Origin of the sequence: Nannocystis sp. RBIL2, assembly GCF_026626745.1 — a bacterium.
GTDB lineage: Bacteria > Myxococcota_A > Polyangia > Nannocystales > Nannocystaceae > Nannocystis.
This window is the reverse complement of the sequence record NZ_JAPNJW010000001.1, coordinates 2849386-2905895: the sequence shown is the minus strand read 5'-3', so window position 1 is coordinate 2905895 and position 56510 is coordinate 2849386. Positions and strand designations below refer to the sequence as shown.

At 68.7% G+C, this 56510-nt stretch carries 54 protein-coding genes and 4 pseudogenes (1 of these 58 running past the window's edge); 31 read left to right on the top strand and 27 right to left on the bottom strand.

Annotated elements, in window-relative coordinates; all coding sequences use genetic code 11:
- Window positions 1–245 precede the first annotated feature (245 nt).
- From OV090_RS11290 to OV090_RS11265, 6 genes and pseudogenes are all read left to right on the top strand, one after another.
- Window positions 246–899, top strand: coding sequence for a BON domain-containing protein (locus OV090_RS11290; protein WP_267703595.1), 654 nt, complete (start codon window positions 246–248; stop codon window positions 897–899).
- Window positions 900–1330: 431 nt separating this feature from the next.
- Window positions 1331–1828, top strand: a complete 498-nt coding sequence (locus OV090_RS11285; RefSeq protein ID WP_267703594.1) for a 2Fe-2S iron-sulfur cluster-binding protein — start codon at window positions 1331–1333, stop codon at window positions 1826–1828.
- On the top strand, window positions 1825–2832 hold the full coding sequence (locus tag OV090_RS11280) for a xanthine dehydrogenase family protein subunit M (protein WP_267703593.1): 1008 nt from the start codon (window positions 1825–1827) through the stop codon (window positions 2830–2832). The genes OV090_RS11285 and OV090_RS11280 overlap by 4 nt, the downstream gene beginning before the upstream one ends.
- Entirely contained in the window at window positions 2813–5032 is a 2220-nt protein-coding gene (locus OV090_RS11275) for a xanthine dehydrogenase family protein molybdopterin-binding subunit (RefSeq protein ID WP_267703592.1), read from the top strand. Before OV090_RS11280 ends, OV090_RS11275 begins: the two co-directional genes overlap by 20 nt.
- 826 nt (window positions 5033–5858) lie before the next feature.
- Window positions 5859–6530: pseudogene (locus OV090_RS11270) on the top strand (peptidase); the annotation flags it as partial.
- Between the two features lie 287 nt (window positions 6531–6817).
- A complete protein-coding gene (locus OV090_RS11265) occupies window positions 6818–7345 on the top strand; it encodes a hypothetical protein (protein ID WP_267703591.1) in 528 nt (175 codons plus the stop codon).
- A 70-nt stretch (window positions 7346–7415) separates the two neighbouring features.
- On the opposite strand, the gene OV090_RS11260 is transcribed toward OV090_RS11265, so the two are convergent.
- Together OV090_RS11260 and OV090_RS11255 are read right to left on the bottom strand one after the other, a co-directional pair.
- The gene (locus OV090_RS11260) at window positions 7416–8933 is read right to left on the bottom strand and encodes a hypothetical protein (protein ID WP_267703590.1); all 1518 of its coding nucleotides are present in this window, start codon (window positions 8931–8933) and stop codon (window positions 7416–7418) included.
- Between the two features lie 497 nt (window positions 8934–9430).
- Window positions 9431–10981 carry a hypothetical protein gene (locus OV090_RS11255; RefSeq protein ID WP_267703589.1) on the bottom strand — a complete coding sequence of 517 codons (1551 nt, stop codon included), beginning with the start codon at window positions 10979–10981 and terminating at the stop codon, window positions 9431–9433.
- A 611-nt stretch (window positions 10982–11592) separates the two neighbouring features.
- Here OV090_RS11255 and OV090_RS11250 point away from each other — a divergent pair.
- Window positions 11593–12840 carry a penicillin-insensitive murein endopeptidase gene (locus tag OV090_RS11250; protein ID WP_267703588.1) on the top strand — a complete coding sequence of 416 codons (1248 nt, stop codon included), beginning with the start codon at window positions 11593–11595 and terminating at the stop codon, window positions 12838–12840.
- Window positions 12841–13150: 310 nt separating this feature from the next.
- Here the strand turns inward: OV090_RS11250 and OV090_RS11245 are convergent, their stop codons facing one another.
- The 3 genes from OV090_RS11245 to OV090_RS11235 form a co-directional block, all read right to left on the bottom strand.
- Window positions 13151–13351 carry a hypothetical protein gene (locus OV090_RS11245; RefSeq protein WP_267703587.1) on the bottom strand — a complete coding sequence of 67 codons (201 nt, stop codon included), beginning with the start codon at window positions 13349–13351 and terminating at the stop codon, window positions 13151–13153.
- Window positions 13348–13740, bottom strand: a complete 393-nt coding sequence (locus OV090_RS11240; RefSeq protein ID WP_267703586.1) for a hypothetical protein — start codon at window positions 13738–13740, stop codon at window positions 13348–13350. Before OV090_RS11240 ends, OV090_RS11245 begins: the two co-directional genes overlap by 4 nt.
- Window positions 13741–13979: 239 nt before the next feature.
- Window positions 13980–14375 (bottom strand): VOC family protein, encoded by a 396-nt coding sequence (locus OV090_RS11235; RefSeq protein WP_267703585.1) that lies wholly within the window; start codon window positions 14373–14375, stop codon window positions 13980–13982.
- A 77-nt stretch (window positions 14376–14452) separates the two neighbouring features.
- Between OV090_RS11235 and OV090_RS11230 the strand changes: the two genes are divergently transcribed.
- Window positions 14453–15154: a YafY family protein gene (locus OV090_RS11230; protein WP_267703584.1), complete on the top strand. Its 702-nt coding sequence runs from the start codon at window positions 14453–14455 to the stop codon at window positions 15152–15154.
- 73 nt (window positions 15155–15227) lie between these two features.
- Here the strand turns inward: OV090_RS11230 and OV090_RS11225 are convergent, their stop codons facing one another.
- Complete coding sequence (locus tag OV090_RS11225; RefSeq protein WP_267703583.1) at window positions 15228–15971, bottom strand: glucose 1-dehydrogenase; 744 nt, start codon at window positions 15969–15971, stop codon at window positions 15228–15230.
- A 75-nt stretch (window positions 15972–16046) separates the two neighbouring features.
- Between OV090_RS11225 and OV090_RS11220 the strand changes: the two genes are divergently transcribed.
- From OV090_RS11220 to OV090_RS11210, 3 genes are all read left to right on the top strand, one after another.
- On the top strand, window positions 16047–16622 hold the full coding sequence (locus tag OV090_RS11220; protein WP_267703582.1) for a helix-turn-helix domain-containing protein: 576 nt from the start codon (window positions 16047–16049) through the stop codon (window positions 16620–16622).
- A 358-nt stretch (window positions 16623–16980) separates the two neighbouring features.
- Complete coding sequence (locus OV090_RS11215) at window positions 16981–17304, top strand: transposase (RefSeq protein ID WP_267701425.1); 324 nt, start codon at window positions 16981–16983, stop codon at window positions 17302–17304.
- Between the two features lie 83 nt (window positions 17305–17387).
- On the top strand, window positions 17388–18266 hold the full coding sequence (locus OV090_RS11210) for a DDE-type integrase/transposase/recombinase (protein WP_267701424.1): 879 nt from the start codon (window positions 17388–17390) through the stop codon (window positions 18264–18266).
- A 62-nt stretch (window positions 18267–18328) separates the two neighbouring features.
- On the opposite strand, the gene OV090_RS11205 is transcribed toward OV090_RS11210, so the two are convergent.
- Complete coding sequence (locus OV090_RS11205) at window positions 18329–18829, bottom strand: IS630 family transposase (protein WP_267703581.1); 501 nt, start codon at window positions 18827–18829, stop codon at window positions 18329–18331.
- 718 nt (window positions 18830–19547) lie between these two features.
- Between OV090_RS11205 and OV090_RS11200 the strand changes: the two genes are divergently transcribed.
- Both OV090_RS11200 and OV090_RS11195 read left to right on the top strand, forming a co-directional pair.
- Window positions 19548–19871 (top strand): transposase, encoded by a 324-nt coding sequence (locus tag OV090_RS11200; protein ID WP_267701425.1) that lies wholly within the window; start codon window positions 19548–19550, stop codon window positions 19869–19871.
- Between the two features lie 83 nt (window positions 19872–19954).
- The gene (locus OV090_RS11195; protein ID WP_267701424.1) at window positions 19955–20833 is read left to right on the top strand and encodes a DDE-type integrase/transposase/recombinase; all 879 of its coding nucleotides are present in this window, start codon (window positions 19955–19957) and stop codon (window positions 20831–20833) included.
- A gap of 79 nt (window positions 20834–20912) precedes the next feature.
- Here OV090_RS11195 and OV090_RS11190 read toward each other — a convergent pair.
- A pseudogene (locus tag OV090_RS11190) lies at window positions 20913–21353 on the bottom strand (SDR family NAD(P)-dependent oxidoreductase); the annotation flags it as partial.
- Window positions 21350–21679, bottom strand: a complete 330-nt coding sequence (locus tag OV090_RS11185) for a nuclear transport factor 2 family protein (protein WP_267703579.1) — start codon at window positions 21677–21679, stop codon at window positions 21350–21352. The pseudogene OV090_RS11190 and the gene OV090_RS11185, both read right to left, overlap by 4 nt.
- A 102-nt stretch (window positions 21680–21781) precedes the next feature.
- Here OV090_RS11185 and OV090_RS11180 point away from each other — a divergent pair, with 102 nt between their 5' ends.
- Window positions 21782–22690, top strand: coding sequence for a LysR family transcriptional regulator (locus OV090_RS11180; protein WP_267703578.1), 909 nt, complete (start codon window positions 21782–21784; stop codon window positions 22688–22690).
- Window positions 22691–22760: 70 nt separating this feature from the next.
- On the opposite strand, the pseudogene OV090_RS11175 reads toward OV090_RS11180, so the two are convergent.
- Window positions 22761–22925, bottom strand: a pseudogene (locus OV090_RS11175) (acyl-CoA dehydrogenase family protein); the annotation flags it as partial.
- 1 nt (window position 22926) lies between these two features.
- Window positions 22927–23322 carry a tyrosine-type recombinase/integrase gene (locus OV090_RS11170; protein ID WP_267703576.1) on the bottom strand — a complete coding sequence of 132 codons (396 nt, stop codon included), beginning with the start codon at window positions 23320–23322 and terminating at the stop codon, window positions 22927–22929.
- Between the two features lie 296 nt (window positions 23323–23618).
- Here OV090_RS11170 and OV090_RS11165 point away from each other — a divergent pair, with 296 nt between their 5' ends.
- Window positions 23619–23912, top strand: a complete 294-nt coding sequence (locus tag OV090_RS11165) for a hypothetical protein (protein ID WP_267703575.1) — start codon at window positions 23619–23621, stop codon at window positions 23910–23912.
- A gap of 375 nt (window positions 23913–24287) precedes the next feature.
- On the opposite strand, the gene OV090_RS11160 is transcribed toward OV090_RS11165, so the two are convergent.
- A complete protein-coding gene (locus OV090_RS11160; protein WP_267703574.1) occupies window positions 24288–24536 on the bottom strand; it encodes a hypothetical protein in 249 nt (82 codons plus the stop codon).
- Between the two features lie 9 nt (window positions 24537–24545).
- Here OV090_RS11160 and OV090_RS11155 point away from each other — a divergent pair, with 9 nt between their 5' ends.
- The 9 genes and pseudogenes from OV090_RS11155 to OV090_RS50625 all read left to right on the top strand — a co-directional run.
- Complete coding sequence (locus OV090_RS11155; RefSeq protein WP_267703573.1) at window positions 24546–25670, top strand: AraC family transcriptional regulator; 1125 nt, start codon at window positions 24546–24548, stop codon at window positions 25668–25670.
- A gap of 57 nt (window positions 25671–25727) precedes the next feature.
- Window positions 25728–26309, top strand: coding sequence for a hypothetical protein (locus OV090_RS11150; protein WP_267703572.1), 582 nt, complete (start codon window positions 25728–25730; stop codon window positions 26307–26309).
- 173 nt (window positions 26310–26482) lie between these two features.
- The gene (locus OV090_RS11145; RefSeq protein ID WP_267703571.1) at window positions 26483–28273 is read left to right on the top strand and encodes an amidohydrolase; all 1791 of its coding nucleotides are present in this window, start codon (window positions 26483–26485) and stop codon (window positions 28271–28273) included.
- A 10-nt stretch (window positions 28274–28283) separates the two neighbouring features.
- Window positions 28284–30050 carry an alginate export family protein gene (locus OV090_RS11140; RefSeq protein ID WP_267703570.1) on the top strand — a complete coding sequence of 589 codons (1767 nt, stop codon included), beginning with the start codon at window positions 28284–28286 and terminating at the stop codon, window positions 30048–30050.
- A 41-nt stretch (window positions 30051–30091) separates the two neighbouring features.
- Window positions 30092–30748 carry a hydrolase gene (locus tag OV090_RS11135; protein ID WP_267703569.1) on the top strand — a complete coding sequence of 219 codons (657 nt, stop codon included), beginning with the start codon at window positions 30092–30094 and terminating at the stop codon, window positions 30746–30748.
- 12 nt (window positions 30749–30760) lie between these two features.
- Complete coding sequence (locus OV090_RS11130) at window positions 30761–31024, top strand: DUF1427 family protein (RefSeq protein ID WP_267703568.1); 264 nt, start codon at window positions 30761–30763, stop codon at window positions 31022–31024.
- Between the two features lie 57 nt (window positions 31025–31081).
- A complete protein-coding gene (locus OV090_RS11125) occupies window positions 31082–31540 on the top strand; it encodes a DoxX family protein (protein ID WP_267703567.1) in 459 nt (152 codons plus the stop codon).
- Window positions 31541–31753: 213 nt separating this feature from the next.
- Window positions 31754–32950 carry a low temperature requirement protein A gene (locus OV090_RS11120; protein WP_267703566.1) on the top strand — a complete coding sequence of 399 codons (1197 nt, stop codon included), beginning with the start codon at window positions 31754–31756 and terminating at the stop codon, window positions 32948–32950.
- Window positions 32951–33983: 1033 nt separating this feature from the next.
- Window positions 33984–34327, top strand: a pseudogene (locus tag OV090_RS50625) (alpha/beta fold hydrolase); the annotation flags it as partial.
- 74 nt (window positions 34328–34401) lie between these two features.
- Here OV090_RS50625 and OV090_RS11110 read toward each other — a convergent pair.
- From OV090_RS11110 to OV090_RS11100, 3 genes are all read right to left on the bottom strand, one after another.
- Window positions 34402–35280: a DDE-type integrase/transposase/recombinase gene (locus tag OV090_RS11110; protein ID WP_267701424.1), complete on the bottom strand. Its 879-nt coding sequence runs from the start codon at window positions 35278–35280 to the stop codon at window positions 34402–34404.
- Window positions 35281–35363: 83 nt separating this feature from the next.
- Window positions 35364–35687: a transposase gene (locus tag OV090_RS11105; protein ID WP_267701425.1), complete on the bottom strand. Its 324-nt coding sequence runs from the start codon at window positions 35685–35687 to the stop codon at window positions 35364–35366.
- 1082 nt (window positions 35688–36769) lie between these two features.
- Window positions 36770–36934 (bottom strand): hypothetical protein, encoded by a 165-nt coding sequence (locus tag OV090_RS11100; RefSeq protein ID WP_267703564.1) that lies wholly within the window; start codon window positions 36932–36934, stop codon window positions 36770–36772.
- 191 nt (window positions 36935–37125) lie between these two features.
- On the opposite strand from OV090_RS11100, the gene OV090_RS11095 reads away from it, so the two are divergent.
- Window positions 37126–37416, top strand: a complete 291-nt coding sequence (locus OV090_RS11095) for a tyrosine-type recombinase/integrase (protein WP_267703563.1) — start codon at window positions 37126–37128, stop codon at window positions 37414–37416.
- 51 nt (window positions 37417–37467) lie between these two features.
- A complete protein-coding gene (locus OV090_RS11090; protein WP_267703562.1) occupies window positions 37468–38625 on the top strand; it encodes an oxygenase MpaB family protein in 1158 nt (385 codons plus the stop codon).
- A gap of 69 nt (window positions 38626–38694) precedes the next feature.
- Here the strand turns inward: OV090_RS11090 and OV090_RS11085 are convergent, their stop codons facing one another.
- Window positions 38695–39051: a hypothetical protein gene (locus OV090_RS11085; RefSeq protein WP_267703561.1), complete on the bottom strand. Its 357-nt coding sequence runs from the start codon at window positions 39049–39051 to the stop codon at window positions 38695–38697.
- Between the two features lie 835 nt (window positions 39052–39886).
- Here OV090_RS11085 and OV090_RS11080 point away from each other — a divergent pair.
- Entirely contained in the window at window positions 39887–42265 is a 2379-nt protein-coding gene (locus OV090_RS11080; RefSeq protein ID WP_267703560.1) for a tetratricopeptide repeat protein, read from the top strand.
- A 506-nt stretch (window positions 42266–42771) separates the two neighbouring features.
- On the opposite strand, the gene OV090_RS11075 is transcribed toward OV090_RS11080, so the two are convergent.
- The 6 genes from OV090_RS11075 to OV090_RS11050 all read right to left on the bottom strand — a co-directional run bounded on the left by OV090_RS11075 (window position 42772) and on the right by OV090_RS11050 (window position 48272).
- Entirely contained in the window at window positions 42772–43455 is a 684-nt protein-coding gene (locus tag OV090_RS11075; protein WP_267703559.1) for a hypothetical protein, read from the bottom strand.
- 380 nt (window positions 43456–43835) lie between these two features.
- A complete protein-coding gene (locus OV090_RS11070; protein WP_267703558.1) occupies window positions 43836–44750 on the bottom strand; it encodes a hypothetical protein in 915 nt (304 codons plus the stop codon).
- 382 nt (window positions 44751–45132) lie between these two features.
- Window positions 45133–45750: an NADPH-dependent F420 reductase gene (locus OV090_RS11065; protein ID WP_346660388.1), complete on the bottom strand. Its 618-nt coding sequence runs from the start codon at window positions 45748–45750 to the stop codon at window positions 45133–45135.
- 61 nt (window positions 45751–45811) lie between these two features.
- Window positions 45812–46471 carry a hydrolase gene (locus OV090_RS11060; RefSeq protein ID WP_267703556.1) on the bottom strand — a complete coding sequence of 220 codons (660 nt, stop codon included), beginning with the start codon at window positions 46469–46471 and terminating at the stop codon, window positions 45812–45814.
- 71 nt (window positions 46472–46542) lie between these two features.
- Window positions 46543–47469, bottom strand: a complete 927-nt coding sequence (locus OV090_RS11055) for an AraC family transcriptional regulator (RefSeq protein WP_267703555.1) — start codon at window positions 47467–47469, stop codon at window positions 46543–46545.
- A gap of 581 nt (window positions 47470–48050) precedes the next feature.
- Window positions 48051–48272: a hypothetical protein gene (locus OV090_RS11050; RefSeq protein ID WP_267707093.1), complete on the bottom strand. Its 222-nt coding sequence runs from the start codon at window positions 48270–48272 to the stop codon at window positions 48051–48053.
- A gap of 126 nt (window positions 48273–48398) precedes the next feature.
- Here OV090_RS11050 and OV090_RS11045 point away from each other — a divergent pair, with 126 nt between their 5' ends.
- The gene (locus OV090_RS11045) at window positions 48399–49727 is read left to right on the top strand and encodes an ATP-binding protein (RefSeq protein WP_267703554.1); all 1329 of its coding nucleotides are present in this window, start codon (window positions 48399–48401) and stop codon (window positions 49725–49727) included.
- A complete protein-coding gene (locus OV090_RS11040; RefSeq protein WP_267703553.1) occupies window positions 49724–50560 on the top strand; it encodes a hypothetical protein in 837 nt (278 codons plus the stop codon). The genes OV090_RS11045 and OV090_RS11040 overlap by 4 nt, the downstream gene beginning before the upstream one ends.
- Here the strand turns inward: OV090_RS11040 and OV090_RS11035 are convergent.
- Together OV090_RS11035 and OV090_RS11030 are read right to left on the bottom strand one after the other, a co-directional pair.
- Entirely contained in the window at window positions 50550–50873 is a 324-nt protein-coding gene (locus tag OV090_RS11035; RefSeq protein WP_267703552.1) for a hypothetical protein, read from the bottom strand. The two genes, OV090_RS11040 and OV090_RS11035, sit on opposite strands and share 11 nt — an antisense overlap.
- 517 nt (window positions 50874–51390) lie before the next feature.
- Window positions 51391–52575, bottom strand: coding sequence for an alpha/beta fold hydrolase (locus OV090_RS11030; protein WP_267703551.1), 1185 nt, complete (start codon window positions 52573–52575; stop codon window positions 51391–51393).
- Between the two features lie 111 nt (window positions 52576–52686).
- On the opposite strand from OV090_RS11030, the gene OV090_RS11025 reads away from it, so the two are divergent.
- Window positions 52687–53454, top strand: a complete 768-nt coding sequence (locus tag OV090_RS11025) for a helix-turn-helix transcriptional regulator (protein WP_267703550.1) — start codon at window positions 52687–52689, stop codon at window positions 53452–53454.
- A 38-nt stretch (window positions 53455–53492) separates the two neighbouring features.
- Window positions 53493–53867, top strand: a complete 375-nt coding sequence (locus OV090_RS11020; RefSeq protein ID WP_267703549.1) for a hypothetical protein — start codon at window positions 53493–53495, stop codon at window positions 53865–53867.
- A 106-nt stretch (window positions 53868–53973) separates the two neighbouring features.
- Here the strand turns inward: OV090_RS11020 and OV090_RS11015 are convergent, their stop codons facing one another.
- From OV090_RS11015 to OV090_RS11005, 3 genes are all read right to left on the bottom strand, one after another.
- Complete coding sequence (locus OV090_RS11015) at window positions 53974–54351, bottom strand: hypothetical protein (RefSeq protein WP_267703548.1); 378 nt, start codon at window positions 54349–54351, stop codon at window positions 53974–53976.
- A 270-nt stretch (window positions 54352–54621) separates the two neighbouring features.
- Entirely contained in the window at window positions 54622–55950 is a 1329-nt protein-coding gene (locus OV090_RS11010; RefSeq protein ID WP_267703547.1) for an amidohydrolase family protein, read from the bottom strand.
- Window positions 55951–56299: 349 nt separating this feature from the next.
- Window positions 56300–56510, bottom strand: the end of a protein-coding gene (locus OV090_RS11005) for a hypothetical protein (RefSeq protein ID WP_267703546.1). 323 nt of this gene lie beyond the right edge of the window; the window shows 211 of its 534 coding nt (coding positions 324–534); the start codon falls outside the window, past its right edge — the gene reads right to left on this strand; it ends in the stop codon at window positions 56300–56302.

Sequence of the window (56510 nt, the reverse complement as noted above, 5' to 3'; positions counted from 1 at the left end):
CCTACGCCTGCTCGCATGGGCTCGCATGGCTGCGGCGGTCCCTGCAACGAATTGGTTCGAATTCATCGCACCGAGCCTGACCGGTGCCCCACCCGGCGCCGGCGGCGATCGAGTGTGTGCGGGGCGGGGGCGGGCGCGGGCCGGCGCGCCGACCTCCGCCAAGGGGTGCCGGGGCTGCTTGCCGGGTCGGGGTCGGGTGCTATTCAGATGAGGCGCGGGATCGCGCGTGAATGGAGCGAGCCGCGATGAAGACAGATATCGAATTGCAGCGTGAGATCCTCAGCGAGCTGGCCTGGCATCCGTCGGTCAATCCAGCCCACATCGGCGTGACGGTCAAGAGCGGGGTGGTCACGCTGACCGGGCACGTGCCCTCGTACGCCGAGAAGTACGCGGCGGAGAAGGCGGCCAAGGGGGTCTACGGGGTGGCGGCGGTGGCCAACGAGCTCGAGGTCAAGTTGCCGGGGTCGAGCCAGCGCACCGACGAGGACGTCGCCATCGCGGCCGTCAACGCGCTCAAGTCGAACGTGCTGGTGCCGAGCGACCGGATCAAGGCGATTGTCAAGGACGGCTGGGTCACGCTCGAGGGCGAGGTCGAGTGGCAGTACCAGAAGGAGGCGGCCGAGCGCTCGGTCCGCTACCTGACCGGGGTGCTCGGGGTGACGAATGCGATCACGGTCAAGCCGATGCTGTCGCCGACCGACATCAAGAGCAAGATCGAGGAGGCGTTCAAGCGCACCGCCGAGTTCGACGCGCGCCGGGTGACGGTCGAGGTCCACGACAACAAGGTGACCCTGCGCGGCCACGTCCGCTCGTGGCTGGAGAAGGAGGAGGCCGAGCGGGCGGCCTGGCGGGCGCCGGGGGTCCGGAGCGTCGACAATCTGATCGTCGTCACCCCGTAAGGCGGCGAAAGGGGGCAGTCATGGCGACCACGAGGCGCCGAGATTCAGCCGTCTGTGTGCAGTTTTGTCAAATGGGCGGCGGAGGGAGCGCCTCGGGCCGGCTCGCAAGTCACGACGACCCCCACGACCGACCTCGACGGCGAGGCGGGCGAACGCGACAACGCCCGAGCGCGTCGAGGTGGACGTCGCACATGTCCCAGCGGACAGCCAACTGGATCCGCGCCGCCGCATCCACCGACCTCGACACCCGGCGACCACCGGGGTCCAAGTCCTCCGAGCGCCGCGCTGGCGAGCGCGGTGACCACGCTGACGAATCGCGGGCCGGTCAGCGAACACTGCTCCTCCAGTGTCACCGTCGCACCACCCGCCGTCCGGTGGCGACGGCGGCGAGCGGTGCTACGGGACAGGCCTCGCGCGGAGAGCGTTGCAGCATGAACGATGGCAACTACAACGACGCCTGTTCGCGGATCACCCTGCGGGTCAACGGCGCCGCGAAGCAGCTCGACGTCTCGCCGTGGACGACCCTGCTCGACGCGCTGCGCGAGCAGCTCCACCTGACCGGCACCAAGAAGGGTTGCGATCACGGGCAGTGCGGCGCGTGCACGGTGCTCGTCGACGGCCGGCGGAGCAACTCGTGCCTGTCACTGGCGATCATGCGCGACGGCGCCGAGGTGACGACGATCGAGGGCCTCGCCGAGGGTCAGGCGCTGCACCCGTTGCAGCAGGCGTTCATCGATCACGACGCGTTCCAGTGCGGCTACTGCACGCCGGGCCAGATCTGCTCGGCGGTCGGGTTGATCCGCGAGGGCCGGGCGCGCACGCCGGACGAGATCCGCGAGCTGATGAGCGGTAACATCTGCCGCTGCGGCGCCTACCCGCAGATCGTCGCCGCGATCGAGCAAGCCATGGGCCACGAGGAGGGGCGATGAACCGCTTCGCCTACCTCCGGGCCGACGACGTCGGCGCCGCCGTGCGCGCGGTCGCGGCTGACCCATCGGCCAGGTTCATCGCCGGCGGCACCAACCTCGTCGACCTGATCAAGGAGAACGTCGAGCGGCCGACGCGGATCGTCGACATCACGCGCCTGCCGCTCGGCGAGATCGGGCCCGGCGAGCGCGGCGGCCTGCGGATCGGCGCGCTGGTGAAGAACTCCGACCTCGCGTACCACCCCGAGGTCGAGCGGCGCTACCCGCTGCTGTCGCGGGCGATCCTGTCGGGCGCCTCGGCGCAGCTCCGCAACATGGCGTCGACCGGCGGCAACCTGATGCAGCGGACCCGCTGCAGCTACTTCTACGACACCACGACGCCGTGCAACAAGCGCGAGCCCGGGACCGGCTGCGCCGCGCTCGGCGGGTTCAACCGCATGCACGCGATCCTCGGCGCCAGCGAGCAGTGCATCGCCGTCAACCCGTCCGACATGAGCGTCGCGCTCGCGGCCCTCGAGGCGGTCGTCCACGTCACCGGCCCCGAGGGCGACCGCGCGATCGCGTTCGCCGAGTTCCACCGCCTGCCGGGCGACGCCCCGCAGCTCGACACCAACCTGCGGCAGGGCGAGCTGATCACCGCGGTCGAGCTGCCCGCGCTCGGCTTCGCCGAGCACCACGCCTATTTGAAAATTCGCGACCGGGCGTCGTACGCGTTCGCGCTGGTCTCGGTCGCCGCGGCGCTCGAGCTGCAGGGCGGCACCGTCACCGAGGCGCGTGTCGCCCTCGGCGGCGTCGCTCACAAGCCGTGGCGAGACCGCGAGGCCGAGGCGCTGCTGGTCGGCCGGCGCGTGGCGCTGGAGCACTTCCAACGCGTCGCCGACGCGCTGCTGCAGGGCGCGGTCGGCCGCGGCGCCAACGACTTCAAGATCGAACTGGCGCGGCGGGCCATCGTCCGCGCGCTGAGCCACGCCGCAGGGAGGACGAGCCGTGACGACGCACGTCGGTGAGCGAGTGAGCCGCGTCGACGGACGCGCCAAGGTGACGGGCAAGGCCAGGTACGCCGCCGAGCACGCCGCGCCGGACCTCGTCCACGGCTTCGTGATCGGCAGCGCGGTCGCGCGCGGCACGATCACGCGGATCGATGCCTCGCAGGCGCTGGCGCTGCCGGGCGTGCTGCAGGTGTTCACCCACGAGAACGCGCCCCGGCTCGCGCGCGGCGACAAGCGCTGGCGCGACGAGCTCGCCCCGCCCGGCTCGCCGTTCCGTCCGCTGCAGGACGCGGAGATCCGCTGGAGCGGCCAGCCGATCGCGCTCGTCGTCGCCGACAGCCTCGAGCTCGCGCGCCACGCCGCCTCGCTGGTGCGCGTCGAGGTCGCCCCCGCGCCGCACGAGACCGACCTCGAGGCGCACCGCGAGCGCGCCTATAAACCGCCGCCGCACGAGCGCCCGTCGGTGACGCCGCCCTCGCGCGGCAGCGCCGACAAGGCGTTCGCCCGCGCCCCGGTGCGCGTGCAGGCCGAGTACCGTGTGCCGGTCGAGCATCACAACCCGATGGAGCCGTTCGCTACGACGGTCGTCGTCGACGAGGACGGCACGCTGACCGTGTACGACAAGACCCAGGGCGTGCAGAACGTCCAGAGCTACCTGACCACCATCTTCGGCGCCGAGGCGGGCGAGATCCGCGTGCTCGCCCCCTTCGTCGGCGGCGCGTTCGGCTCGGGGCTGCGGCCGCAGTATCAAGTGGTGCTCGCGGTGCTCGCCGCGCGGCAACTGCAGCGCTCGGTCCGCGTCGCGCTGACGCGCCAGCAGATGTTCACCATCGGCCACCGACCGACCACCTGGCAGCGCCTCTCGCTGGCCGCGACCCGCGACGGCGCGCTCGCGGCGGCGATCCACGAGGCCGTCGCCGAGACCTCGCGCTTCGAGGACTACAGCGAGACCGTGGTCGACTGGACCGGCCTGATGTACCGCTGCGACAACGTCCGCTTCGCTCACGAGGTCGTCGCGCTCGACCTGTTCACCCCGATGGACATGCGCGCGCCCGGGGCCATGTGGGGTGTCTACGCGCTCGAGTGCGCGATGGACGAGCTCGCGGTCGCGCTCGCCGTGGATCCGCTCGAGCTGCGCCTGATCAACTACGCCGAGCACGACGGCAACGAGAAGCGGCCGTACTCGAGCAAGGAGCTGCGCGCCTGCTATCACCAGGCCGCCGAGCGGTTCGGCTGGTCGCAGCGCGACCCGGAGCCGCGCTCGATGCGGGACGGCGACCTGCTGGTCGGCTGGGGCATGGCGACCGGCGCGTGGGAGTCGACCCAGCGCAAGGCCTCGGCGCGCGCCGTGCTGACCGCCGACGGCCGGCTCGCCGTCGCCAGCGCGACCGAGGACATCGGCACCGGCACGTACACCGCGATGACGCAGATCGCCGCCGACGCGCTCGGGCTGCCGCTGGAGCGCGTCACGTTCAAGCTCGGCGACTCGGCCCTGGCGAGCGCGCCGGTCGAGGGCGGCTCGTTCACCGTGGCCTCGGTCGGCTCGGCCGTCGACGCCGTCTGCCGCGAGCTGCGCAGCAAGCTGCTCAAGCTGGCGCAGCAGCTCGAGGGCTCGCCGCTCGCGCGCCTGCGGCCCGAGGACGTCGAGTTCATCGGCGGCCTGCTGCGCGCGCGCGCCGACCCGTCGCGGGCGCTGACCTTCGCCGAGGTCCTCCACCGCGCGGGGATCGACCATCTCGCCGACGAGGTGACCACGCGCCCGAGCAAGGCCCACGAGAAGTACTCGCGCTACACCCACTCCGCCGCGTTCGCGGAGGTCAAGGTCGACCCCGAGCTCGGCACGATCCGCGTGACGCGGGTCGTCACCGCGATCGCCGGCGGCCGCGTGATCAACCCGAAGACGGCGGAGAGCCAGGTGATCGGCAGCGTCGTGTGGGGCATCGGCGCGGCGCTGCAGGAGCACAGCGTGATCGACCACGCCCTCGGCCGCTTCATCACGCACAACCTCGCCGACTACCACGTGCCCGTGCACGCCGACGTCCCCGACATCGAGGTGATCCTCGTCGAGGAGCGCGACGAGATCGTCAACGCGCTCGGCGCCAAGGGCCTGGGCGAGATCGGCGTCGTCGCCGTCGCGCCGGCGATCGCCAACGCCGTCTGGCACGCGACCGGCAAGCGGATCCGCGAGCTGCCGATCACGCTCGACAAGCTGCTGTGAGGCTCAGCCGACCATCACCTTCGCCTCGGGGAACGACACCCGCGCGCTGCGCGGGTTGCCGAGCGCCAGCGCGGGCGAGACCGGGCCGACGCGGCCGATGAACCTGACCGCTTGATGTGATCGCCTGCCGACTCCACGGGCGCAATTCGCCCGGCATGTCGCCGGGCGAATAGGCCGCCGCTCGTGAGGTACTCGGCGAGGTCGGGTTGGTGAGGGCCTGGGACGTGGCATTTAGGCCACGTTCGCGTTGTAGGCCGCATTCGTGAGGGCCTGGGACGTGGCATTGAGGGCACTCTGCTTCTCCATGTTCGCGTTGTGGATTGCATTGGTCAGGGCCTGGCTTTCCGGCAGCGCTGCCGCGACATCGCCCGGACGCCGCGGCCTTCGTCGGCGCGTGGAGGTCGGTCGACTTGTCTCGACGGCCCATCGACCGGCGGCCTGAAGGCTTGGCCAAGCAGCGGGCCTACGTTGGCTTGGACACCCTCATGCGCGACGGCGCGATCTCTCGGTTGTCTCGAAAATTCGTCTCGATTTCGTCGCGAATTTGGTTCTTTTCGAGACGGCCCACCGTAAACACGCTCGTAGGGGGGCCTAGCGCCGCCTGTACATGACTTCACCAAAAACCGCGCACAGAACAGCGCTATAGCCACTTGTAGGCGGTCATACGTGGCCGGCGTGTGGAACCGTTCCACATGCGGTTAGAGCGCAGACCGGCCTCAGCGACCCGCCAAGCGACCACGTCCTGGGACTCGACCGGCTGGTAAGCGCTCACGCGAAGCGGAATATCCTGCCCTTCGGCACGAACGGTAGGTGGCGCCCCTCCGGCGGCCGCGACCCGTACCTGTGGAACGTCGCATGCGACTACGTGATCAACGGCTGGCTGGTCGAGATGGGGATCGGCGAGTTGCCCGAATTCGGGCTGCTGCACGACCCGGAGCTCAAGGACTGGGCGGCGGAGGCGATCTACGACCACATCGTCGTCAACCTGCGCCGCTACCGAAAGCTGGCGACGCTGTGCGGGTTCGGGCTCGGCGACATGCTCGGCGATGACGCGCAGCCGGGTGGCGAGGGCGTGACGCTCGACGCGTTCTTCCGCCGCTGCTTGGCGCAGGGGCTCGAGTACCACCGCGCCGAGGGCCGCGGGCTGCTGCCGGGCGGGCTTGTCGAGGAGATCCGTGCGCTGGATCAGCCGCCGCTGCCATGGGACGTCGAGCTCGCGCGGTGGTTCGACGAACACTTCGCGCCGCTCGAGCGCCGCCGCAGCTTTGCACGGGCGAGCCGCCGCCAGTCGTCGACGCCCGACATCCCGCGGCCGATGTGGGTGCCTGCGGCGCGCGAGGACGACGGGCGCACGTTCGGCGTGGTGCTCGACACCTCGGGCTCGATGGACCGCAAGCTGCTGGCGAAGGCGCTCGGGGCGATCGCCAGCTACGCGATGTCGCGCGAGGTGCCGCAGGTGCGCGTCGTTTTCTGCGACGCTGTGGCGTATGACGCTGGCTGCGGCGACGGGGCGCTGCTCGAGACAGCGAGACGAGGCTCGACGATCGCCTGTTCCTCGGGACAGGACGTCTCCGCTCGACCTGCCGGACCTCGTCGGGAACGACATCGGCGGCCGAAAGCAAACACCGGCGGCGCCGCGGCGAGCGACAGCGCGTGTCGAGCGACACCGGCGCCCAGGGCGACAACTCGGGCGGCATCGTGAGTTGACCGATGCTGCACGCCCCTGCACCGGCCCCTACGCAAAGTCCCGCCTTGACGAGGCTGCCTCCACTTCCGCCGAACATGGTGCCGTCGCTCCTCGGCCTCTCGCTGACGTTCGCGTTCATCACGATGTTTCTCGGCGGTCTGTTCCTCGCCAAGCCTCCGAGGTACGACGATGGCCACACCGATTCGCCGCTTCTCTGGGGCGCGTTTCTGCTGATGGGGACGAGCGCGCTGGGGATCGGGCTGTGGCTCGCGTGGCTTGCCCACGCGAGACGTGGGGTCGCGCTGCGCGAGCAGGGCGCGCTGGTTGGCCGCCTGAGCACGACCTGGGCTCGGGTCCTTCGCTGCGACGTGGTCGGATCCGAGAGCTCGGACGGGACGCTGACCCATCACGTGCTCGCGCTCGAGCTCGTCGGTGCACTGGACACGCAGGCAAGCGATCAGCAGCAGGACGGAGACGGCCTCCGCGCGATCGCTGCCGCCGGCGACGACGCGTCGTTCGTGGCGTGGACGCGGCCCGACAGCGGGACCACGCGGTGGGCCGTGTCGCGCGTGGTGTTCGGCGAGGGCAAGAAGGAGACCTGGACCGGGCCGCTGACCGGCGGGTGAGCTGCCCAGCGTCAAGCACGAGTGACATGAACGAATGGGCATGTCTTCGGAGACATGTCCGTTGCTGCCGTCACTGGCAGCCGCCGTCCCACTCGTGCGCGCCGATGCTCAGCGGCGGCGTGCGCGTGAGGCCGTTGATGTCGTCCGGGACGTCGGCCGTGATGTCGCGGCCGCCCTGCGTCACCTGGCACGGGCTCTGCGCGTCGAGGACCATGTCGTCGGCGGCCTCGATCACGGTCTGGGCCAGCTTGAGGTTGTCCGCCGCGTTTGCCAGCCCGTCCTCGAACTGCGTCACCGTCGTCCACATGCGCAGCGGGCTGTTCCCGAACAGCGTGTAGTTGCAGCCCAGCACGTTGTTGCGCGCGTTGTTGGGCACCGATCCGCCCCCCTCCGAGAACACGCAGATGCCGGACAAGTTCTCCGACTCGAACAGGTTGTTGTCGACGATCGGCGTGGCGTTCGAGGCCAGCCACAGCGCGTGAGCGTCGCCAGCGTCCGGCAAGTAGACGCTGTTGCCCAGGACCCTCGCCGTGCCGCCTTGCAGGTAGATCCCGTACGCGTTGCCCAGCACGCTCGACATGTCGATCACATTGTCGGCGAACAGGCCGTTCGAGCTGACGGCCGTGATCGCTAGCGAGGGCTTCTGGACCTGCTCGACCGCGAAGCGGAAGCGGTTGGCGACGATGTTCGGGGCACCGAAGTAGGCGCGGATGCCGACGATCCGGACCGAGCCGACGTCCGCGAGCGGCTCGATGACGTTGTTGCGGATCGTGGCGTCGCCGGCGACCAGCAGCGCCGCCCGGTGCTGCCCGCGCGCGACGTCGACGTGGAACCCGTCGAGCACGGTGCTGCCGGACACGCCGGAGGGGATCTCGATCGAGCGGTGGGGGTTGGACTCGGACGACGGGAGCGCCACCGGTGACTCGTCGACGATGTGTGTGACGTACTGCGCCGGGTCGCGCTCGCCCCAATCGGCCCGGTAGCCGCCGTACAGCGAGACGCCGTCGATCATCACGATGTGATCGTCGTTGGCGTAGTCGACGGCGTAGTCGCCCTCGGCGACGCGGATGGTGTCGATCGTGCCCGACTGCCCGGCCTTGTCGATCGCCCACTGGATGGTACGCAGCGGCAGCTCGACGGTCCCGGGGTTGCCGTTTTGGCCGTCCTCGCGCACGTACAGCACGTTGGCCTCGCCGCCGATGCCGGTGGTGCCGCTGGTCGAGCTCTCGCCGGTTGTAGTGTCGCCGGTCGTCGTGGTGTCGCCGGTCGTCGTGGTGTCGCCGGTCGTCGTGGTGTCGCCGGTCGTCGTGGTGTCGCCGGTCGTCGTGGTGTCGCCGGTCGTCGTGTCGACGGGCGTGGTGTCGCTGGTCGTCGGGTCGCCGGTCGTGCTCGACGTAGTAGGGGTCGAGGTCACGTCGGTGCCCACGGTCGTGCCGGGCTCGCTGGTCGACAGGGTTGACTCGCCGGTCGACGTGTCGGTGCTCCCGGCGGTGTTGCCCGAGGTCGACGCGCTGCCTCCGCTGTCGCCACACGCCGGACCCAGTGTCGCTGCTGTGAAACCGAGGATCGATAACGCAGAGAATCTCATGCGTCGGAGCCTACGGGTGTCTGCTTAGACATGGCAACAGATAGCATCGGGACGCAAGAGTGCGCCAGTAATGTGTTGTACAAGATTCTCTTTTGTACAACACAGAACGAAAACACGGCGCCCCGGAGACGACGTCGGCCGCGGCCTAAGCTCCGCCACGACCAGGTGCCCGGCCGTCGATCACGACCCGGACGGTGGTCTCGACGTGCGCTCCAGAACCCGTGGGTGCGCGCCGCGGCTTGCGAGCACCAGCCCCGGAGCTGGCCCGCCGGTGCTCACCCGCGAGCGGCGGGACTGCAGCACCGCCCGCACATGTCTCGACGGCCGGGCGGCCGCCGGCTACAAACCTTGGCCCGGCGGGGGGATCTAGGCCAGTGCAGGGCCCGATGCGCGACGGCGCGATCCCCCGGCCGTCTCGAAAATTCGTCTCGATTTTGTCGCGATCTGGGCAGTTTTCGAGACAACTCCTCGAATTCGGGCCCGCATGGGGGGAGCTCTCAATCGAGATACGGGCAGTCGACCGCCGGGTTCGCGGAGCGCTGGCAGCGCAGTGATATGCAGGCGTCGTCGCGCGGTTGCACGGTGCGGATCAGCCTGAGTTCGGCGTTGTAGCCGGCGTCGACGCACTCGTGCGAGAGATTGTCGAGCGAATCCGCGGTCAGGCCACCGGCGTCAATCAAGATGGCGTGGCAGAGCTCGTGTCCGTCGGGGGCGGTGTACACCGCCTCGCCGTCGACGATCTGCGTGTCGCAGCGCGGCACCGGGGTCGGCTCCTCACCGTGCACGAGCTCGACGACCTCGCAGCGGGGGTCGAGCACGGCGGTCGCGGGATCGGTGTCGGCGACGCACGCCGTGACGCACGCGGGCCTGATCTGCCCCTCCAACCTGCTCGCCAGCGGCACCCACAGCCCCGCCGGCTCGTCGCTGCAGATCGACGCGACACCGGGCTCGCCCTCCGGGGCGAAGGCCTGCGCGACGGCGGCGACGCGCACCGGCGGAGTACCGGCGCCGTGCTCGGACATACACCCGGGGCAGATGCCGTCAGCGGTCGTCGTGTCGGGCGTACACGAGGTCGAGTACCTAATGACGACGCCGCCGGTATCGTAGCCGACGGGCACGCCGCCGCGGGCGGTGACGACGACCCCGGCGGTGGACCCGGTCTGCACCAGCGCGTCGAGCAGCGCGACGGTGCGTTCGACCGGCAGCAGCACAGCGTTGCCGGCGGAAGCGCCTGGTTCTCCGGACATGTCCCATGACTCAGGGGCGCAGGTGCTGAATTCGGGCGCCGTGCCGCTGCAGCGGACGCCGGCGTTCCAGCACACGCCGGGGGTCGGCTGGGTCGGGTCGCTCCAGAACCGACGGTCGCCGTCCGGGTCGAAGATGCCAACGTGCGCGGGGGCGACGGAGCAGTCGGCGGTCACGCCGATAAACGCGACGGCGAGCTGGGCGTCGGAGCGCAGGAACCCGTACGCGGGGTCGGCGGGGTCGAGGGCGCGCGTCAGCGCCAGTTCCATCGCGGCCAGGGGGGACGGGAAATCGCACCCGCCGAGCCCCTGGATTACGAGGCAGGCGGCGGCGTCGCCGAGGTCGACGCCGCCTTCGAGGTTGGTGCGCCCGGAGATGCTCTCGAGCCACGGCCTGTCGACGAGCGAGCCGTCGAGTGGACATTCGGCGAGGCACACGCCGTCGTCCGCGAAGCCGGTCAGCCGCGCGCGGCACGAGGTCGACCTCAAAGTGCCATCGCCCGGGCGCGTGAGGCAGTGCGGCCCGTTGACGTGAGTGCTCGTCACGGCGATGCGGTAGTCGGTGTTCTGGTCGGCCTCGAGGACCTCGACGAGCACGCGCGCGGCCTCGGCGATCTGCGGCTGTTCCTCGGCCATCGCCGGCGAATCCTCGACGACCAGTAAGACGTCGAGCTTGCGCCGCTCGATGCACGCCAGCGTCTGCCAGGCGCCCTCAGTCGCGCTGTCAGGGTCGGGGACGACGATGCCGGCCGACTCGCAGGCGACGAGCGCGAGAAGGCCGAACGACCACGGGCAGGAGCGCATGGGAAGAAACGAGCATCATGCGTGCCGGCGCAAGTGCCGAGAATCTCGAGAGGACGCCGCCAACGTCGTTGGCTCGCGGTCAGCGTCGTTGGCGAAACGAGGCGGGAGAACGAGCACGGTGGCTCGACCTGGTCAACCTCGACCTCATTTCACCAAGCGGGACGATGGGCGTGATCGTGCGAGGGCGACGGACAGCGGTTTTGGCGGTCTCGCTCGCGCATGAGCAAGTCCACGCGAGCGTGAGCGGTCAGAAGCTGATCTTCAGGCCGAGCACCGGCAAAATTGGGAGGCCGACGACCGCACGTCGTCGAGCTCGCGCTCCTCACGATCGCCGTCGAAGCCCCTGTTCGCTCCGCCATGCCCTGATGGACATGTGCATGCATTCCCCAGCAACGCCTGCTTCGCCGTCTGCGACGACGCCCACCCGTGCTCCGCACCGACTGGCAGGGCGGGCGCGTGTGCGTGTAACCGGCACCCGCGCGTACCGCCGCCGGTGACCGACAGCCGCGCGCCCCGCTCCTCGCCTGCGATCGTGAGTCGTTCGCGGCGTCCGCCGCGGCGCCGCACAAATTTTGCTGCGCGCCGCGATCGGGGCTAACGTGCCGTCTGGAATGTCGGGGGCTCTCACCGCCCTGCTGGCCCTCATCGTGGTCGGGGGCGCCAATCCGGACGCGCCCGTGACCGCCACGGTCGCCGGCGATCCGGCGTGCGCCCGCTTGCTCGAGCAGACCAGGTTCCTCGAGGAGCCCGAGTGGATCGACCATGCCGTCCGGCCGCGCGAGACCCTGTGGCAGATCGGCGTCCGCTACGGCGTGACCCGTGAGGCGCTGGTCGAGTGGAACGAGCTCGAGGGCGTGCGGGCCCGCGTGCGCTCGGGCAATCGGCTCAAGGTGCTCACCGACCGGGTGCCGCCGCCGCGGGAGCGGATCACGTACACCGCCGAGCCGGGCGATGACTGGGGCGAGGTGGCGATCCGTCACCGCGTCAACCTCGACGACCTCCGGGCCTGGAATTGGAAGAAGACCGGCTCGCTCGAGCCCGGGATGACCCTGGCGATCTGGACCGATCCCGGCGCCCCGCGGACCGTCCATTGTCGGCGCGGCGAGCCCCCGCCGCCGCTCGAATTTCGCAAGGACGCCGTGAGTCGCGGCTATCCGTCGGGCGGACGGCTGATCCGCGGGATCCTCGTCCCGCTCTCGCCGCTGTGGAAGCGCGGCAAGAAGGACGAGATGTGGGCCAGCTCGCACACCCTCGCGACGATGATCGAGGCCTTCACGCGCCTCCGGGTCGACAGCGGCTACGACGGCGAGGTCTTCGTCGGCACCGTCAGCCGCCGCAAGGGCGGCAAATTCAGGCCGCACAAATCGCACCGCACCGGCCTCGACATCGACATTCGTCTGCCGCTGTTGCCGACCATCCCGCTCGAGACCTACCCGACCGCCGAGGCCGTCGACTGGCCGGCCCTCTGGGAGCTGATCAAGGCCTTCCTCGACACCGGCCAGGTCTCGGTCATCTTCCTCGACGAGCGCCTGCAAGAGCACCTCTACTGGGCCGCGCGCTGGGACGGCAAGACCCCCGAGGAGCTGGCGCCCATCATCCACTGGCCGCGCAAGGGCAAGAAGTGGGAGTCCATCATCCAGCACGCGCGCGGCCACAAGGGCCACATCCACGTCCGCCTCCTCTGCGGTCCGAACGAGGCCCTCTGTCGACCCGGCCGCGCCGAGACCCTCGAGCGACGCGGATGGGTCGAACCCCGCCCGAGCGCCAAGGACTCGCGCGACGGCGCCCGCGCGCGCCGGGAGGCGTGGCTGCTCTCCATGCGCGGCGTCGACAGCGAGACCGGCGAAGACGAGCCCTGAGCGCTCGCCGACCACGCTGCGGCGAATCGTCTTCAGCCCCGCGCTCGTCATGCTCGGCGCAGTACCGGTCACGGACCGGTGCTGGTGTCGGCCGGATCTGAGGCTGACGAATGCGAAGTCGGGTGCGTCGGCGGCGAAGGTGACCACGACGACGAGCTTCTGCCCGCACACCTCACTCATCGGAGCCGCGACGACGGTATCGATCAGGATCTGGCCGTCATGGGCGTAGCTCACCGCCGCGCTGCCAGCGTGGCAGAGCTCGGCCGCGCCATCGCCTCCACGCCGCTTCAGGTCGTTGCCGCGCCCGCGGTCACGCGTCCCGTGAGCATGCATTGTTGGTGGTGAGGCGCGAGGAGATCGGGAAGCCGTTGCGGATGGCGGCGTCGATGAACAGCGCGGCGCCGCCGGTCACCACCGGGGCGGCGAACGAGGTGTCGGAGCTGTTGGGGCTAAGCGTCGACCACGTACCTGGCCGGTGGACCGAGCGTGCTGGGCAGGCGAATGGCGTCACCCGGCGCGACCAGACCGATGCCGGACATGGTGTGATCGCCGAGGCCGTCGGCGGCGTATCACCGACGAGCGGGCAGGGGGGGGAAGCCAGCGATCGGTCGGATCGCCGGCGACGTAGAGCGCGGTGCAGCCGGCTGGATCGGCGAAGGTGAGGCGGCCCTGGCCGTTGTCGAGGTGGACGTGCGGGGCGAGGTCGATGTCGTGGACGACGCCGTGATCGACGGCGAGCAGGCGCACGAACGGGGTCGCCCGCAGCTCCTCGTCGAACAGCATGAAGGCGGTGAGGTCGGCGAGCGCCGCGTCGAGCGTGGCGTGGGCGGTGCGCGAGGTGGCGGTGGCGAGGCCGTACCAGGCGCGGTCGGCGGCGAGCAGCCAGCCGCGGAACGTCACGCCGGGCCCGCGGGGTCACCGCGCCGAAAGGACATGTCGCATCGGGCATGTCCATAGCGGCCCCAGGCGCAGGTGTAGCCGTCACCTCCGGCCGATGCTCCGGTCGTTCCCGATTTCGCCCGACCACGAGCCCCGCGCGCGGCCGGAGGTCGGCATAAACTGCCCTCGCGGGCAATGCCACCTCCGGCGAACTCTCACATTCACTAAACCTGAGCAGCACCGTCATTGACGGGCTCCGTTCACAGCCCGTATCGCGCGCGCGCCTCCGTGCTGACCGGCGTGAAGAAGTTGACCAGGTTGCCGTCGGGATCTCGAAACAAGAGCGAGCGATTGCCCCACGGCTGCGTCACCGGCTCCTGCACGACCTCGCGGAGGACTCCCTCGAGGCGCTCGTATTCCTTGTCGACGTCGTCCACCCGGAACTCGAGAATGACCGAGTGGTTGTTCGCGCCACTCGCGGCTCCTGCGCCGAACATCGTCATCGTGCGTTCGCTGCCGATAGCGATCGTGCAGGTCGGCGTCGCCACCTCGGCGAACTCCTCGGTGAGCCACCTCGCCGGCGTCACCGCCCGTTCGTAGAACTGCACCAAGCGCTTCACGTCCTTCGTGATGATTCGAATCGAGACCAGGTTCATGTCTTGCTCCTTCGTTGTTGGCGTACGAGCAAGACTTGTAGCGCGGTGCTGCTGACAGCATGATGGCAGCAGCGAACATGCGACGCGCTGACCGGCTCTTTCGGATCATCCAACTCCTGAGGCGGGCGAAGCGCCCCGTGACCGCCGAGACGCTCGCGGGTGAACTCGAGACCTCGAAGCGCTCGGTCTACCGCGACATCGCTGAGTTGATGGCGCAGCAGGTGCCGATTCGTGGCGAAGCCGGGCTCGGGTATGTGCTCGATCGCCAGTTCGACATGCCGCCGCTGATGCTCACGCCCGACGAGCTCGAGGCGGCCGTCCTCGGTGCCCAGTGGGTGGCGATGCGTGGCGACCCCGTGCTCGCAAACGCCGCTCGCGACCTCCTCGCGAAGATCACGCAGAGCGTGCCCGAGCGACTGCGAGCCTTCCTCATCGAGCCGTCGGTCAGCGCGCCCGCGCCGCTCTCCGCGACGACCGATGGCATCGACCTCACGAAGCTTCGCCTCTGGATTCGCACCGGACGCAAGGTCCGACTTCGCTATCTCGACGAGCGAAACGAGGAGACCGAGCGCACCATCTGGCCGGTCGTCGTCGGGTACGCCGAGACAGTGCGTCTCGTCGCGGGGTGGTGCGAGCTACGCCAGGGATTTCGCCACTTCCGCACCGACCGGATCGTCGCTGCGCAGTTCATCGACGAGCGCATCGACTGCAGCCAGACCGATCTTCGCGCACGCTGGAAGCGTCACATAACCGCCCAGGGTCTTCGCATGCCCGAGTGAGCCCTTCCGCCTCGAGCGCACCCCCGACTCGGCGTTGCAGCCGCCACGCGGAAGGCGCTCCGTCCACTGACGGTCAAGCCGCGAGCACGCCGCCGTCGACGAACAACTCAACACCGGCGACGAAGCTGGCGTCGTCCGACGCGAGGTAGAGGACGGCCTTACCAACCTCGTCGGGCGTACCGAGTCGGTCGAGCGGCGTCATCGCCTTGATGGCCGCCTCCGCGCCTGGGGTATGCTGGAGGTACTTCTGCATGCCCGGGGTCATGATCATCCCGGCGGAGACCACGTTCACACGGATGCCGCGGGTCTTGAGGTCGGTCGTCCACGTCCTCGCGAAAGAACGGATTGCCGCCTTCGTGGCGCTGTAGATTGAGAGAGCGGGGAGTCCTTTGCTGCCCGCGCCCGAGCCCGCGAGGATCACCGAGCCTCCGGCCTTCATCAGCGGCAGCGCCTTCTGCACGGTGAAGACCGTGCCCTTGACGTTCGTTTCGAACACGCGATCGAAGTGTGCCTCTTCGAGCCCGCCGATCGGCCCGCTCTCGGAGATGCCCGCGTTCGCGAACACGACGTCGACCCGACCGTGGTCACGCTCGATGCGCTCGTAGAGCCGGTCGAGATCGGCGAGCTTCGCGGCATCGCCCTGGACGCCGACCGCGCCCTGGCCGATCTCGTTCACGGCTTCGTCCAGCCGATCCTGACGCCGGGCGGTCACGTACACGTGCGCGCCCTCGGCCGCGAAGAGCTTGGCAGTCGCTAGGCCGATGCCCTCGCTGCCGCCCGTGATCACCACAACCTTGTTCTCGAATCGCTTCGTCATCGGAGAGGCTCCTTTCCTCCTCCACAAAGTGGAGGGTTGCTCCACTTGTATAGTGGAGGCATCCTCCAGTTGCAAGTGGCGAAGAAGAAATCCTCAAGAACCGGCGAAGTCTTGCTTCGCGCCGACGCCCAGCTGAACCGCGAACGCATCCTCGCGGCAGCCGAGGAAATGTTCCTCGAGCACGGGGCGAACGTCTCGCTCGAGGACGTGGCCAAGCGCGCGAACGTGGGCATCGGCACCCTCTATCGGCGCTTCCCGACGCGCGAGGCGCTCCTCGGGGCGGCGTACAGCGCGCGCTTCCTGGAGCTCGCCGAGGCGAGTCGTGCGCGCGACGGCGAGCTCACACCAACGGAGTCCGTGCGCGCCTACCTCGAACAGCTCGTGCTCCACACGAACGTCTACCGAGGGATCGCAGGCTCGCTCGGGACTGTGCTTCAGACCGACACGCCGGGCTGCCACGCGACGAGCGATGAAGGGCGGCGGCTCGTTCGACGTGCGCAGAAGGCCGGAGTCATCCGTCGCGACGTCACGTTCGAGGACCTCGTGTGCGTGGCGACGGCCATCTCGCTCGCGAGCGAACAGAGCGCGTCGTCGAAGTCGCGCGTCGCGCACCTGGTGGACGTGTTCCTCGGCGGAATCGCGTCTCGCTGAGCGCGCTGCCCCGCTCGGGCGTCACGACGCGCTTTGTCGAACGATTACTCCGTGTTCAAGCTCGACCAGATCGATACGACCCCGGGCCCGGCACTAGTGCCGCGACCGTGGCGTAGTGATCTGCTGGAGCCTGAACACGGATCGAGCCTGCTCTTTGGTGAACCGCCAGGTGATCTTGCGGCGTCGCCGATGGGCATCGGAGTTCCAGAGAGATGTTCGCCGACGTAGTTCGGCGAGCGAGCCGATCCGTAGGCGCCCGAGGCACTCGCGGGACCATAGGCTCGCTTCGATCTGTTTTGGCTCAGCTGGAATGGGACACGCCCCGGCCTGGTAGAAGGAGCCGGGGCAAGGATTGCCCATGAGCAAGAAGACACGTCGTCACCACACCCCTGACCAGAAAATCAACCTGCTGCGTCGACACCACCTCGAGAAGGTGCCGGTGTCGGAGGTCTGCGAGGGCGCCGAGCTGCAGCCGAGCGTCTTCTACGGCTGGCAGCGCCACCTGTTCGAGCACGGCGCGGCGGCCTTCGGGGAATCTCGCAAGCGCGTCGAGACCAGCCGGGAGCAGGAGCTGCTCGCGGAGAACGAGCGGCTAAGGGCCCGTCTGGCCCGCAAGGACGAGGTGATCGCCGAGGTGACCGAGGAGCTCGTCCGCACAAAAAAATCTGTTGGGGAGCCCTGACGGACCGCTGGGTTCCCCACGACGAGCGCGACCAGGTCGTCGACTTCGTGCATCGGCTGTCCGAAAAGACAGAGGTGCCGCTCGTGAAGTTTGTGGGGTGGCTGGGCATCGCCCGCGCCAAGTTCTACGAGTGGCGCCGGCGATACGGCAAGCTCAACGAGCACAACGGCAAGACCCCGCGCGACCACTGGATCGAGCCGTGGGAGCGCCAGGCGATTGTCGACTACTTCGATGCGCACCCGCTCGAGGGCTACCGCCGGCTGACCTTCATGATGCTCGACGACGACGTCGTCGCCGTCAGCCCTGCGACCGCCTACCGCGTCCTGCGGGCGGCCGGTCGCCTCGATCGTCATCGACCGAAGCCGAGCAAGAAGGGCACCGGCTTCGTCCAGCCCCTCGGCCCGCACGTGCACTGGCACATCGACATCGCCGTCATCACCATCGCCCGCGTCTACTACTACCTGTGCTCCGTCCTCGACGGCTACAGCCGATACGTCGTGCACTGGGAGTTCCTCGATCGCATGACCGAGGCCGACGTCGAGCTCATCCTCCAGCGTGCCCTCGAGGCCCACCCTGGCGCTCACCCGCGGGTCATCTCCGATAACGGCTCGCAGTTCATCGCCGGCGACTTCCGCCGCTTCATCGACCTCGCCGGCCTGACCCACGTCCGGACCTCGGTGAACTACCCGCAGGCCAACGGCAAGATCGAGCGGTATCACCGGACCCTCGACAAGAACACCATCCACGCCGTCACGCCCGACGGCGCCCACGCCACCATCGCCACCCGCATCGACCACTACAACAACCACCGCCTTCACAGCGCGATCGGCTACGTCAGCCCGCGCGACAAACTCCTCGGACGCGAGACCGAGATCTGGGCCGGCCGCGATCGCAAGCTCGAGGCAGCCCGAGAGCTCCGACGCAAGCGCCGAGAATTGGACCACCTCGGCACCGCCGCGTAACTTCTCTCGACCCTCCACTTCACCCTCAGCGTCTCCGTTCGTCAACCCACCCTCTGTCCCGTTCACGCTGAGCCAATATAGATCTCTGCTGGATTGAGCCAACTGCCGTGCTTCGGGGTGTAGTGCACGGTGAAACGACTCCAGAGTTCCTGTCCCGCCTCCCGGCCAAATGTCGTGCACAGGGAGTTCTGGCAGTGCGTATTGAGGTTGTCCATGACGAGGTGGATCGTCCTCGCCGACGAATACCGCCGAGCTATTCGACGAAGAGCCCGAGCGAACTGCTTCGCCGTTCGGTTGGGCGTGGCATGGGTGAGGTGTCGCCCTGTCTTGGGCTCGACGATGCAGAAGATATTCGCCGTACCGCGCCTCACGTATTCGTAGTCCTGCCGCGCCATACGGCCCGGAGAAGCGGGGCGTCCCGGTCGAGCTGCATCCCGCAGCACGACTGGGCGCTCATCGAGCGCGACGACGGGCTCGGACACGTCGGCCGGCTGGGCCAGGGTGTCGAGCACGTCGTCCATCCGAGCCACGTATTCCTCGTCGATCTTGGGAACGCACCACATTTTTTTCCCGCCAGGGCTTGAGCTCGTGGTCCTTCAGCAAAATCCGGATCGTCTCCCGGCCGACTTGGTCGACAAGCTTGCGCTTCATGCACTCCTCGACGATGAGCATGATTGTCCACCGAGCGCGTCCTTCGGGAGGTGGACCGCAGACCATGGCGACGATCGCCGCTTCCTGCCAAGCATCGAGTTTCCGCGGTGGGACCGGCCGCTTTGCGTCCTTGAGTGCGACTTCGACGCCCGCGGCGAGATACTGTTCTCCAACCCGCCGAACCGATGGGACCGCCGATCCAACCGCTGCCGCCGTCGCCGCCAGCGTCTTCCCCTCGTCCAGCAACTGCAGCATGCGGATTCGCTTCCAGGTCCGCACCGTGAGCCGCTCCCGAGCCTTTCGCCGCAGCAGCTCTCGGTCCTCGGCCTTGAGCTTGAGACCGGGGAACCGGGGCCGTGGCTTCTTCTGCCTCATGGAACCTGTAGATCAGGTTCCGGGCCAGAGCGCAAATTCGCGCATCCTTTTCGGATCGCTAAGCTACGGTCGAAGCACTAGTGCTCCGACTGCGACGTAGTGATCTGGTCGAGTTTGAAGACCTCTCGGGCTTGCTCCTTGGTGAACCGCCAAGCGATCTTCCGCCGGCGTCGGTGGGCGTCCTTGTTCTGTTTTGGCTCAGCTGGAATGGGACACGCCCCGGCCTGGTAGAAGGAGCCGGGGCAAGGACCGCCCATGAGCAAGAAGACACGTCGTCACCACACCCCTGACCAGAAAATCAACCTGCTGCGTCGACACCACCTCGAGAAGGTGCCGGTGTCGGAGGTCTGCGAGGGCGCCGAGCTGCAGCCGAGCGTCTTCTACGGCTGGCAGCGCCACCTGTTCGAGCACGGCGCGGCGGCCTTCGGGGAATCTCGCAAGCGCGTCGAGACCAGCCGGGAGCAGGAGCTGCTCGCGGAGAACGAGCGGCTAAGGGCCCGTCTGGCCCGCAAGGACGAGGTGATCGCCGAGGTGACCGAGGAGCTCGTCCGCACAAAAAAATCTGTTGGGGAGCCCTGACGGACCGCTGGGTTCCCCACGACGAGCGCGACCAGGTCGTCGACTTCGTGCATCGGCTGTCCGAAAAGACAGAGGTGCCGCTCGTGAAGTTTGTGGGGTGGCTGGGCATCGCCCGCGCCAAGTTCTACGAGTGGCGCCGGCGATACGGCAAGCTCAACGAGCACAACGGCAAGACCCCGCGCGACCACTGGATCGAGCCGTGGGAGCGCCAGGCGATTGTCGACTACTTCGATGCGCACCCGCTCGAGGGCTACCGCCGGCTGACCTTCATGATGCTCGACGACGACGTCGTCGCCGTCAGCCCTGCGACCGCCTACCGCGTCCTGCGGGCGGCCGGTCGCCTCGATCGTCATCGACCGAAGCCGAGCAAGAAGGGCACCGGCTTCGTCCAGCCCCTCGGCCCGCACGTGCACTGGCACATCGACATCGCCGTCATCACCATTGCCCGCGTCTACTACTACCTGTGCTCCGTCCTCGACGGCTACAGCCGATACGTCGTGCACTGGGAGTTCCTCGATCGCATGACCGAGGCCGACGTCGAGCTCATCCTCCAGCGTGCCCTCGAGGCCCACCCTGGCGCTCACCCGCGGGTCATCTCCGATAACGGCTCGCAGTTCATCGCCGGCGACTTCCGCCGCTTCATCGACCTCGCCGGCCTGACCCACGTCCGGACCTCGGTGAACTACCCGCAGGCCAACGGCAAGATCGAGCGGTATCACCGGACCCTCGACAAGAACACCATCCACGCCGTCACGCCCGACGGCGCCCACGCCACCATCGCCACCCGCATCGACCACTACAACAACCACCGCCTTCACAGCGCGATCGGCTACGTCAGCCCGCGCGACAAACTCCTCGGACGCGAGACCGAGATCTGGGCCGGCCGCGATCGCAAGCTCGAGGCAGCCCGAGAGCTCCGACGCAAGCGCCGAGAATTGGACCACCTCGGCACCGCCGCGTAACTTCTCTCGACCCTCCACTTCACCCTCAGCGTCTCCGTTCGTCAACCCACCCTCTGTCCCGTTCACGCTGAGCCAATACAAGCGGCAGGATCGATTGGATAGACGTGATATGCACAATCGCGCCGGCACCCCGTTCCATCATCTGCGGAGCCAAGAGGCGATCAAGGCGGACCGTGGCCATAAGGTTCAGGTTCAGTTCGGCAAGCCAGTGCTCGTCCGTCAGGGCGAGAAAGCCGCCGCCCGGCGAGGCCGAGCCGCCGATCACGTGGGCGAGGATGTCGACGCCGCCCATACGCTCGAGCGCCGCCTTGGCCAGGGTCTCCCCGCCTTCGGCGGTCGTCAGATCCGCCCGGACGAACTCGACGCCGTCGATGGGCTCCAGGGTTCCGCGGGCTGCGGTGATCACCCGGGCGCCCCCGGCCAGGAAGCGGTCGACGGTGGCGCGGCCCAGACCCTTGCTGCCGCCGCTGATGAGCACACGCTTTCCAGCGAACTCCGTGGGATCAGTTTTGATGTTCATGTCGTGATCTCCAGTGCTTTGATGGCGTCGTTTTCGAGCGTGAAGCGATAGGTGAAGCGGATCGGGCTGCCCTTGAAGTCGCCATGGGCAGGGCCTTCGACCACGACCAGACCGTCCTCCTGGCGAACGGCATCCGGCGTGAAGATCGCCTTGACGGCGATCACCTCGTCTTCAAACAAGGTTCGCAGCTCCGCGTGGCCCTCGTGACGTTTTCCGTTGTCCGAGAGGACCGCATCGGCCGCGAAAGGCTTCAGCATGCCGTCCACATCGAGCTCTGCGTTGGCCGCGACATAGGCGGCGATGGGTTTGGGGAGTGCGGGCGCCATGAGTATTCTCCTCTGCGTTGGTTCGCTTCGGAGAGACTAGTCTCGCCAAACTAAAAAAAAAATACGCTGAATCGTGCATGCTATAGGTAGCCAGGCTAAACAATGCGTGACGACCTATCCGGGCTTCGAGCCCTCCTCTGCGTAGCCGAAAAGCGCAGCTTCCGGGCGGCGGCCGCCGAGCTGGGGGTAACGCCATCTGCCGTGAGTCAGATCGTTCGCGCCCTCGAAGAGCGCGTCGGTGTGCGCCTGCTTCAACGAACCACACGCAACGTCGGCTTGACCGAGGCCGGTGAGCACTTCATCGCGCAGCTCAGGCCTGCATTCGACGGCATCGACGTCGCGTTCGAGTCGCTCAGGGCCATGAACGGCCGCCCGTCGGGTCTGTTGCGCCTGACGATGCTCCGAACCGGCTACAACGACGTCATCAAGCCGAAGCTCGCGGCCTTTCTCGCCGCGTACCCCGACATCCGAATCGACATCTGTCTCCAGGAGGCGCTGTCGAACATCGTAGCCGAAGGCTTCGACGCGGGGATACGCCTCGGCCACAGCCTCGATCGCGAGATGATCGCTGTTCGCGTTAGCCCGGACCAGCGCCTCGTGGTCGTCGGCTCACGGGACTACTTCGCGCGCCGAGGCAAGCCCACGCATCCGCGCGAGCTTCACGGGCACGAGTGCATTGGTCTGCGCATGTCGACGGGCGCAGTCGCCCGGTGGAAGTTCGTCGAGAGCGACAAGGAGTTGGAGCTGGCCGTCGACGGCCGCGTCGTGACCAACGATGGATCGGTATTGGTAGACGCCGCCGTCGAGGGCGTCGGCCTCGCGTACGTCTTCGAAGACATGGTGAGCGGGCTCGTGTCCGAGAAGCGACTCGTGCGGGTGCTCGACGGGTATTGCCCGCACATCCCGGGCTACTTTCTCTACTACCCGAGCCGGCTGAACCTCGCCCCCAAGCTTGAGGTGCTGATCGACTTTCTAAAGAAAGGTAGAGGGCGCGGCAAAAAGTACGCGTGACGGGGACCGTCGCGGCAAGGCGCGACCTGTATCGGCGCCACGGCGCGCCGATCGCGTTCCGCTACGTGGCGAAGCCGGTGAAGATGCTGGCGTGGCCGGCGTTGGTGATCCACCGCTTTTGGCCGGTGAGGCGCCAGCCGTTGCCGTCGCGCACCAGGCGGGTCTTCATCGACGCCACGTCGGAGCCGGCCTCGGGCTCGCTGCAGGCGTAGCTGATGAAGATGAACATCCCTGCCTCACGTTCGTGGATGGGCTCGGTAGTACTCGGCCGCGAGCCAGCCAAGGTCGAGCTTCGTGTAGCGCTGCGTGCTGCTCAGGCTCGCGTGGCCCAGCATCTCCTGGATGCTTCGCAGGTCGCAGCCCCGCAGCAACAGGTGCGTGGCGAAGCTGTGGCGGATCCCATGAGGCCCCACGCGGACCTTGGCCCCGACCGCCTTGCAGCGGCGATACACCAGCTCTCGAACAGTGCGGTCGCTGAGTCGGGTGCCGTTCCTGCCGAGGAAGAGGGGCGGGGCTGGGGCGATGAGCAACTGGCGGCGCACCTCGAGGTACCGCTGCACCGCTGCCGCGCCGAGGGTTCCAATGGGAACAATGCGGGCGACGACGACCCCGCGGACGTTGACGGCGAGCATGTGCTCGAGGTCGTCGTCGCCGACGTCGACGAGCGGAGGACGGCGTCGACCGTGGCCTGCGAGGAGTGGCTTGCGCCGGGTAGTTCACGGTCGTGCGGAGCTTGTGGAGGCCCATCTCGCAGAGGCGCTCGTGGGACCACTTGCTAGGCGAGAAACGAGTGCGCTGTCCACCACGGCGCCACAACCAGCGCACGATCCGCTCGCGCACGTAGTGATCGACCTGGTTGAATTTCGCGTCTGCGTTGCCTGTCCTGAAGTCGTTGGCCCAGCCACGAAGCACGGGGTTCAAGGCCGCGATGAGCTCTTTCACTTCCTTGACCCGGTTTTGTCGCACCGAGGTCAGCGTGTGGACCTTGCGGATCCGCTTCATCGCCCGCGGCGAAGGCCACCGCTGCATGAAGTCATCCGTCGTCAGCGTTCCTCGCGGGGCCGGGCTCTGGTTGATCTCTTCCTGCCTCGTCCAGTTCCTCAGCGCGCTCACCGTCAGGCCCATCTCTTGGGCCACCTGCGTGACCGATTTGCCTGAATTCTTCACGATCTTGACCGCTTACCCGGGCGGGACTTTCACCCGCTGGAACGGTGCAGCATGACGCGGTCGAGCCGCCCCCTTCGGGGTCGTGCTCCTCCGCGTCGTCAGGACGCACCATGTTCGAGGCGTAGCACGAACGTGGGCAGGCATACAGGGCCCGGGCCGGCCCTGCCTGCTGCAGCAGGCCGGACTCGATCTTGATCGGGCCGACGTCGGCGTGCGGGACCTCGCAGTTACTACCGCGGAACTGCTCGCCCCGTCGAGACACATGCTGATCGGTGAGCACTCGCTCGGCCTGACCCAGCAAGTTGAGGCAGCCAACGCCTCGGCACAGCTCGTGTATTCGCATGTGTCCACCTGCGAGGCGCACGCCTCCACGAGTTTGTCCACGATCGAGCTGCAGTCGCGGCCGACACCCATAAGGCGAGCACTCGTGTCATGCTGGGTCCAGCAGTAACGCGGCCTCGTAGTCGGGCAAGTCGATCGTGTCCGCGCTCTTGGTCGCCGTGAGTCGTCCCAGGAGCCGGCGCACCGCGGGTCTGGCTGCGAAGCCCAACAGGGCGCGAGAGATCGCTATCCCGGCCCGGTTTTGCGGCTGCGCGAGGCTCAGCGCTCCCGGGGGGATCTTCTGCGCCCTGGCGACGTAGGGCCGCATGCGCTGCTCGTAGCGGGCGAAGGCCTGCAAGCCGTCGCCATGAAGCTCGAGGCCGCCGGCATGGGCCGCGACGCCGCGGCCGCGGCCGCCGCGGTGGTCCGCAAGCACATGGCGAAGATGGCCGGCGTGCTCGTCGACGCAATGCCCCCTACAATGACGGTCCGGCTCGACGCGCCCGAACCGACCGAGCTCACCGTCGGCGAGACGCGCGCGCCGCCCTATCGCGCTCGAAGACTACCGCAAGGAAAGTGGAAAGACTGTTCGCCTGACGGCATCAATCTCGGGCTTTATTTCACCTCCTTCGGTGCGAAACTGGCGGCACGTATGAGCCTCAGAGACTCGATCAGGCACGACCGCTGCCCCGTCCGTGTGATCCGGGGACAGAGCCTCCCGGACGTCGAGGTCCACCACGGAGTCCAGGTGCGCGACGCGTTCGAGCCCCACTTCCACGCGGCGGCCCATGTCATCCACGTCCTCGCCGGCGCGCGCAAGCAGACTGTCGGTCGTCGCCAGCACACGCTCGCACCGGGCGACGTGCTGGTCATCCCGCCGGACGAGGTCCACAGCGGGGCGTCCGCGCACCGCGAGGGCTGGACGTTCGTCTCGCTGTATTGCTCGCCTGCGGCGCTCGAGCGCGCGGCCGACGAGCTCGAGCCCGACGCCGCGGGAGAGCTGGGTCGCGCCGTACGCTTCGAGCTCACCGACGAGCTGGGCAGCGGGCAGCTCGTCACCGAACTCGCCGCGGCGCTGGACGACACCCCGCTGGCTGCCCAGACGGCCTGGCTCGCCCTGACGTCTCGCCTGCTCCGCGGCCGCCGCGAACCTGCTCCGCGCCGCCGCGAGCGGGCGCTGGTGAAGCAGGCGCGAGAATTCCTCGACGCACACCTCGCCGCGTCTGTCACGCTCGATCAGCTCGCGGCAGTCACCGGCGTCAGCAAGGAGCACGTCGTGCGCAGCTTCACCGCGGATGTCGGGTTGGCGCCGCATTCGTACCAGCTCAACGCCCGGATCGAGCAGGCCAAGCAATCTCTGCTCGCCGGGTCGGCGATCTCGGATGTCGCGCTCGCGCTGGGCTTTCACGACCAGAGCCATTTCGCACGGCACTTTCGGCGAATCGTCGGCATCCCTCCCGGGCGATTCATGGGACCGCGCCGGGGAGCGTAAGCCGCGACATCAACATCGTACAAGACGGCGCGACGTTTGCTGTACGATCGCACCTCGATGAGCACCGACGAGAGCACCGTCTTCATGGTCCGTCACCGCGTCAAGACCGGGGCACGGCCGCGTTACGAGGCCTGGCTCGAGAAGATCCTATGCACGGCCAACGGCTATCCCGGATATCAGGGCCGGCACGTCGTGCGTCCTTCGGCGCTCGACGGCGAGTACGTGAGCATGCTGCGCTTCGCCACCGTTGACGACGCGCGCCGCTGGATCGAGTCGGACGATCGACGGGATCTCGTCGCAGAGATCCGCGAGATCATCGAGACCGACGACACGCTCTTGAAGGGCGGCATCGACTTCTGGTTCACGCTGCCCGCGGAGGGACGCCCACCCGCTTGGAAGCAGTGGCTCGTGACGACCTCGGTCATCGCGCCGCTCACGATGCTCGTGCCACCGCTGCTCGCGCCGCTCTTCGAGGCCGCGGAACCGCTCGGGGCCTACGGGGTGCGGCATGTCGTGACCGCGGCCGTGATCGTCGCGATCGTGACGTTCGTGATCATGCCGCGCTACGTTCGCCTGCTCCGGGGTTGGCTCTACGCCGAGGCGCGGGTCGCTCACCAGGACTCTTCGAACCCGAAGTAGTGCACGAGGTCGCTCCCGGCCATTTCGCGCGGCACTTTCGGCGAATCGTCGGTATCTCTCCCGGACGATTCACGGGGCCGCGCCGGGCGGACATCAACATCGTACAAGACGGCGCGGCGCCAGACGGCCATCTTCGTCCGGCGCCGCTTCGATTCGCCGCGCCCGAGAGCCCTATGACAGATGCAGCCGACGCCGATCTCGTCCTCTACAACGGCCGGATCACGACCATGGATTCGCAGGAACCCGCCGCCTCGGCGGTCGCGGTGCGGGACGGTCGATTCATCGAGGTCGGCGACGACGCCGCGGTCCTGCGTCGCGCCGGCGCCGACGCCCGGCGGATCGACCTCCGCGGCCGCACGGCCATTCCGGGCCTCATCGATTCGCACCTGCACCTGATCCGCGGCGGCCTCACCTACAACAGCGAATTGCGGTGGGACGGCGTCGCCTCGCTCGGCGAGGCGCTGCGACGGCTGCGCGAGCAGGCCCTACGGACCCCGCCGCCGCAGTGGGTGCGCGTGGTCGGCGGCTGGTCCGAGTTCCAGTTCGCCGAGCGGCGCATGCCGACGCTCGACGAGCTCAACGCCGCCGCCCCCGACACGCCGGTGTTCGTGCTGCACCTCTACGCGCAGGCGCTGCTCAACCGCGCTGCGCTGCGCGCCGTCGGCTACACCCGCGACACGCCCGATCCGCCCGGCGGCGTGATCGTGCGCGACCGCCACGGCGAGCCGACCGGCCTGCTCGTCGCCAAGCCCAACGCGTGGATCCTCTACGCGACGCTCGCCAAGGGCCCGCGGCTCGCGCTCGACGACCAGCGTAACAGCACCCGTCAATTCATGCGCGAACTCAACCGACTCGGCGTCACCGGGGCGATCGACGCCGGCGGCGGGTTTCAACAATACCCCGAGCACTATCAAATCATCGAGGAGCTGGCGGCCGCCAGGCAATTGACGGTGCGGGTCGCCTACAACCTGTTCACCCAGCGCCCCGGCCAGGAGCTCGAGGACTTCACCCGCTGGTCGAGCTCCCTGACCCCGGGCGCCGGCGACGGCTACTATCGCCTCAACGGCGCCGGCGAGATGCTCGTCTACTCGGCCGCCGACTTCGAGGACTTCCTCGAGCCGCGGCCCGACCTCCCGCCGCACATGGAGGACCAACTCGGCGCCGTCGTCGAGCACCTCGTCGCCAGGCGCTGGCCGTTCCGCCTGCACGCGACCTACGACGAATCGATCGCGCGGATGCTCGACGTGTTCGAGGCCGTCGACCGCAAGGTCCCGTTTCAGGGCCTGCGGTGGTTCTTCGACCACGCCGAGACCGTCTCGCCGCGCAACATCGATCGGATCGCCGCGCTCGGCGGGGGCGTCGCCATCCAGCACCGCATGGCTTACCAGGGCGAGCACTTCATGCGCCGCTACGGGCCGCAGGCCGCCGCCGAGGCGCCGCCCGTGCGTCGCATGCTCGCGGCCGGGCTCCCCGTCGGCGGCGGCACCGATGCGACGCGCGTCGCCAGCTACAACCCGTGGGTCGGGCTCGGGTGGCTCGTGTCCGGCCGTAGCGTCGGCGGCACCGAGCTGCTCGGCCCCTCCGGCCGGCTCTCGCGCGAGCAGGCGCTGCGCCTGTACACCGCGGGCAACGGCTGGTTCTCCGGCGAGGACGGCGAGCGCGGCCGGATCGCCCCCGGCTGCTTCGCCGACCTCGCAGTGCTGTCCGCCGACTACTTCGCAGTGCCCGAAGCGGAAATCCGCGGCATCACCTCGGAGCTTACCGTGGTCGGCGGCGACGTCGTCCACGCCAGCGGCGACTTCGGTGGTCTCGCGCCGCCGCCCCTGCCGTTCAGCCCGGACTGGGCCCCGCCCGCCCACCACGGCGGCTACGACCCGGGCGCCGTGGCGCGCGCGCTGCACCGCGCCCACCGCCATCATCACCACCACGCCGCCGGTCTCGCCTGCCCCTGCGCCGTGTTCTAGCCGTATGGACATGTCCTTTCAGGCATGCGGGGCGCGCCGACCAGGCTCGCGCCCCCGCGCCGGCGCGCGCGCGGCCTCGACCGCGGTCCTCGCGGTCGCCCTCGGGGCGTCGTCGGACGCGCTCGCGCGACCCACGACCTGGCCCATCGAGCCTGTCCTTGCAGACAGCCTCTCCAAGGCGCGGTACCCGGCGCTCGGACATGTCCCCACGGACAGCCTCGCTAGCACGCAGCGCCCGGCGAGCGGACATGTCCCCACGGACAGCCTCTCAGTCGGCCCCGCGCTCGCCCGTCGCGACGCCGCGCCGCCGCAGGTCTCCGCCCCGGTGCCGGACCTCCGCGGCGCTCCGGCAGCGCGTGCCCCTGTCCCCGCGGACATGCGTCGTCCGCCGGCCTTGAAGCCCGGATCGCCGGCGCAGTCCGCCGGCGCGACCGAGGCCGCCGCGCTCGCCGGCCGCGGCGAGGGCCGGCCGGCCGCACCGCCGCCCTACCGCCTGCTGCGCGCCGACGAGGACTACCGTTACCTGCGCGACCGCGGCCACCGGGCCGACTTCCTGGATGTCCTCAAGTACATCCCGCTCGGCCCGCGCGGCCGCGTCGCGCTCAGCTTCGGCGGCGAGACGCGCCAGCGCCTCGACTGGTTCCGCAACCTCGACTGGGGCGCCGGTCCGCCGCGCTCGCTGTCGTGGATGCAGCGGTACATGTTCCACGCCGAGCTCCGGGCGCCGTACTTCCGCGCGTTCGCCCAGGTCAAGAGCGGGCTCGAGACGGGGCGGCCCGGCGGGCCGCGGGCGATCGATCGCGACGACTTCGACTTCCACCAGGCCTTCGCCGACTTCGACCTCGAGCGCCCGGGCCTGCGCCTCATCGTCCGCGCCGGCCGGCACGAGCTCGCGTTCGGCTCCGGCCGCCTCGTCTCGCCGCGCGAGGGCCCCAACGTGCGCCGCAGCTTCGACGGCGTGTCGGTCATCCTGTCCGTCCGCCGGGTCCACGCGCATCTGTTCGTCACCCGCCCGGTCGCCACCGTGCCCGGCGTCCTCGACGACGGCTGGGAGCGCGGTCAGTGGTTCGCCGGCGCCTACCTGACCGTGCCCTCGCCGCTGCGCGGCGGCCAGGTCGACGTCTACGCGCTCTACCTCGACCGCCCTGAAGCCGAGTACCACCGCGGCCGGGCCCACGAGCGCCGCCTGTCCCTCGGGACACGTTGGTTCGGCGCCGCCGGGCGACTCGACTACAACGTCGAGGCGGTGCTGCAAACGGGGCGCTTCGGCGCCGCGCCGCTGCTCGCGTGGACCGTGGCCAGCGACACCGGCGTGCGCCTGCTGCTGCCGTGGGACCCGCGGCTCGGCCTGCGGCTCGACGTCGCCTCCGGCGATCGCGGCCCGGGGCGGCCCTTCGGCACCTTCTCCGCGCTGTTCCCCAAGGGCTCGTACTTCGGCGAGGACGCGCTGGTCGGGCCCGCCAATTTCCTCGACGCCCACCCGATGCTCACGCTGACGCCGGTCGAGCCACTGAGCCTCACCCTCGACTGGGTGGTCCTCGGCCGGTACAGCCTCGCCGACGGCCTCTACAACGTCCCCGGCGAGCCGACGATCGCCGACCCCGGCGGCGCCCGGTTCGTCGGTCACCGCGCCGGCGCCACCCTCGAGGCCGAGCTCGGGCGGCACGTCGGCTTCGTCGTCACCGTCGGCCGCTTCTTCCGCGGCCCGTTCCTCGCGCAGGCCGGACGCACCCGCGACGTCGACTTCCTCGCCACCTGGCTGACCCTCAAGTTCTGAGAGCGCAGACCGCACCGCAACGCAAACCTGGAGACCGAACCATGCCCACCGCCATCGCCGCCCCCGGCAAGACCCTCCTCACGCCCCACGACCACACCCTGATCCTGATCGACTACCAGTCGCAGATGGCGTTCGCCACCAAGTCGATCGACGCCGTGCTGCTGCGCAACAACGCCGGCCTCGTCGCCCACGCGGCGCGGATCTTCGGCGCCTCGACGATCCTCACCACCGTCGCCGAGAAGAGCTTCTCCGGCCCGATCTTCTCGGAGATCAAGGCCGCGTTCCCCGAGCACGACGTCATCGACCGCACGTCGATGAACACCTGGGAGGACGCGAAGATCGCCGAGCGCGTCAACAAGCTCGGCAAGCCGCGTATCGTCCTCGGCGGCCTGTGGACGTCCGTCTGCATCGTCGGCCCGGCGCTGTCGGCCCTCGACCAGGGCTTCGAGGTCTACGTGATCGCCGACGCCTGCGGCGACGTGTCGAACGAGGCCCACGAGCGGGCGATGGACCGCATGGTCCAGGCCGGCGCGCGGCCGATGACCTCGCTGCAGTACCTGCTCGAGCTCCAGCGCGACTGGGCCCGCGTCGGCACCTACGACGCAGTCACCGGCCTCGCCAAGGAGCTCGGCGGCGCCTACGGCCTCGGGATCATCTACGCGAAGACCATGTTCGGCGCGTCGGAGGGCGGGCACTAGGGTCCCCCCCCCATGAAGCTCTACCTCGTCTCGCTGGCAGTCGGCGCGCTCGTCGGCGCCCTGTACAGCGCGCTCGGCGTGCGCTCACCAGCGCCGCCGCTCGTCGCGCTGCTCGGTCTGTTCGGCATGCTCCTCGGCGAGCAGGTCGGCCCGATCGCGCGGCGCGTGCTCGTGGGAGAGCCGCTGTCCGCGGCGTGGTTCGCCCGCGAGCGCGCGCCCAAGATCACCGGCGCTCCGGCGCCCGAACCCGCCCATGGCGACGCCGATGACCGATGACGCGGCCGCCCGCGCTCGCGGCGGCCACCTCTCCGCTCACCACCCTCCGGAGCCGTCATGAACGTGATCGACCCTCGCCTCGCGCCGGCGCTGGAGAAGGCCCGCGACCTCGGCCTGCTCGCGCAGCGCATCGGCGCCGGCCTCCTGATCTGGACCTTTCACATGCGCCCGAAACTGCTGCGATTCGACGAGGAGCTGCGCGAATTCCCCGACCCGCTCGGGATCGGCGCACCCGCCAGCCTCGCCCTCGCGCTCCTCTCCGAGGGCCTGTGCAGCGTGCTCGTCGCGCTCGGCCTCCTGACGCGGCTCGCAGCCCTGCCGGTGGTCTTTACCATGCTCATGGTCTTGACAATGGCCGCCCGCGGCTTCGAGGGCGCCGACGTCGAGTCCGCCCTGCTCTACGCGCTCCCCTACGCGACGCTGGTCGCCACGGGACCGGGCCGCTATTCGTGCGACCACCGCCTGCTCGAGCGCTATCGGCGGCTCTACGCGCGGTTCGTCCCGCCGCGCGTCTGAGCCGTCGCCTGCTCGCGCCCCTTGATCGCCGCGCGCGTCCTGCCCCCGGCCGATTGCGGCCCATCGCCCCGCGCAGTGACCGCCCGCCCCACCGGTCGGCCTTCCGGCGGGCCCAGCGACCCGTGGTAAGAAATCCGGGCCGACACAGCGGACATCACGACCGTGCGGCGCGGCGACCGAGCGCGTCCCGCCTCCATGCAAAGCATTGCCACCATGCCCCGCAGCTACCTCCGCCCGGCACTCTCGGGCACGAACGGCCACCACCGCGTCACCAACATCGAGCTGTTCTTCGACCTGGTGTTCGTCTTCGCGGTGACACAGCTGTCGCATCTGCTGATCGCCAACTTCACGCTCGTGGGTGGCGCCCAGGCGCTGCTGCTGATGCTGGCCGTATGGTGGGTGTGGATCTTCACCTCGTGGGTCACCAACTGGCTGGATCCGGAGAAACTCGCCATCCGCCTGCTGCTGCTGGTGCTGATGACCGCGGGGCTGCTGCTGTCGGCGTCGCTGCCGCAGGCGTTCGGCTCGCGTGGTCTGGCGTTTGCGCTCGCCTATGTCTTCATGCAATTCGGGCGCACGCTGTTCTTCCTGTGGGCGGTGCGCGGCGAATCGCGGGTCATGCGGCGCAACTTCCAGCGCATTGCCGCGTGGCTGGGCGCCTCCGCCCTGCCGTGGCTGGCGGGCGGCCTGGCGGACGGATCGACGCGCTGGGTCTGCTGGATGCTCGCGCTGGGCATCGAGTGGATCGGCCCGACGGTGGGCTTCTACACGCCGGGCCTGGGCCGTTCCACCGTGGGCGACTGGAACGTCGAAGGCGGCCACATGGCCGAGCGCTGCTCGCTCTTCATCATCATCGCGCTGGGCGAGTCGGTGCTCGTCACCGGGTCGACCTTCGCGGGGCTGGATTGGGACGCCGCCAACATCGCGGCGATGGCGGTGTCGTTCATCGGCAGCCTGGCGATGTGGTGGCTGTACTTCGACACCATCGCCGAACGCGGCGCGCAGACCATCTCGCATGCCACCGACCCGGGCCGGCTGGCGCGGCTCGCCTACACGTACATCCATGTGCTGCTGGTGGCCGGCATCATCGTCGGCGCGGTGGCGGACGAGTTCGTGCTGGCGCATCCGGTCGGGCACCCGCATCCGGGCGCGGCGCTGGCGGTACTGGGCAGCGCGGGGCTGTATCTGCTGGGCAACCTGCTGTTCAAGTGCGCCGTCCTCGGACGCGCACGCACGGCGCATGGGCTGGGGCTGGTGGTGCTGGGACTTATCGGACTGGCCGCGGGCGCGCTGCCGGCCCTGGCAGTATCTGCACTGGCGACGCTGGTGCTGTGCGGTACGGCGGCCTGGGAGTGGTACACGCGGTCGTGCGAGACGCCCGAAGCCGCCACGCACCGGCGGCACGTCTAGGCGAGACCCGCCAGGCTGCCGGCCCACGCGCCTCGGCCTCCTTCCGCACCCTGTCGGCGTTCTCGACGTCGAGCCCCTTGTAGTAGACCGCCGCGAGCTCGGCGTAGTCGCGCCCGGTCGCGTGCTCGCCCTCGCGCGCGACCGCCAGTGCGCGCAGGTCGATCGCCTCGGGCCAGCGCTCGAGCTCGAGCTCCGTCTGGCTCGCGCGCAGCAGCGTCTCGATCACCGTTGGGTGGCCCGGGGTGCTCGCGCAGCAGCCGGGCCGTCGTGTGGCGCTGCAGGTCCGCTACGTCTCCGTGATTCTTCAGCGCGAGGTCGACGGAACCATGACGATGGTCCGTCCAAGCTTCAGCTACGTACAGGTTGATGCCAAAGGACGACTCGACGCCGAGAGCATCCATGACTCCATGCCTGACCTCGGCGAGATGATGGACCACGACGCGTTCGTGCGCGCCTCCCTCTCCACGGTGCGGCGTGAGGGCCATCGAGCGCGGCTCGTCGCTACCGCGCCTCCGACGACCTTGGGGCGCGGAGGTGGAGCGGACACGGGTCGACGACGCGCGGGTCGGTGGCCGTGTGGTGGCCAAACCCGGAGGCTCCTGGTTCACTCCGGACCCACGCGTGACACCCGCGACCCCTCTCGAAACACCCGTTTAATGGAGAATCCGCGGCTTTCGGCGAGCGGGGTGTTTCTGAGGGCGCGAGTGTCGATTTCGTCGCGAATTTGGCTCTTTTCGAGACGTCCCACCGTAATCGGGCCCGTAGGGGGGCCTAGCACTGCCTGTGCATGATTTCACCAACGTCTCGCGCAGCGCTGCACTGCAACCGCGTTTAGGACGGTCTCGAGCGGCCCCAAGTGGAACCGTTCCCGATGCGGGCAACGCGCTCCCGCGACGGCGGCCGCTGCTCGCCACGGCCGCAGGTGTCCTGCAACCGGCACACAGGACCCCCACCGCGACTCACTCTGTACGTCGGCTGCCGGTCTCCGCGCCAGTCCACCGAGGAGCCGCCGGGGAAGGCTCCTGGCACAGGGTTGTCAGTCGCGGGGCATTCCTACGGCGGCGTGGTGATCACCGAGGCCAGCAACGATCCGAAAGTGGCCGGGCTCGTGTACATCGCGGCGTTCGCCCCCGACCAGGGCGAATCGGTCTCGTCGCTCATCAAGCTCCGCCCGGCGCGCCAGTTCCGTCGATCCTGCCGCCCCAGGACGGCTTGTTGTTCCTCGACCGCGCCAAGGCCCACGCCGCCTTCGCGGCCGACCTCGACGCCGACCGGGCCGCGTTCATGGCGGACTCACAGGTCCCCTGGGGCGTGGCGGCGCTGACCGGGACGATCAGCGCGCCGGCCTGGAAGACCAGGCCGAGCTGGTACTGTATTGGCTCAGCGTGAACGGGACAGAGGGTGGGTTGACGAACGGAGACGCTGAGGGTGAAGTGGAGGGTCGAGAGAAGTTACGCGGCGGTGCCGAGGTGGTCCAATTCTCGGCGCTTGCGTCGGAGCTCTCGGGCTGCCTCGAGCTTGCGATCGCGGCCGGCCCAGATCTCGGTCTCGCGTCCGAGGAGTTTGTCGCGCGGGCTGACGTAGCCGATCGCGCTGTGAAGGCGGTGGTTGTTGTAGTGGTCGATGCGGGTGGCGATGGTGGCGTGGGCGCCGTCGGGCGTGACGGCGTGGATGGTGTTCTTGTCGAGGGTCCGGTGATACCGCTCGATCTTGCCGTTGGCCTGCGGGTAGTTCACCGAGGTCCGGACGTGGGTCAGGCCGGCGAGGTCGATGAAGCGGCGGAAGTCGCCGGCGATGAACTGCGAGCCGTTATCGGAGATGACCCGCGGGTGAGCGCCAGGGTGGGCCTCGAGGGCACGCTGGAGGATGAGCTCGACGTCGGCCTCGGTCATGCGATCGAGGAACTCCCAGTGCACGACGTATCGGCTGTAGCCGTCGAGGACGGAGCACAGGTAGTAGTAGACGCGGGCGATGGTGATGACGGCGATGTCGATGTGCCAGTGCACGTGCGGGCCGAGGGGCTGGACGAAGCCGGTGCCCTTCTTGCTCGGCTTCGGTCGATGACGATCGAGGCGACCGGCCGCCCGCAGGACGCGGTAGGCGGTCGCAGGGCTGACGGCGACGACGTCGTCGTCGAGCATCATGAAGGTCAGCCGGCGGTAGCCCTCGAGCGGGTGCGCATCGAAGTAGTCGACAATCGCCTGGCGCTCCCACGGCTCGATCCAGTGGTCGCGCGGGGTCTTGCCGTTGTGCTCGTTGAGCTTGCCGTATCGCCGGCGCCACTCGTAGAACTTGGCGCGGGCGATGCCCAGCCACCCCACAAACTTCACGAGCGGCACCTCTGTCTTTTCGGACAGCCGATGCACGAAGTCGACGACCTGGTCGCGCTCGTCGTGGGGAACCCAGCGGTCCGTCAGGGCTCCCCAACAGATTTTTTTGTGCGGACGAGCTCCTCGGTCACCTCGGCGATCACCTCGTCCTTGCGGGCCAGACGGGCCCTTAGCCGCTCGTTCTCCGCGAGCAGCTCCTGCTCCCGGCTAGTCTCGACGCGCTTGCGAGATTCCCCGAACGCCGCGGCGCCGTGCTCGAACAGGTGGCGCTGCCAGCCGTAGAAGACGCTCGGCTGCAGCTCGGCGCCCTCGCAGACCTCCGACACCGGCACCTTCTCGAGGTGGTGTCGACGCAGCAGGTTGATTTTCTGGTCAGGGGTGTGGTGACGACGTGTCTTCTTGCTCATGGGCAATCCTTGCCCCGGCTCCTTCTACCAGGCCGGGGCGTGTCCCATTCCAGCTGAGCCAAAACACCAATACAGCTGCAGCAGGCAGGGCCGGCCGGGCCCTGTATGCCTGCACACGTTCCTGCTACGCCTCGAACATGCAGCTCCCGCTCGCCCAGCTCCTCTGAGCCTACATCCGCGCTTTCTCGGCCCGACCCGACGTATCGATCATCGACGCCGCGTTCGCTCCCCCGCTCACCGCCGAGGAGCGGGCCGGTCTCCCGCTGCCTCCGGAGCTCGACGTCTTCGCGGAGACCCTCGGGGGCGTCGAGTTCACGTGGATGTTCGAGCAGGACAAGTACAACCCCGACCAGAGCAAGGGAGAAAACGGCGGCCACCTGGCGATGTTGTCGCCGGTCACGATCCGCGTGAATGCGCCGACAAAATTCGTGGGGGAGATGCGCGAGCGCGTAGGCGGCCCTCCAGCGTGCCGAAGTGCTCGGGGGGGTCAAGGGTGCGCTCCCTTCGGTCGCCGGCCTACGGCCGCCCTTGACCCCTCCTGCGCGCTCCGGCAAGTGGCCCCTAAGGCCTCTCCTCGAATACAGGTGTTCCGTGCACTGAACACCTGTAACCATGATGCGTCACTCAACGGTAGCAGTCGGGGCTCGTCGCCCCGAATTCGGCCCTCTACGATCCTTTAGGTCCGTCGACGCGCCTCTCGTCGGCGAATTCACGCGGATTCTGGCCGGCGCTAACATGGCGATCCCGTCGATCCGGAATTTTGCATGGCACCCGCGGCCGAGCGGCGTGCCGCGGCAACTTCGCCGCGCGCGCTGTTCTCGACTCCATGACCCCGAGGGCATCGGCTGATGGATCCACCGTGCCAACGAGTCACCGAAGCAGGCCCGGACGGCCTTCGAGGACGCCTATCTCACCATGGGGGCCCGCTACGCCTTCGTGTGGTACTGGCAAGCCGGGACCGGGACTGGCCGGGGCTATTACGACCGCCTGCGCGGCGCGAGCGTCCCGTTGAACACGTCCACGGCCAAGATCGAGGCCCGCTTGGTCGATGTCGGACTGCTGCCGGAGGAGGTGGCGGGCCTCTACAAGTGGCTCGGCGCCAGCGTGGTGGTGCTGCTGCACCGCGACGGCAGCCGCACGACGCCGAATACCACGTCGTCCTCCGAGAAGCCCCCGGCCAACACCACCAAGAATTCGGCTGTAACGAACGCCACCACCGCGAAGGCGAGCGGCGAGAAGACAGCCAAGAAACCCGCCGCCGCGAACCCGGCGGCGGGTTTCTTGGCTGTCTTCTCGCCGCTCGCCCGCCGAGGTCACGGTGACGGTCGGGCCGTAGGACTCGGGCTCGTCCGTGACGCGGACGTCGAAGGTGCGGTCGGGGAACTGGTCAGCGAGTTCCCGCGCAGAACCGCACTGTCAGGCGAGCGGATGCGAACGGGTGTTACCGAACGCGGAATTCCAGTCCGCGTGGCTCACGGTCCGCAGGCTGGCCGGGCTCAAGGACGTACGGCTGCACGACCTTCGGCACTCGTTCGCCAGCGACGCGATCATGGACGGCACGCCGCTCGAGGTCGTCGGCAAGATGCTCGGCCACAAGAACTACCGCACGACCCAGCGCTACGCGCACATCGCCGACAAGGCGCTGCGCGAGGCGGTGAACCGGACGAGCAAGACGATCGCCCGCGCGGCGCGGGGCAAGGCGAAGGCGCCGCGACGGCGCGGCGCTTGACCGCTCGAGAGGCGCCGTGGGACTACTCCGGGAACAACCCCGGGATCCACGATGCGCGAAAACTCAACGTCTTCAACTTCATCCGCCCGTGGCCGCTGGACCGACGAGGTGCTCGAGCCCTTTCGCGGCATGGGCGAGCCTGGGGCAGATGCAGTCATTCACAAGATTTTCGCCGACAACGAGGTCGAGACCGTCAACCAGATACTAAAAAGCATCCAGTCGAACACGCAGATCGTCCCGGCGGAGATGCCCGATGCGGTCGAGGACTACCTGAACCAGACGGACGACTGGCCCGCGTGGGCCGACCCGGACAAGGTCCGCCTCGGCGAGCGGCTGTTCCAGCGCTACGGCATGCAGATGACCCTCGCCTACTTCACCTGGTCCTTGCCGTGCTGCTACGCGTGGGCGAAGGCGGCCAAGGTGTTGACCTGGACCGGCGGCATCGACAAGAACGTGCACCGCAGGATCATCGAGACGGCGCAGTTCGTCCTCGATGTCATGGCGGAGGGCGGCCTCGAGCCGAAGGGGTTCGGGGTGCGCACGGCGCAGAAGATCCGGCTGCTGCACGCGACCATCCGCTACCACGTCGGGCGCGACCCGAAGTGGCGGGCGTCCGAGTGGGGCACGCCGGCCAACCAGGAGGACCACGTTGCGACGCTGTTGACGCTGGCCCTGGTCCCGCGCGTGCTGACCAAGCTGGGGATGGACTTCTCCCGCGATGAGGAGGACGCGTACTTCCACTGCTGGAGGGTCATCGGTCACTACCTGGGGATCCATGAGGCCCTGCTGCCCCGCGACTTGGAGGACGCCGAGCAGCTCTGGGAGGCCATCCAGCAGCGTCAAGTGCGGCCTTCGGAGGACGGGGTCGCGCTGACAACGGCGCTGGTCGAGTACCTGAAGCTGCGCATCCCGGGCACGATGATGGACGGCATCGCGGTGGCGACGATCCGCGAGCTGTGCAGCCCGGCCGTGACGGAAGCGATCGGGCTCGAGCGGACGGACTGGACCCAGCACCTGATGAAGCCGCTGCGGTGGATGTTCTACCTGTCCGACGAGACACAGGACCGAGCAGGCTTCGTGGCGAAGATCTCCGCCTCGCTGTCGCGCAAGCTCCTGGAGGGGCTGCACACCTCCGAGACAGGTGGCGGGCGGGTCACGTTCCGCATTCCGCGCTCGCTGCAAGAGTCGTGGAACCTCGGCGGGAGCTGAGCGCCGACCGGCCGCGCACTCGCGCCGTCCAGTCGAGGCTGTCGCACAGACGCAGATGGCCGCCGCTACTTAACGCGGAACACGCCTGACTTGCCCGAGCGCTTCGCCTGCATCGCGAAGGTCGGCACGGACGGCGGCGACCTGCTCGGTGAGGCGCTGGTCCACGCGGTGAGCCCGGAGCTGAACGGCGCCGGCGGCTGCAACGAGGGCTTCCTCCGCGACGACGCGCTCCTCGTCGTCACGCTCGTCACGTGGACTGCCGAGACCGACTCGGACGGGACCCCGGCCGAGGAACCCCGCCCCGTAGTCCGGCTCATCCGCGAGAATCGAGTGTGCGTAGGGGACCAACTTCACAAGCTGACAGATCCGATCATACGGCTGGCACTTCTCTCCGTCCTGCACGCCGGCGATGCTGAACACGACCACGGATGCGTCGTCACCGTGCGAGCGCGGGCTTCGAGCTGGCGCGAGTCGAGCGACGTCGCTAGCACGAGTCGAGCGAGCACCGAGCACCGAGCGAGCACCGCGAGCACCACAAGTCGAGCGAGCGCGCGAGTCGAGCGAGCCGCGAGTTGAGCCCGGACTCGTCGTCACCGACATCGAGGTTGTGAGCACCGGCGGCGGGATGTCCTCGGGGACAGATTGGCTCAGCGGGGCGGACGCCTCCGACGGCGCCGAGCCGTCAGCGGTACCACGCCGATCGTACATGGCCCATGGCGCAGGTCGCCGTCCCTGGCTGGGGCGAACCGTGGTACGACGGCCCGCCGGCCTCCGGCCTCGAGGCTTGCTCGGGCAGGGCTCAGGGCTGGCTCAGGGCCGCGGATGCGCGGCGGCGCGATCTCCCGATTGTCTCGAAAATTCGTCTCGATTTTGTTGCGATCTTGGATGTTTTCGGGACACCCCTTCGAATTCGGGCCCGTAGGGGGGTCTAGCGCCGCTTGTGCATGATTTCACCAAAAGTCTCTCGCAACGCGGTGCTACAGCCACTTGTAGGCGGCCCTACGTGGCCGGCGTGCGGAACCGTTCCAGATGCGGCCTACGCGCAGCCACCTGGGCGGGCCTTCAGCGGGCTCGCAAATACCATGCGGTCGCCGGTGCCGGCGATTGCGTCGCAGCGCGCGCGCGGAGTCGTCGGAGAACTACGCGGGCGGCGTGGTAGTCTCCGCGCACAACGAGCCTGCCTGGCAGCGGGACGACGCGTCGTCGTTCGAGCGGCACCCGACGGTGCCGCGCGCGAATACTCCGAGCAGGCCCGATAGCGATGGACCAGTCCGATTCGGTGTACGTACACCCTGCGTATCAACGTCTGAGACGCGCGCTCTCCCACTCGGCGCGGCACGACTTCTACCTCCTCGAAACGTCACCCCCCGCCGCCGCGCGCGCGGCGATCGAGACGCTGCGCGACGATCTCACGCTGCTCCGCGGGAAACCGGTTTCTCTCGATTGCGTCGAGTGGCCGCCGCACGACGGGACGAGCGCCGAGGAGGCGGTCGAGCGGCTGATGCGAAAGCGCGCGGCGGACGAGGGCACCGAGCTGCTGGTGCTCGACACGTCGCAGGCGCGCGCGGAGGACCGCGAGGCGCTCGCGGCGCTGTTCTCGCGGCTCGAAAGGGTGCACGACGAGCTGCTGCGCGACGTGCGAGGCGAGCTCGTGCTGCTCGCCGCGGCGGGCACGGACCGGCTGTTCGCCCAGATGGCGCCGGAACTCTGGTCCGTCTGCCGTGGCGTGTTCGCGATCACCCTCGAGACGCCCACCGAGGGAAACGACGACGCGGCCATCGAAGCGTACGGGACGCTCCTGCCCGAAGAGCAGTGCGTGGTGGACGAGGTGCTCGAGGCCACGCGCGAGCTCGCGCGCGATCGACGCCACGGATCCCAATGGCAACTGGTCGAGCTGCGAAGGCGCGCGCTGACCGACGTGCTCAGTGCGGTCCAGGAACGGGCCGGATCCGCAGCCGGGGCCGCGGTGTGCGTCGCGGCGCTGGAGGCCGTCGAGCTGATGGTGGCGATCGAGCCGAGGCTTTGCCAGGGCATGGGCCTCTGCGCGGCCTGGCGGCTCACGCTTGGGCAGATCGCCCTGGCGCAGGGCGACCGGCGGGGAGCGGAATCGCAGGTGGTCAAGGCCGTTCGCGAGCTGCGCGTCGACGCGATAGCGAAGCCTGCGAGCTGGCAGGTCTCGGTCGAACTGAGTCGCGCCCTCGTCGCCTTCGGGGACTGTTACGTGTTGCGCGGAGACTTCGACGAGGCGCTCGCATTGTACGAAGAGTCGATCGCGCTGTGTCGAGTCGTCGTACAGGCGGACGACTCGTCCCGACGCGAGTGGAGCCGAGACCTCGCCGCGACGATCGATCGAGTGGGCGATTTGCGGCGCAAACGCGACGATCTCGAGGGGGCACGGGCGGCCTACGAAGAGGCGCTCGCGCTGTACCGAGCCCTGTACGCGACCGATCCTCGCGGATGGAGCCGCGACGTCGCCATCTCGCTCGACAAGCTGGGCGCGCTGCAGTTCGAACGCGACGACCTCGACGGAGCAGGCACTCTCTACGAAGAGTCGGTTGCGCTGGGTCGAGCCCTGCTCGCCCACGACCCCGCCCGTCTCGCGTCGCGCCGGGGGCTCGCCTTCTCGCTCGAGAACCTCGGCGATGTTCGACGCGAACAAGACGACGGGGAGGGCGCCCTGGCGCTCTACGAAGAGGCGCTCGGGCTGCGCCAGATGGTGCTAGCGAGCGATCCCGACCTCGCCGCGAAGATCGATCGAGTGGGCGATTTGCGGCGCAAACGCGACGATCTCGAGGGGGCACGGGCGGCCTACGAAGAGGCGCTCGTGCTGTACCGAGCCCTGTACGCGACCGATCCTCGCGGATGGAGCCGCGACGTTGCCATCTCGCTCGACAAGCTGGGTGCGCTGCAGTTCGAACGCGACGACCTCGACGGAGCAGGCACTCTCTACGAAGAGTCGGTCGCGCTGGGTCGAGCTCTGCTCGCCCACGACCCCGCCCGTCTCACGTCGCGCCGGGGGCTCGCCTTCTCGCTCGAGAACCTCGGCGATGTTCGACGCGAACAAGACGACGGGGAGGGCGCCCTGGCGCTCTACGAAGAGGCGCTCGGGCTGCGCCAGATGGTGCTCGCAAGCGATCCCACCTGTCTCGCGTGGCGCCGCTCCCTCGTCGTCACGCTCGAGTGCGTAGGCGACGTACGGCTCGAACGAGGAGACCTCGACGGGGCGCTCTCCGCGTACGAAGGGGCCCTCGCGGCGCGCCGCGTCGTGTTGGCGCGCGATCCCGCGGACTACCGGTGGCGGCACACCCTCGCCCTCGCGCTCAACCGAACGGCCGAAGTGCAATTCGAACGCGGCGAGCTCGAGGCGGCGCGCTCGTTGTACGAAGAGTCGCGGTCCATCCTCGACGAGTTGGTGCGGTCGTTCCCGCAGAAGCTCAGGGCGCAAGGGAACCTTGCCGTCACCCTCACCGAGCTCGCGCGGCTCCGCCGGGCGCAGGGCGACCGCACGCTGGCCCTCGACGCGGCGAACCGGGCGCGATCGATCCTCGGGGCCCTGCTCGCCAGTCCTCCCTCGCCTCTGCCGGAGTGGGAGGACTGCGCGCGACAGGTGAACGCACTCATCACCGAGCTCACTGCCTAGCCGATCGAGTCGTGCGACGCGCGGCCGCGTGCGCCGCGACCCCGCGCGTCACGCGGTCAGCACGGCGAGGGCCTCTCGATCGGCGACACGCTGACGGACGCGCGCTTCGTAGCGGGACGTCGCGCTCGACGTCGTCGCTGCGGCGAGCGGTGTTGCGCTCGTCTATCACCAGCACGAAGCGGTGCAGGCCCTCGCGGCGGGCGTGGACGCACCGTATTGACGCGGCGTATCCCGAGGGAGGTGACGCTCCATTCACGAACCGCGACACCGCGTCCGTCGACGGAGACGGAGCGGTGGCCAGGTCACGCGCTTGCGGGGCCGGCGCCACGAATACGTCAGTGGTCAGCGTGCCGGTCGACGCGGCGAGCGCGCCCGCGGCCCCGGAGCGCGAGGTCGAGGCGTTGCTGGTCGATGGTCATCGCAATGCGGCGAGCGGCTGGCAGCGCTGCCTGCGACGAGGGGCTGAAACCTTACAGTACCCCCAGGGCGTTCTCGGCCCGCGACGGCTATCGCCTGCGCCGTCGCATCTCGGTGAGGAGCCAGACGCTGAAGCTCGGGTACTCGGCGTACGGATCCTCGTCTTCGTCGATGTTGTAGTACTTGATGGGTCGCGCGCTCTCTTGCTCCCTCGGATCCAGAAACACGAAGTGATCGTCGTACCACCAGGCGATCACGATGCCGGGACGATAGCCATCGAGATGGAGGCCGGCGCCCGACAGGTGGAACATGCCATTGCGGCTGATCCAGCCGTGCTGCATCGACCTCTCCAGGTAACGGCGGTAGTCGAGTGGCAAGCTCGTGCGCTCGGGCGCGAACTTTTCGCGAACGGCCACCTCGATCGCTTCGATGCTCGTCGGCGCCGACGACGGTTCGTCCGCGACCAACTCGTCCTGCACCTCCTCCCAGACCGCATCGAAGGTAGCAGCGATGGATTCGGGGCTCCCATCCGTGCCGAGATCGATCGGCCATTGCTCCGGTCGCTTCCCCGCACTGTGAATCGCGCCGAGCAGCTCGGCGGCTCGACCTCCGATCTCGAAGTCTTCGCTGAGCAGGTGACTGCACACGGCATCCTCGAGCGCGGGGTGGGGGGCGCGCTCGGCCTCGTCCAGCGCCGCGAGCACCGTGGCCCGGTCTGGCGATCGCAGGCGGCGATCGAGGTCGCTACCGCACTTGAACGTCTTGAACGACACGTCGTCATCGTCGCCGATACGGTCCGCGTCCGCTAGAACGAGCGTGCAAGGTGCTCCTCGGTGACCGCGAGCCCGGCCGGGGCGTCACGCTGACTGGCGCGCTCATCCCGGCCCTCGATGCGCGGCCGCGCATGACGTGCAGGGTCGCGCCGAGCGGCCGGCGCGGCGCTCCATCAGCGCCCCGCGCTCGTCCAAGTTCTCGTCGTCGTCCTCTGCGGCGCTTGGTAGTAGCTCCTCGAGGCAGAGCCCGTCACGACGCTGGCTTGCCGCAGACTCCCGCCACGTCTTCCGCGCATTTCGCCGACTCGCGCCCGGTGCGAGGACGTCCGAGGCGGCAACCTCGGCGCGGCGAGGACGTGCCGGACTTCGGCCACCCGCTGTCACGCCATCTTCTTGCCAGTCTTCCCGGCGGCGGGCTTCTTGGCTGTCTTCTCGCCGGTCGCCTTCGCGGCGGCCGCGGGTTTCTTGGCTGTCTTCTCGCCGGTCGCCTTCGCGGCGGCGGGTTTCTTGGCTGTCTTCTCGCCGGTCGCCTTCGCAGCGGCGTTCGTTACAGCCGAATTCTTGGTGGTGTTGGCCGGGGGCTTCTCGGAGGACGACGTGGTATTCGGCGTCGTTCGGCTGCCGTCGCGGTGCAGCAGCAGCACCACGCTGGCGCCGAGCCACTTGTAGAGGCCCGCCGCCTCCTCCGGCAGCAGTCCGACGTCGACCAGGCGGGCCTCGATCTTGGCCGTGGACGTGTTCAACGGGACGCTCGCGCCGCGCAGGCGGTCGTAATAGCCCCGGCCAGTCCCGGTCCCGGCTTGCCAGTACCAGACGAAGGCGTAACGGGCCCCCATGGTGAGATAGGCCTTGAGCGAGTCCATGGGCTTCAGCGTGCAGTCGTTGGCGTTCTCGAAGGCCGTCCGGGCCTCCTTCGGTGACTCGTTGGCACGGTGGATCCACCAGCCGATGCCTTCGGGGGTCATGGAGTCGAGAACAGCGCGCGCGGCGAAGTTGCCGCGCACGCCGCTCGGCCGCAGGTGCCATGCGAAATTCCGGATCGACGGGATCGCCAGGCGGCCGCCGTTTTCTCCCTTGCTCTGGTCGGGGTTGTGCTTGTCCTGCTCGAACATCCACGTGAACTCGACGCCCCCGAGGGTCTCCGCGAAGACGTCGAGCTCCGGAGGCAGCGGGAGACCGGCCCGCTCCTCGGCGGTGAGCGGGGGAGCGAACGCGGCGTCGATGATCGATACGTCGGGTCGGGCCGAGAAAGCGCGGATGTAGGCTCGGAGGAGCTGTGCGAGGGGGAGCTGCATGTTCGAGGCGTAGCAGGAACGTGGGCAGGCATACAGGGCCCGGGCCGGCCCTGCCTGTTGCAGCTGTACTTCCTCGGCTGAGCTGCAACGGACTTGAGGCTCGCGGGGGTTGGGCGAGGCCGCGGTCGTCAGCTCGCGCTCGGGGCCGTGGTCTCCATGCCGCAGGCGAGAGCCATGTACAGGTACCCCCGATGTCGTGGATGGCAACGTGTATTCGCAGGTGTCCACCTGCGAGGCGCACGCCTCCCCGAGTTTGTCCACAATCGAGCTGCAGTCGCGGGCAGGCACGTGCGCTTGACAGGGCCTGGTGCCGCAGACACAGCGGGCTCATGATTCTCGTCGTTTGGGCCTTGGGGAGGTGTCAACCATCTTCGCCGCGGCTTCAGTGCGACCTGCGTGCGGGGGGACGCAGGATCAAGTCGAGGACGGGCAACGCGCCGCCGAACTGTTGCAGGCGACCTCCCTCGGACAACCTGCCGAGATCGATCGCCGCGAAGCCGAGGCGCTCGATCAACGTGGCGACCTCGGCGTTGGCACCGGTGTCGTTGCCGGACAGGAACACCACGCGCCTTCCGCCGTCACTCGCGGGATCGGCGGCGAGCACCGCGGCCGGAATGGTGTTGAAGGCCTTCACCACCCGGGCCCCCGGCACCGCTTCGGCGACGATCTCCGTCGACGGGCGACCTCCGAGATCGGTGGGCGTGAAGGCAGGGAAGTCGATCGCGTTGGTGGCATCGACGACGATCCGGCCGTCCCACGCGGGCGCCTCGCGCACGGAGTCGCTCACCGACGTGAACGGTACGGCGAGGAAGACGACGTCCGAACGGAGCGCATCGGCGACGGAGGTGGCCGTGACGTTCGCGCCGAGCTCGCGGACGACGTCGGCGAGCGAGTCGGGACCGCGACGATTGGCGAGGAGGACGTCGATCTTCTTGCGAGCGAACTGGATTGCGAGCGCGTGGCCGATCGCGCCCGAACCGATGATGGCGATGGTCATGATGGTGGTCTCTTTGTGGCTGTTGGATGGCTGGCTCGCACAGCGAGCCGCAGGGGCTTTCGCGTCACACGCCGGCGCCGGGGCGTCCCTCCAGGAGCTGGAGCTCCCAGGCGAGGTTGGTGGCGGTGGCGCCACCATGCTCGAGGATGACTTCGGAGAGCTTGCCGGCCGTCGGTCGGGCCCAGTCGCGCTGGAGCTCCGCGCCGAACACGTTCGCGGTGAGCGGCACAGCGCCGGCCTGGATCATCCGCGCAATCCCCATCTCGTGGGCCTCGACGCTGGTCCCCCCGGACGCGTCCGTCACGAAGTAGACGTCGTAACCATCGCCGAGCGCGTGGAGGACGGGGAACGCGAGGCAGATCTCGGTCCACAGGGCGGCGATGACGAGCTTCCTGCGACCGGTGCGCTCGACCCACTGGACGCACTGTTCGTCCTCCCACGTGTTGATCTGCGTGCGATCGATCGGCGTCTGCTCGGGGAACACGTCCTGTAGCGGCTTGATCAGGCGGCCGCCTCGATCGGCGACGACGGTGGTGAGCAGCGTCGGCACGCCGAAAGCCTTGGCCGTCTTGGCGAGAGAGACGACGTTGTTGATCATCAGGGCGGCGTCGATGTTCTTCACGCCGCTCACCTGGAACGGCTGGTGGTCGATGAGCAGGAGAACGCAATTGTCCGGCGTCAGCAGGGACGGGAGGCCGATCTTCACAGGCTGGGAGGTTTTCATGTGAGTTCCTTCGAGGCCGTCGAGGGTGGCGGGACGCGGCCCGGGGCTCTTGTAAAATCTTGCGCATTTTGTCAGCGCGCGCGTGCGGCGAACGCGGCGGGGGTCACCCCGAACGCCTTGCGGAAGACGGTCGTGAAGTGCGCCTGGTCGTAGAAACCCGTCGCCAGGGCGATGTCCCCCAGCTTCGGGTCCCGGCCGCGGAGCAGGCGAGCGGCCCGCTCCAGCCGGAGCTGCAGGACGAACTGATGCGGGGCGAGGCCGGTCGTCGCCTTGAACAGGCGCGCGAAGTGGAACGGGGAATATCCCGCGACCTTCGCCATCGCTTTTAGGGTCAGATCACAGGCGAGCCGCTCGTGCGCGAGCTCCACCGCACCGCGCAGTTGCGCCGGGCCGAGCTTGCCCCGCGGCGCGAGCTGCTTGCGCCTGGCCTGCCCATGGACGCCGAGGAGGTGGAGCACGAACACGTGGCAGAGCATCTCCGCATGCAGCGGCTCGCTCGGCGACGACAGCTCGGCGACGAGCGAACGCACAGACGCTTCCGCAGATCGATCGGCGACGCAGTGCCGCTTGATGAACGTCGAAGCCGGTGACGGCGCCCGTTCGGACAGCAGGGCCTCGACCATGGTCGGGGGAATCGAGGCGGTAGCGAACGTCATCTCGTCGCGCCAAAACGGCGCGTTCGCGTCTCCCTCGGACTGAATGCACAGCGCTCCTGTGGCGAAAATCGCTTCGCGGCGGCGGTCATCCTCTTGCCAGCCGAACCGCACGGGCCCACCGAGGTTCACCATGAGCTGATGTCCGACGACCACGTGCTCCTGGTGCTCGTACGGCGGGATTCGATGGAGCTCGAACACGAGCGGCGAGCGCCAGGGAATCCGGGCGCTCGCGTGAAGGACCGCCGAGGCGGCAGCCGTGGCGTACTCACGCCTGGTCTTGCGATCGACGAGCCGGATGGCGCTCTCCGCACCGTCGTCCGCGCTGGCTCGTTCGTCGGACATGGACGGAAGTGACCCTATCACGACCATCTCGACGCACTGACGCCCCGTCGCCGAGCCCCCACGAACACGCGGTGAGGTTGGTTATTCTGTCTCGGCGGCCGAGTGGCCTCCGGCCTCGGGACTTTGTCCGGAGGTAGGGGGAGGGTGGCATAGAAGCCGGGATGCGCGGCGGCGCGATCTCCGGGTTGTCTCGAAAATTCGTCCCGATTTTGTCGCGATTCGGGCAGTTTTCGATACGACCCGACGAATTCGGGCCCGCAGGGGGGTCTAGCTAGGGTTGTACATCACATCACCAAGATCCAGTAGTAAACCCGTCGCCGAACGCCGTTCTTCAGAGAGTACAGCACCCTGTTGTTCACTGTGGAACGGGCGCATTCGACGCGTACACCGCGGCTGCGGCCCCAAGCCGGCCGAACCGCCGACGACGTCCCGGCCCTCGCGCTTGTCGACGCCTCGTCGCACGTCTGCCCCGGCGACATGGTCTCCGGCGTCCAGAGGACCAGGCCGACCCGCGTCGGCTTGCGCGGCTCGGCTCGGGACCCCACCGCCGTCGACACGTGCGCCAGCCCGAAGTCGACGACCTACACGTGCATCGATCCGTCCGGTCGCGGCTCGAGCAGGATGTTCTTGGGCTTCAGGTCGCGGTGAACGATCCCCGCCGTGTGCGCCGCCGCTAGCCCATCGGTAACGTGGGGGCCGATCTGACAGACCTGCACCCACGGCAGCGGTCCGGCCTCCATTTTTTGCCAGAGGTTCACGCCGCGGACGAGGTGGACCGCAAGGTACGTTCCGCCGCCGGGCAGGCGGCCCGTGATGCCGGTCTCACCCGTCCCGTGCTTCCAAGGAACCCGGCGACCCTCCTCGGACCCCGTCGGCTGGCGAAATTCCGTCTAGAAACGCTTAAACGCCTGTGATAGCCGCGCGCCGCGATGTACATCCGCGAACTCAAGATCGAGAACATCCGGTCGATCCGTGAGTTCGAGCTGAAGCTGAAGAGTGAGGAGTGCGCCGGCTGGCATGTATTGCTGGGCGACAACGGAGCTGGCAAGTCAACGTTTGCGCGCGCCGTGGCCCTCGCGCTGGTCGGCCTGGAAGAGGCCGCGAAATTGCCGATCGATTGGCGCGAGTGGTTGCGCACCGAATCCGAGACCGGCAGCGTCAACGTCGATCTGCAACGTGACAGAGTGTTCGACGAGGTGGGCAAGGGGGGACGGACGATGGGCCCCAAATGGTTGCCCGCTGTTGGATTCAATCTGCAGTCATGGGGAGATGAGAGATCCGCTCGCCGCGTCGTCATCGAAGCCAAACACTACCAAATCGCTGGGCGCGATTTTGATCCGACGCGCTATGCCTGGAGCGACAAGCCTGGATGGTTCTCCGCGTCGTACGGGCCGTTTCGCCGGTTCTCGGGCGGCGACATGGCCTACGACAAGCTGTTCCACATCTACCGCCGGCTCGCGCGGCACCTATCGGTCTTCGGCGAGGACGTTGCGCTGACGGAGGCGCTCGAGTGGTTGAAGCAGCTCGACGTCGAGCGACTCCGCCACCCGAAAACGCACTCGCTCCTTGAGGACGTCAAGGCGTTCATCAATCAGTCGGGGTTTTTACCGCACCAGACCAAGCTGGTCGACGTCAACGAGGAAGGGGTGTTATTCGTCGATGGCAACGGCTGCCAGGTGCCAGTGACCCAGCTCAGCGACGGCTATCGCTCGGTGCTCAGTATGACCTTCGAGCTACTGCGCCAGTTGGTCCACTGTTACGGCGCGGGTGCGGTGTTCGAGCACGTGCGGCAGGGTCATTCGATCATCGCGCTACCGGGGGTCGTCATCATCGACGAGGTCGACGCTCACCTGCATCCGCCGTGGCAGCGGCGGATCGGCCTGTGGTTCACGCGGGTGTTCCCAAAACTGCAATTCCTGGTGACCACGCACAGCCCGTTGGTCTGCCAGGCCGCCGAGAAGGGCAGCGTATGGCGGCTGCCGACCCCGGGAACCGACGAGATCGGTCGGCGAGTGGAGGGCGTCGAGCTACAGCGGCTCGTACGCGGCAACCTGCTCGAAGCCATGGGCACCGAGCTATTCGGCGAGGACGTCGGGCGCTCGGAGGCTGGGCGCAAGGACGTCGAGGAGTTAGCGAAGCTCAACCGATTGGCGACCCAAGGCAAGCTGACGGCTGAACAGAAGCGGAGGCGGGCGCAACTGCAGGCGCAGATACCCACACGCGCCAACTCGGCAGTCGCTAGCGGGGAAGAATCGTGATCCGCCTACCCGACCATGAACTCGACGAATCCACCGCCAAGGCGCTGGACAAGTACCAGGCGGAGGTCGATCGCTCACGTTCGTACAAGAAGCGCGTCGAGCTGGCGAAGGAGCGGTGGGAACAAGTTCATCGTAGCGTGAAGTTCAACCCCGTCAAGTCGACGCTCGCACGGATGTGCTGTGGGGCTCGTCGCTGCGCCTATTGCGAGGACTCTTACGCGGACGAAGTGGAGCACTTCCGACCGAAGGACCTCTACCCCGAGCACGTGTTCCGCTGGCAGAACTACGCCTACACCTGTGGCCCGTGTAACGGACCGAAGGGCAACCAGTTCGCCGTGTTCACGAGTTCCCGTGGCAAGCCGACGCTCGTGGCCCGCGGTCAGAACGACCCGGTGAAGCCGCCGGCGAAGGGACCGATCGCCCTCATCGACCCACGGTCCGAAGACCCACTCGAGTACCTCTGGCTCGACCTCGAAGAGTTCGTCTTCACCGAGAACGCCGACGAAGGTACAAGAGCCTGGCACCGGGCGCGCTACACGATCGATACGCTGGGTCTCAACAAGCGAGACGAGCTCGTCACGGCGAGAGCGAGCGCTTATGGCAGCTTCCGGGCGCGCCTCAAGGAATACCGGGAGAGCAAGACCGCGAGGGTCGCAGCTCATCAGCTCCACGCGCTGCGCGACGACATCCGTTCGCTGCATCACCAGACCGTGTTCGCGGAGATGCAGCGCCAGCGCGTGACCTCGAGCGAGCTGAAGGATCTGTTCAAGGGCATCCTTGAAGCCACGACCTGGAAGCCGCAGCTCTGGAACCCCGCAGGTCTCACGACCTAGATGACAACGGTGCGGGCCTGCAGATCGAGGTGAGCGCTGCATCGTGTGGTTCGTCAGCGAACTGCATCATGTTCGCAGGGGTAGCGAGCTCGGCCTTGGCGAAACCCAGTACATCGGCGACCAGCCAGGCGAGATGCCCGATCAGCCGGGTTGGCGGTTCGCCGCCAAGGACCAGCGCGACGACTGGCGAGTGACGATGACGGGCCCGTACTGTCCAGAGTCGTGACGACCACAGCGGCTTGCACACCGACCACGTCAGCAATGTCCGCGAAGACGGCACCCCGCCGTCGAACCCCGCCGAGACGATCGGCACATCACCAGCAAGAACAAGGCGACGTCGAAGTCTGCCTCTCCAATCCTAAGTGGGGTCAGAATTGGCCTTCGTCGAGGGCGTCATTGATCTTCCAGCATGGCACGAAGGCCAGCCGGCCGGCGGCTTCAGGGCTCGGCCGGGAGCATGGTGCAGCATCGTACCCAACGGATTATGCGCGGCGTTGCGATCTGCCAGATATCTCGAAAAATCGTACCGATTCGTAGCGATTCTAGCGGTTCCAAGACAGAGCCTCGTAAACGGGACCGTAGAGGGGCCTAGCCTTGCCTCTACACCACATCACCAACGTGCGCGAGGACGGCACGCTGCCGACCACGCCGATCGACAACTGGAAGATCTTCAACACCTTCCGGACGAACGCCAGATCGAAGGCGGCGGGCTGTGCCTGCCGGAGCCGCCGGGCTGACGGAGAGTCTCTCTGGACATGTCTTCATGGACATGTCCCGAGGGCGCTGCATGGAGCGCTGAGCCGCGGGCGAGTGGCCCCTCGCACGGCGGCTCACCCGCGGATGAACGCGAGCAGGTCGCGGTTCACGCGATCGACGTGCGTCACGAACAGCCCGTGCGGCGCCCCTTCATAGACCTCGAGGCGCGCGCCGGCGATACCGGCCGCCGTGCGACGGCCGAGCGCGAGCGGCGTGGACACGTCGCGGTCGCCGTGGAGGATCAGCGTCGGGCGATCGATCGCCGCGAGGTCGGGGCGCTGGTCGGAGAACACCACCGCCCGCTGCGTGGCGATCGCCACGTCGACGGGCGTGCTCAGCAGCTCGGACACCAGCCACGAGCGCATCGCCGCCGACGTCTCGGGGACGAAGAACGGCGCCTCGTTCTCGGCGGCCCAGCGCGGGAAGTCGCGCGCCCAGCCCGCAAACACCGCCTCGAACACGGCGTCGGGGATCCCCTCGAGGTTGTCGGGGAGCTGGCGCAGCACAGGCGTCAGCGGCCCGAGAAGGGCGATTCGCGCGATGCGCGACGAGCCGTGGCGGGCGACGTAGCGCAGGATCTCCGCGCAGCCGAGCGAGTGACCGACCAACGTCACTCCGCGCAGGTCGAGGTGCGCGAGCACGGCCGCGAGGTCGTCGGCCAGCGTGTCGAGCTCGTAGCCCGCGGTCGCCGGGCTCGAGCGCCCGTGGCCGCGGCGATCGAAGGTGACGCAGCGCAGGCCGGCCGCGCGCAGGGCATGCACCTGGTACTGCCACATCGAGCTCGACAGCCCCCAGCTGTGCACGAACACGATCGCCGGGCCGTCGCCGCCGCTGTCACGATAGAACAGGGTCTCGCCGTCGGGCAGCGTCACGGTGTGGCCGCGCGGCCGGGGCGGCAGCGCGTCGAGGAAGCCGGTGACGCTGGCGAACCGGCCGTCGGGCGCGACCGTCGCGAAGTCGGTGCCGCCGGCGACCGCCGCCCCGCCCGCGGGCGCGAGCGACCACGCGAAGCGCAGGTTGTCGCCGTGGCGGTCGGCGGCGCCGCGCGGCGCGAACGCGAAGCCGGGGAACTTCGCCTGGATCGCGCCGATCATCGCGTCGATGCCGGCGTGCCCCTCGCTCGCGGCGAGCGGATCGACGTAGCGCGCGTCGGCGGTGAAGGTCGCGGCGATCAGCGCGGCGCGGCGGGCGTCGTCGCGCTCGTTCCAGGCGGCGAGGTAGCGGTCGACGAGGTGCTGGGGCTCGGTGGTCGTGGTCATGCACCGAATTTGGGCTCGCGCCGCCATGGGGTCGATTACCTGCGGGGTAACGATCAGATTACCCGCGAGGTAATGGAGCGCCGGCGCGGGACGGTTACACTCGCCAAAGCCATGCAGAGTCCAACCCGGCCGATCGGCACTCTCCTGCGGCAGTGGCGCGAGCAACGGCACATGAGCCAGCTGGCGCTCGCCGCCACGGCCAACATCTCGACCAAGCACGTCAGCTTCCTCGAGTCCGGCCGCGCCACACCGAGCCGCGACATGGTGCTCAAGCTCGCCGACGTCCTGTCGATCCCGCTGCGCGCCCGCAACGCGCTGCTGCTCGCCGCCGGGCACGCGCCGATGTACTCGCAGCACCCGCTCGACGCGCCCGAGCTGGCGAGCGCGCGCCGGGCGATCGATCTGCTGCTCGCGGGTCACGAGCCGTACCCGGCGATAGCGATCGATCGCCACTGGAACCTCGTCGCGGCCAACCGAGCGTTCGCGCCCCTCGTCAGCGACCTCCCGGCGCGCCTGCGCGAGCCGCCGATGAACGTGCTGCGCGCGAGCCTGGCGCCCGACGGGCTGTGGCCGCGGATCGTCAACGCCGCGGAGTGGCGCGCGCACGTCCTGCAGCGCCTGCAGCAGCAGATCGACGCGAGCGCCGATCCGGTGCTCGTCGCGCTGCGCACCGAGCTCGGCGGCGATCAGGCGGTCACCGGCCACGGGACCGACCTCGTAGCGACGCTGCGTCTGCGCGTCGGCGAGGCCGTGCTGTCGTTCCTCAGCACGACGACCATCTTCGGCAGTCCCGTCGACGTCACGCTGTCGGAGCTCGCTATCGAGTCGTTCTTCCCCGCCGACCCCGCGACCGCGGAGGCGCTGCGTCACGGACGATAGGGCATGACGGCGCGGCCGTCTGCTAGGATAGAAGGGCGATGCCGCGCCGAACCGACTTTCCCTGCTGCCCGAACGGCTCGCACGCTTCGTGCTGGTACGCGCATTTCGTCTACAAGCCGCAGTTCGCCTGTTTCGGCTGCCGCAAGGCGTTCAAGCGGAGGTTGCAGGCCGACGTCGATCCGGACGGCGAGTGGCGAGCGCCGCGCTGCCCCGAATGCGGCGGCGAAGTGGTGTCCATGGGCGTCGGGTTCCGCCCGCCGCGGCGCCAGCAGGTCGGGCAATGGCGCCGCCTCGCCGCGCTGGCGGCCGAAGGCGTGACGTTCCTGTGCTGCGGCGGCGCCAAGCAGCCGCGCAGCGCCCTCGACTTCCAGCAATTCATGGCCCAGCGGTGGCGCCGCGGCAAGGTCCGCTGATCGATCTTTATATCCCCACCAACTGACTCATGGCGGCCAAGAGCAGTGCCGCGGTGAGGAGCGTCTCGCCGCCAACGTCTTCCGCGCCGCGAGTCCGGCCGCTCCGTCACCGCGCGGTTCCTACAGAGTATTGGCCGACGACGGCGTCCTTGTCGTAACCGGCGGAGAAAGACAGGCCGCTGACCTCCCACTCGTCGCGGAGGACATTGGCGGTGTGGGGCATCGCAAAGCTGCGCAACGGCGCCGGCGCGGACGCCAGCACTGCCGCCCGATCGCCCCACACGAACGGCGATGGCAGGTCGGCGAACGTCCGATGCCCGTTGAAACCGTTCCCGTACATGGATACCGATATGATCTGCCGATGCTCCTGGGAGTCCTTGGGGTCTCCGCCGAGCAGCAGGCTAAAGCCCGCCGCCTTGGCGACGATCACGCTGCGGGTGTTCAGCCCCTGCAACTGGCCGGCGCCCGCCAGCGCTGCCGTCACACCTGGGTGGCCGAAGGAGATGCCCCAGTGGACCGGCAAGGACAGGTCGCCGCCGAGCAGCTCGTGGGCCGCGAGGCGCGCTCGGGGCCGACGCCCCAGCGCGACGCCGGCGGCCTCGGGCGCGTGGGTGGGCCCGGCGGCGTGGCTACGGTGAGGCTGTCGAGTCGTTCGCGGGAAGCTGACCCGGAGACCGCAGAGACTGCCGGGTTCGCCGCGAGCGAGGTCCGAAACCCGGTGTGTGGAGGTTGACCCGTCACGAGTTCGTCGCGCTCACGGCAGCGCGCGCTCGACCTCGACGCCGAGCTTCCAGATCTTCCGGATCGCGCGCGTCGCCAGGATGTCCGTGGTCGGGTCGCCATCGACCAGCACCAGGTCGGCGCGCAGCCCGGGCGCGATCCGGCCGCGGTCGCCGAAGCCGAACGCGTCGGCCGGCGCCGAAGTCGCCGCGACCAGCGCCTCGGTCGGGGTCAGGCCCGCGTCGACGAGCAGCTCGAGATCGCGGTGGATGCTGACGCCGTGGGTCGCGAGGTCGGTCCCGGCGAGGATCGGCACGCCGGCGTCGTGCAGCGCGAGCACGTTGTCCTCGGCGATCTGCAGGTTCTCGAGCGTCAGCACGCTCGGCGGCGCGGGAGACAGCAGGTACTCCTTCTCGAGCTCGGTCAGGTACGGGCCGAGGTCGGGGTCGGCGATGATCGCGGCGCCGCCGTCGGTGGTGATGAACGCCTCCTCGGCGCCGAGCGTGCCGACGACGAAGATGCCCTTCGCCACCGCCAGCTCGACGAACTGCGCGGTGGCGAGCTCGTCGACGAATACGTGGACGAGGCCGTCGACGCCGTTGTCGACCGCCGAGAACGCCGGTGCCTGCTTGGTGATGTGCGCCATGCTCAGCATCCCCCGCTTTTTCGCCTCCTTCGTCAACGCCGCGATGGTGGCGTCGCTGAGCACGGGGATCGGGGGGCCGGTCAGGGTGCCGTCCTCGATCATGATCTTGAGGTGGTTGGCGCCTTCCTTGATCCGATCCTTGACGAACTTCTTGGCCCCCTGCGGGCTGTCGACCGTCGGCGATTCGATGACGTCCGGGGTCCAGTTGTAGGGATACCCTTCGGTGATGGTCGCCGGGTGAATCGCGCTGAACACGTCGGCGCGGTCCGGCGCCCCGGTGCTCTTTTGCTCGGCCGTCATCGCCTGGATGAAGGCGAGGTCGGACCACATGTCGAACTCGGTCGTCACGCCGAACTGCGCCGCGCGCTCGAGGTCGCCGCGTTGCCACGCGTGGGCGTGGCTGTCGAGCATGCCCGGCATCAGCGTCGCGCCGGCGCCGTCGATCGTCGGCGTGCCCTGCGGGATCTTCACCTTCGGCCCGACCGCCGCGATCTCGTCGTCGACGACGAGCACGGTGGCCTTGGCGATCACCTTGTCGCCGTCGAACACCCGCACGTTGGTGATCGCGAACGATTGCGAGCAGGTCGGATGCGCGGCCTCGGCGGAGCTGGCGGTCGTACCGAGGGCAAAGGCGAGGGCGAGCGAAAACATCAAGGTGCAATGTCTAGTCATAGGATTCGCTTCCGGATCGCGGCCGCGCGAGCTCCACGCGACCATTCAGGTCGATTGAGCGGTCGTTGGTCGTGGTATTCGCCGACCGTCTCGCCGGTGGTAGCGTTCGCAGGTCGCGATCGGGAACCGGAGCCCCGCGCGTGCTATCTCACTGGTGAACGCGAGCCGCTCGGGAGAGCCCACGGACGGCCGGTCACGCGATCCTGGCGGTAGACGGCCTGTACTTCATCCCGGAGTCCCCCCCGAGCGCCGCGGCGCTGAAACGGTCGTTCCCTGGCTCAGCAACGCGCTGCTCGACGACGACGCCCGCGCGATCACCCGTGCCGCCGAGGCAGGGCCTTCGGCAGGTGACCGGCCCTGGGTCCTACTGGGACAGCAAGAGCCGCAAGGCCCGCTAGAAGCCCTCACCCTCCTCGCACGCGAGGCACCCCGCGCCGGACCCCTGGATCGACTCGCCCTGGGCGCACAGCGCGGGGATCTGCTCGGCCAGGACGTCGGCGTCGAGCGGATTGTCAGCGAGGTTGAGGTCGACGCATTGCGAGTCCCAGAACGGTGCCGCGAGGAGCGGCTGCAGCGTCGTGAGCGCGTTACTCCGGAGATCGATG

Bases quoted from the DNA above. Each gene is read 5' to 3' on its own strand.
- OV090_RS11045 (WP_267703554.1), top strand. From the start codon at position 48,399: ATGTACATCCGCGAACTCAAGATCGAGAACATCCGGTCGATCCGTGAG.
- OV090_RS11125 (WP_267703567.1), top strand. From the start codon at position 31,082: ATGAACGTGATCGACCCTCGCCTCGCGCCGGCGCTGGAGAAGGCCCGC.
- OV090_RS11280 (WP_267703593.1), top strand. From the start codon at position 1,825: ATGAACCGCTTCGCCTACCTCCGGGCCGACGACGTCGGCGCCGCCGTG.
- OV090_RS11200 (WP_267701425.1), top strand. From the start codon at position 19,548: ATGAGCAAGAAGACACGTCGTCACCACACCCCTGACCAGAAAATCAAC.
- OV090_RS11155 (WP_267703573.1), top strand. From the start codon at position 24,546: ATGAAGCTCGAGGCCGCCGGCATGGGCCGCGACGCCGCGGCCGCGGCC.
- OV090_RS11150 (WP_267703572.1), top strand. From the start codon at position 25,728: ATGAGCACCGACGAGAGCACCGTCTTCATGGTCCGTCACCGCGTCAAG.
- OV090_RS11025 (WP_267703550.1), top strand. From the start codon at position 52,687: ATGCAGAGTCCAACCCGGCCGATCGGCACTCTCCTGCGGCAGTGGCGC.
- OV090_RS11260 (WP_267703590.1), bottom strand. From the start codon at position 8,933: ATGAGATTCTCTGCGTTATCGATCCTCGGTTTCACAGCAGCGACACTG.
- OV090_RS11090 (WP_267703562.1), top strand. From the start codon at position 37,468: ATGCGCGAAAACTCAACGTCTTCAACTTCATCCGCCCGTGGCCGCTGG.
- OV090_RS11230 (WP_267703584.1), top strand. From the start codon at position 14,453: ATGCGACGCGCTGACCGGCTCTTTCGGATCATCCAACTCCTGAGGCGG.
- OV090_RS11010 (WP_267703547.1), bottom strand. From the start codon at position 55,950: ATGGTCGCGTGGAGCTCGCGCGGCCGCGATCCGGAAGCGAATCCTATG.
- OV090_RS11105 (WP_267701425.1), bottom strand. From the start codon at position 35,687: ATGAGCAAGAAGACACGTCGTCACCACACCCCTGACCAGAAAATCAAC.
- OV090_RS11290 (WP_267703595.1), top strand. From the start codon at position 246: ATGAAGACAGATATCGAATTGCAGCGTGAGATCCTCAGCGAGCTGGCC.
- OV090_RS11055 (WP_267703555.1), bottom strand. From the start codon at position 47,469: ATGTCCGACGAACGAGCCAGCGCGGACGACGGTGCGGAGAGCGCCATC.
- OV090_RS11060 (WP_267703556.1), bottom strand. From the start codon at position 46,471: ATGAAAACCTCCCAGCCTGTGAAGATCGGCCTCCCGTCCCTGCTGACG.
- OV090_RS11235 (WP_267703585.1), bottom strand. From the start codon at position 14,375: ATGAACCTGGTCTCGATTCGAATCATCACGAAGGACGTGAAGCGCTTG.
- OV090_RS11255 (WP_267703589.1), bottom strand. From the start codon at position 10,981: ATGCGCTCCTGCCCGTGGTCGTTCGGCCTTCTCGCGCTCGTCGCCTGC.
- OV090_RS11250 (WP_267703588.1), top strand. From the start codon at position 11,593: ATGTCGGGGGCTCTCACCGCCCTGCTGGCCCTCATCGTGGTCGGGGGC.
- OV090_RS11070 (WP_267703558.1), bottom strand. From the start codon at position 44,750: ATGCAGCTCCCCCTCGCACAGCTCCTCCGAGCCTACATCCGCGCTTTC.
- OV090_RS11170 (WP_267703576.1), bottom strand. From the start codon at position 23,322: ATGCTCGCCGTCAACGTCCGCGGGGTCGTCGTCGCCCGCATTGTTCCC.
- OV090_RS11205 (WP_267703581.1), bottom strand. From the start codon at position 18,829: ATGTGGTGCGTTCCCAAGATCGACGAGGAATACGTGGCTCGGATGGAC.
- OV090_RS11030 (WP_267703551.1), bottom strand. From the start codon at position 52,575: ATGACCACGACCACCGAGCCCCAGCACCTCGTCGACCGCTACCTCGCC.
- OV090_RS11135 (WP_267703569.1), top strand. From the start codon at position 30,092: ATGCCCACCGCCATCGCCGCCCCCGGCAAGACCCTCCTCACGCCCCAC.
- OV090_RS11215 (WP_267701425.1), top strand. From the start codon at position 16,981: ATGAGCAAGAAGACACGTCGTCACCACACCCCTGACCAGAAAATCAAC.
- OV090_RS11130 (WP_267703568.1), top strand. From the start codon at position 30,761: ATGAAGCTCTACCTCGTCTCGCTGGCAGTCGGCGCGCTCGTCGGCGCC.
- OV090_RS11145 (WP_267703571.1), top strand. From the start codon at position 26,483: ATGACAGATGCAGCCGACGCCGATCTCGTCCTCTACAACGGCCGGATC.
- OV090_RS11285 (WP_267703594.1), top strand. From the start codon at position 1,331: ATGAACGATGGCAACTACAACGACGCCTGTTCGCGGATCACCCTGCGG.
- OV090_RS11165 (WP_267703575.1), top strand. From the start codon at position 23,619: ATGAGCTCTTTCACTTCCTTGACCCGGTTTTGTCGCACCGAGGTCAGC.
- OV090_RS11020 (WP_267703549.1), top strand. From the start codon at position 53,493: ATGCCGCGCCGAACCGACTTTCCCTGCTGCCCGAACGGCTCGCACGCT.
- OV090_RS11225 (WP_267703583.1), bottom strand. From the start codon at position 15,971: ATGACGAAGCGATTCGAGAACAAGGTTGTGGTGATCACGGGCGGCAGC.
- OV090_RS11185 (WP_267703579.1), bottom strand. From the start codon at position 21,679: ATGGCGCCCGCACTCCCCAAACCCATCGCCGCCTATGTCGCGGCCAAC.
- OV090_RS11120 (WP_267703566.1), top strand. From the start codon at position 31,754: ATGCCCCGCAGCTACCTCCGCCCGGCACTCTCGGGCACGAACGGCCAC.
- OV090_RS11140 (WP_267703570.1), top strand. From the start codon at position 28,284: ATGTCCTTTCAGGCATGCGGGGCGCGCCGACCAGGCTCGCGCCCCCGC.
- OV090_RS11180 (WP_267703578.1), top strand. From the start codon at position 21,782: ATGCGTGACGACCTATCCGGGCTTCGAGCCCTCCTCTGCGTAGCCGAA.
- OV090_RS11080 (WP_267703560.1), top strand. From the start codon at position 39,887: ATGGACCAGTCCGATTCGGTGTACGTACACCCTGCGTATCAACGTCTG.